The organism is Aequorivita marina, assembly GCF_031631895.2.
Lineage (GTDB): Bacteria > Bacteroidota > Bacteroidia > Flavobacteriales > Flavobacteriaceae > Aequorivita > Aequorivita marina.
In genome coordinates this window covers 57,672-100,248 of sequence record NZ_JAVMBW020000016.1, presented here as the reverse complement: position 1 = coordinate 100,248, position 42,577 = coordinate 57,672, and the positions used below count along the sequence as shown (strand labels likewise).

35 protein-coding genes, 1 tRNA gene, 1 pseudogene and 1 riboswitch (1 of these 38 running past the window's edge) are annotated in these 42,577 nt (G+C 38.1%); of the genes and pseudogenes, 14 read left to right on the top strand and 23 right to left on the bottom strand.

Annotated elements, in window-relative coordinates:
* The 3 genes and pseudogenes from QPK98_RS14505 to QPK98_RS14495 all read right to left on the bottom strand — a co-directional run.
* A pseudogene (locus QPK98_RS14505) lies at positions 1-354 on the bottom strand (hypothetical protein); the annotation flags it as partial.
* A 1,041-nt stretch (positions 355-1,395) separates the two neighbouring features.
* Positions 1,396-3,582, bottom strand: a complete 2,187-nt coding sequence (locus QPK98_RS14500; protein WP_310994186.1) for a glutamine synthetase III family protein — start codon at positions 3,580-3,582, stop codon at positions 1,396-1,398.
* 139 nt (positions 3,583-3,721) lie between these two features.
* Positions 3,722-4,675: a calcium/sodium antiporter gene (locus tag QPK98_RS14495; protein ID WP_310994185.1), complete on the bottom strand. Its 954-nt coding sequence runs from the start codon at positions 4,673-4,675 to the stop codon at positions 3,722-3,724.
* A gap of 138 nt (positions 4,676-4,813) precedes the next feature.
* On the opposite strand from QPK98_RS14495, the gene QPK98_RS14490 reads away from it, so the two are divergent.
* Positions 4,814-5,740, top strand: coding sequence for a hypothetical protein (locus QPK98_RS14490; protein ID WP_310994184.1), 927 nt, complete (start codon positions 4,814-4,816; stop codon positions 5,738-5,740).
* 67 nt (positions 5,741-5,807) lie between these two features.
* The gene (locus tag QPK98_RS14485) at positions 5,808-5,960 is read left to right on the top strand and encodes an SsrA-binding protein (RefSeq protein ID WP_310994183.1); all 153 of its coding nucleotides are present in this window, start codon (positions 5,808-5,810) and stop codon (positions 5,958-5,960) included.
* Here QPK98_RS14485 and QPK98_RS14480 read toward each other — a convergent pair.
* Entirely contained in the window at positions 5,957-6,472 is a 516-nt protein-coding gene (locus QPK98_RS14480) for an adenine phosphoribosyltransferase (RefSeq protein ID WP_310994182.1), read from the bottom strand. The genes QPK98_RS14485 and QPK98_RS14480 overlap by 4 nt on opposite strands.
* Positions 6,473-6,754: 282 nt before the next feature.
* On the opposite strand from QPK98_RS14480, the gene QPK98_RS14475 reads away from it, so the two are divergent.
* Positions 6,755-6,828: transfer RNA gene (locus QPK98_RS14475), tRNA-Arg, on the top strand.
* Between the two features lie 994 nt (positions 6,829-7,822).
* On the opposite strand, the gene QPK98_RS14470 is transcribed toward QPK98_RS14475, so the two are convergent.
* Together QPK98_RS14470 and pnuC are read right to left on the bottom strand one after the other, a co-directional pair.
* Complete coding sequence (locus QPK98_RS14470; RefSeq protein WP_310994181.1) at positions 7,823-8,833, bottom strand: acyl-CoA dehydrogenase family protein; 1,011 nt, start codon at positions 8,831-8,833, stop codon at positions 7,823-7,825.
* Positions 8,787-9,407, bottom strand: coding sequence for a nicotinamide riboside transporter PnuC (pnuC, locus tag QPK98_RS14465; protein ID WP_310994180.1), 621 nt, complete (start codon positions 9,405-9,407; stop codon positions 8,787-8,789). The genes QPK98_RS14470 and pnuC overlap by 47 nt, the downstream gene beginning before the upstream one ends.
* Before the next feature lie 896 nt (positions 9,408-10,303).
* Between pnuC and QPK98_RS14460 the strand changes: the two genes are divergently transcribed.
* Complete coding sequence (locus tag QPK98_RS14460; RefSeq protein WP_310994179.1) at positions 10,304-10,981, top strand: class I SAM-dependent methyltransferase; 678 nt, start codon at positions 10,304-10,306, stop codon at positions 10,979-10,981.
* 73 nt (positions 10,982-11,054) lie between these two features.
* Here the strand turns inward: QPK98_RS14460 and QPK98_RS14455 are convergent, their stop codons facing one another.
* The 9 genes from QPK98_RS14455 to QPK98_RS14415 all read right to left on the bottom strand — a co-directional run bounded on the left by QPK98_RS14455 (position 11,055) and on the right by QPK98_RS14415 (position 22,627).
* Positions 11,055-12,824: an aminopeptidase P family protein gene (locus QPK98_RS14455; protein WP_310994178.1), complete on the bottom strand. Its 1,770-nt coding sequence runs from the start codon at positions 12,822-12,824 to the stop codon at positions 11,055-11,057.
* Positions 12,825-12,991: 167 nt separating this feature from the next.
* Positions 12,992-14,608, bottom strand: coding sequence for an efflux RND transporter periplasmic adaptor subunit (locus QPK98_RS14450; RefSeq protein ID WP_310994177.1), 1,617 nt, complete (start codon positions 14,606-14,608; stop codon positions 12,992-12,994).
* Positions 14,609-14,617: 9 nt separating this feature from the next.
* Positions 14,618-14,755 carry a hypothetical protein gene (locus tag QPK98_RS14445; RefSeq protein ID WP_310994176.1) on the bottom strand — a complete coding sequence of 46 codons (138 nt, stop codon included), beginning with the start codon at positions 14,753-14,755 and terminating at the stop codon, positions 14,618-14,620.
* 79 nt (positions 14,756-14,834) lie between these two features.
* The gene (locus QPK98_RS14440) at positions 14,835-15,317 is read right to left on the bottom strand and encodes a DUF305 domain-containing protein (RefSeq protein WP_310994175.1); all 483 of its coding nucleotides are present in this window, start codon (positions 15,315-15,317) and stop codon (positions 14,835-14,837) included.
* 50 nt (positions 15,318-15,367) lie between these two features.
* Positions 15,368-15,976 (bottom strand): DUF1016 N-terminal domain-containing protein, encoded by a 609-nt coding sequence (locus QPK98_RS14435; RefSeq protein ID WP_310994174.1) that lies wholly within the window; start codon positions 15,974-15,976, stop codon positions 15,368-15,370.
* 40 nt (positions 15,977-16,016) lie between these two features.
* A complete protein-coding gene (locus QPK98_RS14430) occupies positions 16,017-17,255 on the bottom strand; it encodes a TolC family protein (protein ID WP_310994173.1) in 1,239 nt (412 codons plus the stop codon).
* A 5-nt stretch (positions 17,256-17,260) separates the two neighbouring features.
* Positions 17,261-21,073, bottom strand: a complete 3,813-nt coding sequence (locus tag QPK98_RS14425; RefSeq protein WP_310994172.1) for an efflux RND transporter permease subunit — start codon at positions 21,071-21,073, stop codon at positions 17,261-17,263.
* 309 nt (positions 21,074-21,382) lie between these two features.
* Positions 21,383-21,799, bottom strand: coding sequence for an HYC_CC_PP family protein (locus QPK98_RS14420; RefSeq protein ID WP_310994171.1), 417 nt, complete (start codon positions 21,797-21,799; stop codon positions 21,383-21,385).
* A 144-nt stretch (positions 21,800-21,943) separates the two neighbouring features.
* Positions 21,944-22,627, bottom strand: a complete 684-nt coding sequence (locus QPK98_RS14415; protein ID WP_310994170.1) for a hypothetical protein — start codon at positions 22,625-22,627, stop codon at positions 21,944-21,946.
* Between the two features lie 550 nt (positions 22,628-23,177).
* Here QPK98_RS14415 and QPK98_RS14410 point away from each other — a divergent pair.
* From QPK98_RS14410 to purB, 6 genes are all read left to right on the top strand, one after another.
* Positions 23,178-23,360: a Lacal_2735 family protein gene (locus QPK98_RS14410; RefSeq protein WP_310994169.1), complete on the top strand. Its 183-nt coding sequence runs from the start codon at positions 23,178-23,180 to the stop codon at positions 23,358-23,360.
* Positions 23,357-23,641 (top strand): TIGR03643 family protein, encoded by a 285-nt coding sequence (locus QPK98_RS14405; protein WP_310994168.1) that lies wholly within the window; start codon positions 23,357-23,359, stop codon positions 23,639-23,641. Before QPK98_RS14410 ends, QPK98_RS14405 begins: the two co-directional genes overlap by 4 nt.
* A gap of 97 nt (positions 23,642-23,738) precedes the next feature.
* Positions 23,739-24,284, top strand: coding sequence for a flavin reductase family protein (locus QPK98_RS14400; protein ID WP_310994167.1), 546 nt, complete (start codon positions 23,739-23,741; stop codon positions 24,282-24,284).
* Positions 24,285-24,419: 135 nt separating this feature from the next.
* A complete protein-coding gene (acs, locus tag QPK98_RS14395; RefSeq protein ID WP_310994166.1) occupies positions 24,420-26,327 on the top strand; it encodes an acetate--CoA ligase in 1,908 nt (635 codons plus the stop codon).
* Between the two features lie 72 nt (positions 26,328-26,399).
* Positions 26,400-27,152 carry a DUF6503 family protein gene (locus QPK98_RS14390; RefSeq protein ID WP_310994165.1) on the top strand — a complete coding sequence of 251 codons (753 nt, stop codon included), beginning with the start codon at positions 26,400-26,402 and terminating at the stop codon, positions 27,150-27,152.
* Positions 27,153-29,343: 2,191 nt separating this feature from the next.
* Positions 29,344-30,687, top strand: coding sequence for an adenylosuccinate lyase (gene purB / locus QPK98_RS14385; RefSeq protein WP_310994164.1), 1,344 nt, complete (start codon positions 29,344-29,346; stop codon positions 30,685-30,687).
* Positions 30,688-30,849: 162 nt separating this feature from the next.
* Here purB and QPK98_RS14380 read toward each other — a convergent pair whose 3' ends face one another.
* The 5 genes from QPK98_RS14380 to QPK98_RS14360 all read right to left on the bottom strand — a co-directional run bounded on the left by QPK98_RS14380 (position 30,850) and on the right by QPK98_RS14360 (position 34,063).
* Positions 30,850-31,389, bottom strand: a complete 540-nt coding sequence (locus QPK98_RS14380; RefSeq protein WP_310994163.1) for a GFO_1091 family lipoprotein — start codon at positions 31,387-31,389, stop codon at positions 30,850-30,852.
* Position 31,390: 1 nt separating this feature from the next.
* Positions 31,391-31,930, bottom strand: a complete 540-nt coding sequence (locus tag QPK98_RS14375) for a GFO_1090 family protein (protein ID WP_310994162.1) — start codon at positions 31,928-31,930, stop codon at positions 31,391-31,393.
* Positions 31,931-32,092: 162 nt separating this feature from the next.
* Positions 32,093-32,530: a PG0215 family putative anti-sigma factor gene (locus QPK98_RS14370; RefSeq protein WP_310994161.1), complete on the bottom strand. Its 438-nt coding sequence runs from the start codon at positions 32,528-32,530 to the stop codon at positions 32,093-32,095.
* Positions 32,517-33,023, bottom strand: a complete 507-nt coding sequence (locus QPK98_RS14365; RefSeq protein ID WP_310994160.1) for a GFO_1088 family ECF-type sigma factor — start codon at positions 33,021-33,023, stop codon at positions 32,517-32,519. Before QPK98_RS14365 ends, QPK98_RS14370 begins: the two co-directional genes overlap by 14 nt.
* Positions 33,024-33,916: 893 nt before the next feature.
* Complete coding sequence (locus tag QPK98_RS14360) at positions 33,917-34,063, bottom strand: hypothetical protein (RefSeq protein WP_310994159.1); 147 nt, start codon at positions 34,061-34,063, stop codon at positions 33,917-33,919.
* A 693-nt stretch (positions 34,064-34,756) separates the two neighbouring features.
* Here QPK98_RS14360 and QPK98_RS14355 point away from each other — a divergent pair.
* Positions 34,757-36,151 carry a GFO_1087 family putative carboxy terminal peptidase gene (locus QPK98_RS14355; protein WP_310994158.1) on the top strand — a complete coding sequence of 465 codons (1,395 nt, stop codon included), beginning with the start codon at positions 34,757-34,759 and terminating at the stop codon, positions 36,149-36,151.
* A 307-nt stretch (positions 36,152-36,458) separates the two neighbouring features.
* Here the strand turns inward: QPK98_RS14355 and QPK98_RS14350 are convergent, their stop codons facing one another.
* From QPK98_RS14350 to QPK98_RS14340, 3 genes are all read right to left on the bottom strand, one after another.
* Entirely contained in the window at positions 36,459-36,845 is a 387-nt protein-coding gene (locus QPK98_RS14350; protein WP_310994188.1) for an acyl-CoA thioesterase, read from the bottom strand.
* 96 nt (positions 36,846-36,941) lie between these two features.
* Positions 36,942-37,991, bottom strand: a complete 1,050-nt coding sequence (locus QPK98_RS14345) for a YncE family protein (RefSeq protein ID WP_310994157.1) — start codon at positions 37,989-37,991, stop codon at positions 36,942-36,944.
* Positions 37,992-38,005: 14 nt separating this feature from the next.
* Complete coding sequence (locus tag QPK98_RS14340) at positions 38,006-39,838, bottom strand: TonB-dependent receptor (protein WP_310994156.1); 1,833 nt, start codon at positions 39,836-39,838, stop codon at positions 38,006-38,008.
* 29 nt (positions 39,839-39,867) lie between these two features.
* Positions 39,868-40,075, bottom strand: a riboswitch (cobalamin riboswitch).
* 248 nt (positions 40,076-40,323) lie between these two features.
* Here QPK98_RS14340 and QPK98_RS14335 point away from each other — a divergent pair.
* The 3 genes in view from QPK98_RS14335 to QPK98_RS14325 are tightly spaced (each overlapping or abutting the next) and all read left to right on the top strand, a layout consistent with a single transcriptional unit that may run on beyond the window.
* Positions 40,324-41,424, top strand: a complete 1,101-nt coding sequence (locus tag QPK98_RS14335) for an ABC transporter substrate-binding protein (protein WP_310994155.1) — start codon at positions 40,324-40,326, stop codon at positions 41,422-41,424.
* Positions 41,424-42,455, top strand: a complete 1,032-nt coding sequence (locus QPK98_RS14330) for an iron chelate uptake ABC transporter family permease subunit (RefSeq protein ID WP_310994154.1) — start codon at positions 41,424-41,426, stop codon at positions 42,453-42,455. Before QPK98_RS14335 ends, QPK98_RS14330 begins: the two co-directional genes overlap by 1 nt.
* On the top strand, positions 42,455-42,577 hold the 5' portion of the coding sequence (locus QPK98_RS14325; protein WP_310994153.1) for an ABC transporter ATP-binding protein. The gene runs 672 nt beyond the window's last position; 123 of the gene's 795 nt are visible here — the first part of the coding sequence; the start codon lies at positions 42,455-42,457; its stop codon lies beyond the right edge, outside the window. The genes QPK98_RS14330 and QPK98_RS14325 overlap by 1 nt, the downstream gene beginning before the upstream one ends.

Below are 42,577 nucleotides of genomic sequence, written 5' to 3'. Positions count from 1 at the left end.
CCCATCTTGTTCTGTGTATGCATCGTTAAGATTACCCACCTGAAGTGTTCCAGCGGCGTTTAAATTACCATCTTGGTCTGTTGTCGCTTCGTTGTCATTACCCAACTGAGCTGTTCCTGCAAGGTTAAGATTCCCCAATTGATCCGTATCAGAATCGTTGCGGTCGCCCACTTGTGCCGTACCATTAAGGTTTAAATTTCCAGTTTGGTCAACATCAGAATTATTAGAGTCGCCCAACTGTAGGGTCCCGTTAGCATTTAACAAGCCAGTTTGAGTAACGGTACTTGTGTTGTTTTGCGCGAACATTACAGCTCCCGCCATTAGCGCTACTGCGCTTAAAATAATTTTTTTCATAATTTAAAGTTTTAAAGATTAATATTTGGTTAAAAACATTCAGTTTTGTCAAGGAACAATTCCTTAAAATACCATAAGCCATTTTTTAAATAAAATGAAACTTATAATTTTATTGGTATAGTTTTAAAACAAGCCGTAGAGCGTATTTTAAATGTTAGTAAAGGGGAAATTTAAAGTTTTAAGTTCCTAAAAATTTATACTGAAATAGAACTTAAAGTAACTAGGGATAGATTTGCTATTTATACTTTGAAGGCATTCGATCTTAAGTATCGCCACCATCAAATCACAACTCAAAGATGCAACATTATTCCCTTATATCCAAGAAGTTACACCCCAAAAAGAAAAATAAGGGCAAAACCCCCTTTCCTGAAAATGGTTTTACCTAATGAGAAGTTGCCATTAATAAGATGACTTCTTTAAAATAACCGATGAACTGCAAAAAATTCAATATTTAAACCGAATGTTAAATATATGTTAAAATATTATTTAGCGTGTTAATTCCTTGGGCAGCTGTTATTATTGAAAAGAAATAAGTTGAAATAGACCCTCAAATTGAACGGATTAGGCTTTTTGTTGATTTGAATAGCTAAATAATAAAAGCCGAAGATTTGGATGTTAAAACAGTCCTTAATAGACAGCGATTTCTATTCTTCAAAAAATAAATGCAGTACATCAAATAATTTATGATGAAAAGGAGGTTCAAGGACTGTAACCGCCTTACCTTAAAAAGCGAATTAACATAGTCTGCCTACCTATATTTAAAAATGATGTTGAGTGAGCTTCCTTTAATATGGGTGAAGATCTTGCGCACAACGTTCTGCATAGCTCCAACAAATTACAAAATCTAAACACCATAATATATTTGCAGCGAGATAAAAATCACATAATCAAACGAAGTAGTTTAGGCAATTGCTATCTATTAACCACGCATATTACAGAAAAGCAATTCATTTTTGCCGGTATGTAACAGTTATGCAACAAAAAAAGTCGTCCAAACGCATCTGGACGACTTACAACAGGAATTTAAAGTGGCACTAAAAGTTATTTTGTAAAAAGCAACTCCCTATATTTTGTTAATGGCCAGATTTCATCATCTACCAATAACTCCAGTTTGTCGCAATGATAGCGGATAATCTGGAAATACGGTTTTACATCTTCGCAATAGGCAAAGGCTCTTTTTGTGGCATCTTCAATTTTGTTTGCTTTTTTTCGAGCTTCAATCATATCAGTAATGCCTTTATTGATTTCAGCAATATGACTGCTAATTTGCTCAATAAGATGCATTTGTTCTACAGAAAACTTCTTAAAGTCTGTTCCATAAATGTTTTTCAAGCCTTGTACATTCTCAATTAAGATATTTTGATAACGAATGGCGGTGGGTATTATATGGTTACGGGCAATATCTCCCAAAATACGACCTTCTATCTGAATACGCATGGCGTAGTCTTCCATCTCAATTTCATAACGCGCCTGAAGTTCTACCTTGCTCATAATACCAAGCCCTTCAAAAAGGGAAATGGTTTTTTCAGAAACCTTAGCCTTCAATGCTTCTGGGGTGGTTTTATGATTGCTTAGTCCGCGTTTTTCAGCTTCCTTCTCCCAAGCTTCTCCATATCCGTCACCCTCAAAGCGAATGCGTTTTGAATCTTTAATATACTCTCTAAGGACGTTAAAAATAGCATCATCCTTCTTCATCTTTTTCTCCTTAATGAGCCCATCAACCTTTTCTTTAAAGTCCATTAACTGCTTAGCCACAATTGCGTTGAGCACGGTCATGGGGTTTGCACAATTAGCGGTAGATCCCACGGCACGGAATTCAAATTTATTCCCGGTGAAGGCAAAAGCTGAAGTTCGATTTCGATCTGTATTGTCCAGTAAAATTTCAGGTATCTTACCTACAACGTTCAACTTTAAATCTGTTTTCTCCTGCGGGGAAAGCTTCCCGTTAGTAACTTTTTCCAATTCGTCCAACACCTCAGTTAGCTGCGAACCAATAAAAGCCGATATTATCGCCGGAGGTGCTTCATTTGCACCTAAACGGTGATCGTTACTGGCACTTGCAATAGAGGCCCGCAACAACTCTTCATGGTCATTTACAGCTTTAAGCGTATTGACGAAAAAGGTCAAAAAACGAAGATTTTTCATCGGGGTACTACTAGGCCCCAGTAGGTTTACTCCCGTATCAGTGGCCAATGACCAATTGTTATGCTTTCCGCTTCCATTTACATTAGCAAATGGTTTTTCATGAAACAACACCTTAAAGTTATGTTTAGCCGCAATTTTGTTCATCAAATCCATCAATAAGGAGTTGTGGTCTACGGCCAAGTTGGTTTCCTCAAAAATAGGTGCCAGTTCAAATTGATTAGGCGCAACTTCGTTATGCCGTGTTTTTACAGGAATACCCAAAAGCATACACTCGGTTTCTAGATGACGTATAAAATTAAGAACACGGTCAGGAATGGAACCAAAATAATGATCGTCCAACTGCTGTCCTTTGGCAGAGGAATGTCCAAGCAAAGTTCTTCCCGCCAAGGAAATATCGGGTCTAGATTCGGCCAAGGCACTATCAACTAAAAAATATTCTTGTTCCCAGCCTAAAGTTGCGCTTACTTTTGTTACGTTTTTATCAAAATATTTTGCCACGGCTGTCGCTGCGCTATCAATAGATTGCAACGCCCTAAGCAATGGGGTTTTATAATCTAACGCTTCTCCTGTATATGACACAAAAACGGTAGGAATACATAAGGTGGTTCCATAAATAAACGCTGGCGAAGTAGGGTCCCATGCGGTGTATCCGCGTGCTTCAAACGTATTTCTGATACCTCCATTTGGGAAGCTAGATGCATCCGGCTCCTGCTGCACCAACTGGCCGCCTCCAAATTTTTCTATGGCATGGCCATCATCCATTGTTTCAAAAAAAGCATCGTGCTTTTCGGCAGTTGCCCCCGTCAATGGTTGAAACCAGTGTGTATAATGTGTTCCTCCCTTCGCAATGGCCCACTCCTTCATTCCCGTAGAAATATGGTCGGCTATGTGGCGCTCAATTTTACTGCCATTTTCAATAGCATCCATTACACTTTTAAAGGAGTCTTTGGTAAGATACTGCCGCATGGCAGCTTTGTTAAATACGTTTTTTCCGAAAATATCGGAACGTCGTTCAGGTTCGGTAACGGGTACTGGAAGCCTATTAAAAGTTTCTTTTAAGGCATAAAATCTAAGTGTGGGCATCTTGTGTTTTTAAAAATTTGACCGAGCAAAAATACAAAAAACAGAAAAACACCCCCTAATTTTAATGATTTTTTTATAAAATATAGACAAAAGCCGCAATCACCCCCTTCAACACATGGGGGGTGGTTTAAAAATATTATCACTTTAGAATAGTAAACCCTATAAAGGTTGCATAGGCTGCAACTAACAAAATCCCTCTTTTTCGGCCCAGTTGATATGGAGTTGGAAGAAAAGCCAATGGAAGAATGATTGCCGAAAAACCAAGCATCCAAAAAATATCACTTGTAAGCACTTCCTTACTCTTGACAGCTATTGGCTGAATGATTGCAGTAATGCCTAATACGGAAGAAATATTGAAAACGTTGGAGCCAATTAGATTTCCCAAAGAGATGGCTTTTTCTCTTTTTAGGGCGGCAATAACTGAAGCAGCAAGCTCAGGAATACTCGTTCCTACGGCTATCATGGTTACTGCAATTACACGTTCGCTTACTCCAAAACGCTCGGCAATGTTTATGGAACTACTTACTAGCAGTTCGCTTCCAAAATATAGACCAAGCCCACCGATAAGCAGCCAGACAATAATTTTAAAGTTAGAGGTTTTTGACAAACTCTCGTCAACTTCATCATCAATTTGCACGACACCTCTTTCTTTCTTTGCTTTTCTGATTAAAACCCACAGATACACAAGAAGCATAAGCAGTAATGCGATGCCTTCTGAACGGGAAATTACCGCTCCACTCTTCAGAATAAAGTATAGGGCAAGAGACAAAATCATCATCACCGGCCAATTCATCTTATAAAAGTTTTTATCAATTGCCAAAGGCGAAATAATTGCGGTAATACCCAATACCAGACCAATATTCGCTACATTAGAACCTATTACATTTCCTAACGAAATATCTGAAAAACCATTAAGAGCAGCCTGTAAGCTCACTAATAATTCTGGCGCGGAAGTTGCAAAAGAAACAACAGTCAAGCCAATCACCATTTTTGAAATGTGCAATCTAAATGAAAGCGCCACCGAAGAGCGGACCAAAAACTCACCTCCTATAACCAATAGCGCTAAGCCTATAAAAACCAATAAATAATCCATAGCATATAATTGCGTGCGAAGATACTAAATGAAAAAAAGAAATAGTTGTATATTTGTTACTATCCCCACAAAAATTTTATTACTTCAATTAGTCCTAAAAATCTATTTTTTAGAGAATTTTTAAATCAATACTTAATCATGGAAACACTTAAAAACAAGACTACTCAAAGATGTATATTCTTTTCAGCTTTGGTGTTTTTTATAGTTTCACTTTCATCAATAACCGCCAAAGAACTAGTCGAAAAACCAACTAAAGTTATTATAGGAATGGAAAACCAAGTTACTATAAAAATCACAAAAAAAACCAGTCTAGAGGAACTTGAGCAGATAAAGAGGCAAATGGAAGATGATGGATTTGAATTTAATTATTCAAATGTTGTTTATAATGACAGCAAAGAGATTATCTCGATTTCAATAAGCTATAAAGACGCAAACAACAATGCTGGAAACTACAGCGTAAGCAGCCAAAACCCAATAAATAATATTCTAATAATTTCAAACGGAAGTCAGATTTCAGTAAAAAGTGTAGGTGGCGGAAATCAATCAACCATTATTCAAAGTAATGGTAGGGGTAACCAGTCATCCATAAGCCAGAGTACTAGCAGCAAGAATTATAATGATCATCAAAAACACATTGCAGAGCGCAAGGCAGAAATGGAAAAAAGAAGGGTTGAGATGGATAAGAGAATGGCGGCCCGTAGACAGGAAATGAAAGAAAGAGGCAGCAAAATGCGGGCACGTATGGAAAATGAAAGAAATAGTATGTTTGAAGAACGTCAAATAAAAAATTCTCAAAGCTTTAGCGGAAATTACCACCTTATAACCAAGAACACTACTAAGGCAGATCTTCTCAAGCTGAAGGAGGTTTATAAATCTGAAAACATAAGTTTTTCTTATGACCAGCTAGAGCGTAATTCCGATGATTTGATAACATATATATCAATCACCATAAACAATGGACAAGGCTCTATTTCAACATCTAGTTTTGGAAACGGAAAAGATCCAATAAAAGACGTTTCAATTGGTGTAGATTCTGAACATACCATTATGAAAAGCACAGAATAGCCTTTTAACTTAAGTTTTAAAAATTGCGACTTTAAAATGATTAACTTGGAAACAAATCTCAATAAACGTGAAAAAGAAGTTTTTTAAATTCCTATCAAAAGTTAACCGCAAAGTATTGCCCAGCTTCACTAAACAAGAGTTAGATCTCGCAGAAGCCTCCAAACTTCAAATGGCAATCTTTGGCTATAAGTTATGGGTAACCAAAAATGCGTTAGATTAATATCGCACTAAGGATTTAACATGCTGTTTTCTTAGTTTTTGTCTGCCTTCTAAAAAATTCAGTTCCAACAAAAAATTACACTGTACGATTTCCCCGCCCAAACGCTCAATCATTTTACAGGCGGCGCGAGCTGTACCACCAGTAGCCAGAACATCATCATGGAGCAGCACACGGTCGCCCTTTTTTATAGCGTCCTGATGCATTTCCAGCGAATCTAGACCATATTCTAATTCGTAAGGCTCCGTAATGGTTTTATAAGGTAGCTTCCCAGGTTTCCGTATTGGCACAAATCCTGCATTTAGTTGCTGTGCGAGCAAGGTTCCATAGAAAAACCCTCTGGATTCAATCCCAACAACTTTATCTATTTTTTCATTCCCAATCATTTCCAGTAATTTTACCAAACATAATTTTGAAGCCTCCGGATTCATTAATAAAGGTGTTATATCTTTAAAATGCACTCCAGGCTTCGGAAAGTCCATTACCTCACGGATATATTTTTCAATTTCATTCATTGTGTATTTTTTATCAATATGCGTAGCACTCCTATTTAAAAAATTCTAAGATAGCGTTATTTTAAAAATAATCCAGATTGAAAACCCAAAATACCATAAGAATAAAAGAAAAATTAATTTTGATTTTTTTTCACTTATAATTTGCCTTGCAATTTAAAAAGAAATATATTTGCACCCGCTTACAGCGAATTAAAATGGCCTTGTGGCGCTCCCGATAGCTATCGGGAGAATAGCGCAACCCAATCTCGCTGTAAGCAAAGATTAAACCGAAAAGTTTATCACGGCCTTGTGGCGCAACTGAATAGCGCACCTGATTACGGCTCAGGAGGTTCCAGGTTTGAATCCTGGCAAGGTCACTTAGAGCGAAAAGTCTGCACGAAAGTGCGGACTTTTTTTATTTATAGACGCGTCAAAAGCCCTTCTGCTTTTGTAAGAGGATAAAAATAAAAAAAGCACAACACTTTTTCAGTGGGGTGAACTTTTCATTGTAAGGTGGGAACGTAATCAGGATATGTAATCCTGGCAGCATAACAATACCAAAAACCAACTATGAGTGTTCACTGATTTATTTGCTGAAGACGCGTCAAAAGCCCTTCCGCTTTTGTAAGAGGATAAAAATAAAAAAAGCACAACACTTTTTCAGTGGGGTGAACTTTTCATTGTAAGGTGGGAACGTAATCAGGATATGTAATCCTGGCAGCATAACAATACCAAAAACCAACAATGAGTGTTCAGTGATTCATTTGCTGAAGACGCGTCAAAAGCCCTTCCGCTTTTGTAAGAGGATAAAAATAAAAAAAGCACAACACTTTTTCAGTGGGGTGAACTTTTCATTGTAAGGTGGGAACGTAATCAGGATATGTAATCCTGGCAGCATAACAATACCAAAAACCAACTATGAGTGTTCAGTGATTTATTTGCTGAAGACGCGTCAAAAGCCCTTCTGCTTTTGTAAGAGGATAAAAATAAAAAAAGCACAACACTTTTTAAGTGGGGTGAACTTTTCATTGTAAGGTGGGACCCTAATCAGGATATGTAATCCTGGCAGCATAACAATACCAAAAACCAACTATGAGTGTTCACTGATTTATTTGCTGAAGACGCGTCAAAAGCCCTTCTGCTTTTGTAAGAGGATAAAAATAAAAAAAGCACAACACTTTTTCAGTGGGGTGAACTTTTCATTGTAAGATGGGACCCTAATCAGGATATATAATCCTGGCAGCATTACAATATAAACCTATTGCTATTTGGTTTAATAAAAGCCAAAAAAACCTTATCATTACAAGCTGAATCTATAAATACATAACTATCAGACCATAACCCCTCTAAGTCAAAAAAAAAAAACCAGACTTATCTTGAAAAAATATGATGCTGAGTAGCTGTAAAATAATCGCGGAAAATCTGGTTTAATTGATGGTTCGTTCTACAGGCTTTTATACCGAGTTTAGGATATATTTCAATAATTAAACGAGTGATATCACGTACAGAATCTGCCGCTATGCTATGTATTTTTTCTTTGTATGCTTCCGCAAACTGTTCTGATTGTTGAATGCTATTTTCAATTTCTTCTGAAAGTCTAAAAGCTTCTTTATTCGTTTCGGAAACCACATTCGTTAGGTTTTTTAGTGCTTCCTTGGGCAAAATGTTCGATACTTCTTCCAAGAAATGCTCCGCCATTCCCAAATAATTAACCCAAAGTGTCATATCGGCAAAAAGTGAAAAAGGGATTTTAAAAATAGAATGCGGCAGGTTAAAGTGGTTATATTGAAAAGCATATTTTTCATCTACGAACGCATCCACTTCAAAGGAATGGGTTGCAGTAGCTTTGAGCCCCATCGTATTCCAGTCTGAAATAAGCTTCACCTTTTCTTTCGGGAGAACAAAAGAACGGACTTTTGGCGATCCATCCGCTTCCTTTACTTCTTCTCCATTCATCATTATTTTTGCATTTAAGGTGAAATGCGACAAGTAGGGTGCACCAGTAGCGTACCGCCATTTTCCAGAAATTTTATAGCCATTCTCTAACTTTTCCGCCGTACCAAAAACGCCTCCGCTTCCCCCGAGAATGGCAGGTTTCGATCTAAGGAAAATTTCATCGGCAACTTCCTTGTCAAAGTTCCCTATAAAGTAATTGGCACCGCTACATAATGTAACCGTCCATCCCAAGCTTCCATCAGTTTTGGCTAGTGTTTTTAGCTTTTGCAAACCTTCGCTAAAAGAGGCTTCTAAGCCCCCATAATTTTCAGGGACCCATAGATTCCAGAGGTTCTCCTTTTCAATCCACGCTACTGTTTCTGAAGAGAAAACAGCTACATCAAAAAACTTCTTCCGAAGCTGTTCTATATTGTATAGTTTTTTCATTTTTAAAGATTTTTCGCCATTTAATATACCCCGAAACACCTACTGCAAATAGGAAGATAGTGAGACCTGCATAAACGTATAACTCCTTGTAAAAAAGTAAGGGAATAGCAATAACATTACTAATATTGAGATAAATCCAGTTTTCCATTTTCCTTTTCGCCATAAGCCACATACCAGCCCATGCAAAGGCGCTTACAAAAGCATCCCAAATTGGAACATTTGAATTGGTATGAAACTTAAGCCAATACGCCATTACCGAGAAGCAAAGCACTACAATACCCAAGGCTGTTATATGCTCTTGCTTGTTAGAATATGAAATTGGCGTCTCCTTTTTTTGTTTTCCGAATTTCCAATACGTCCATCCATAGATACTCATACCAAAATAGTACAGATTCAATAAAATATCTCCGTACAGCTGGGACTGATAGAGCACCCACATACTGATAATAATAGAAATAATGCCAAATAAATAATTGTTGATATTATTTTTTCTAGCCAGAAGTACCTGAATAACACCAAAGGCGGTGCCTAAGATTTGTAAGAAAGTTAGATGAAATAAATATTCCTCGATCATTGTTTTATTTTCAATGAAATGAGGGTATAGCCAAGAAGTGTATTACCATCGTTCCTACGCCAGCATTATCTGGATCAGGTTCCGTGCAACAAAGCACTTGGGTCTCTTCTCAGCCTGCTTAATATATTGCAAGCACCCCATTGTTTACAGCAAAGCTATGATAATTTATTGCAATACCTAAGAGACTTAACTTTAAAAATTCAATGGAATAAGCCCCATGACTATATCTTAAATCATCCCCAACATCTATCTAGCTAATTGTATGAAGGTTGGAGTTATTTGTATATAAAATGGAAGTGTTAGATTAAAAAGAAATAGAAGGATTTCGGGTCTTACCTCCTACTTTTTAAATCGAGATTTAATAGCTTTCTGGTAGGTCTTCCCTATTGGTAAGCGGTTGTTATTTTAACTAAAAGCTCTAGTTTATTCTAGCGTTGATTTCAATGTTCTATTTATAGACATAGTGGCTTCCTGTTAGTCTAAATGGAGAAGACCCAGTAATTCCCGTAAGTGTCAAGGTAAAAACAATCGGATTTTCGGTGTTTTGTCTTTACCCCTCCCGTCTAAGTTAACTACAATTCCCTATTAATAATTTGAATTAAGGTAAAGAAATTACTGCTTCCTAAACATTTTATAGCCATTATTTAAGCAATGAGTATTTTTGAATTTAAGCACGAATTTTACCTAAGGATTAATAATTTTATTTTAGCGCAAAGAACAAGTAGCGTGAAATCCGTCTGAATAAATAATTTGGCAGGTTTAGACAAGGTTCCGTCAACCTACTCCCGATAGCTTCAACGGATTTTTGTTTCTCTCGACACCTATCGGGATGGGTGATGCAAAAAAAGAGTGAGTAAAAAAATGAACCCCGAATTTATCTTAGACAAGAATAATATATGAAGAACGAATTAAATAAAGAAAAACCTATAAAAAAACCTTGGCCCACAAAAGATGCCATGGAGCAGATTTATAAGAAGAACCTTTGGGGAGGTGACGAATCTGATTTTTATTCAGGGCAAGGATCCCACAATCCCGAAATAGTAAATCCATACACAAAGGTTCTTAGGTCGTTTCTTACTTCCTTTAAAAGCCCAATTTCGGTATGCGATTTGGGTTGCGGCGATTTTAATGTGGGAAAGGAATTGGTAAAACACACCAAAAACTACGTAGCAGCAGATATTGTTTCGGAACTAATCCAACGAAATAAAGAAAAATTTAAAGCTGAAAACTTAGAGTTTCAGTGTTTAGACCTTGCAAAAGATAAGTTACCCGCCGTAGATTGCGTACTTATAAGGCAGGTGCTGCAACATCTATCAAATACTGAAGTAGAAAAAATAGTTCGTAAACTTCCCGCCTATAAATATGTTATTATCACCGAACATATCCCCGAGGGAGAATTTACCGCCAATGCCGATATTATTTCAGGGCAAGGAACCAGGCTAAAAAAACAAAGTGGAATAAATCTGTTAGCTCCTCCGTTTAACCTTAAGACCAAGGAGACGGAAGAATTGCTACGAGTGACTTCAAACAATTTTAAAGGAGTAATACTAACCACACTTTATACCCTGTTTTAAAATATTTTCTAAAAGAAAACACCCTAAGCCATTGAATGCCTTAGGGTGTTTTATATTTTGAACAAATGGTTCTTTACAAAGGCGATACCAGTTCTTCAAACCACTCTTTCACTTCTCCTTCTAAGTGTGGAGCTAGTTTTTCATGTACCATTTTATGGTAGGTGTTAATCCACTCAATTTCTGCATCAGAAAGCATCTCCTTAACAATTACGCTTTTAAAGAACGGACACAAGGTTAGGGTTTCAAACTCATAAAAAGTATTCCATTCGGTTTTCTTCCATACTTTAGTCAGGATAAGGTTTTCATGGCGAATTCCGTATTTCCCTTCCACATAATAACCGGGCTCATTAGACATTACCATGCCAGCTTGAAGTTCCACAGGATTGAGATCTTTGCGGATGCTCTGTGGTCCTTCATGAACATTAAGGAAACTTCCTACACCATGACCGGTACCGTGGTTGTAGTCTTTTCCCTCTTTCCACAATGGCAAACGTGCCAAAACATCCAACTGAACGCCTTTTGTGCCTTTCGGAAACTTCACCAAAGATAGTTGGATCAAGCCCTGAAGAGCTTTTGTGGCATCTTTTATAAATTCATCTGAAACTTTACCCAAGGGAAAAGTTCGGGTAATATCGGTAGTACCTTCTAAATACTGACCTCCGGAATCAACCAGAATACTCCCGTCATTCGTCACTTTAGCACTACCCTCAGGTTTTGCCGAATAGTGAATAATAGCACCATTGCCTTTATACCCAACAATACTGCTAAAGCTCTGCCCGATAAAGTTTTTTCCTTCTGCTCTAAATCCGTGCAGTTTTTTACCAATGCTATATTCATCCATTTCTTCCTTGCCCACATTATGGGTTAGCCAATGTAAAAATTTTACCATAGCCACGCCATCACGAACCATAACCGTTTCAAAGCCTTTTTGCTCGGTTTCATTTTTTACAGCCTTCATCAAATGTCCAGGCACAGGTTTTTCAACAATTGAATTTTTATTTTTAACCGATTCGAATATAGCTTGATTACTGTTTGGAGCTATAAGAACAGATTCATTTTTTAAGGTAAGAAGATGGTGGAAAAATTTATCATAAGGTTTTAGCTCTACGTTTACTTTCTTCATTGCGCTAAGCGCCTCTTCATTTAATCTTTCTGAATTGACGAAAAGAATGCAATCCTGCATGGTCAACACAATATATCCTAAAAACACAGGGTTTGATGTAACATCGCTTCCACGTAGGTTTAAGGTCCAAGCCACATCATCTAAACTAGGAATAATGTGAACTGTTGCCCCTTCTTCCTTCATTTTTTCGCGAATAGCTGCAATTTTATCGGTTACCTTTTGTCCGGCAAGCGCCATAGGCTGTACAAACACCTCATTGGTACTGGGAGTGGGACGGTCTGTCCACACGTCGTTTAACAAGGGCATGTCTTTAAGACTACGGTTTTCCTTACTCAGCTTATCATTTAGCTTATTCCAGTTTTCATGCGAAGTTGTTAGGCTGTTTACTGCTACCGCCGCATTTTCAGAAGTTTCAGAGATAATCCAATCAATATAGTTTGGCGTACCTGCTACACCATCTTTAAAAAGATCAATGCCTGAACCTTTTAGTTCTTTTGGGGCTTGGGTAAAATACCGCCCATCGGTCCACAGCCCGGCTTTATCTTTTGTAACAACCACAAATCCAGCTGATCCGGTAAACCCAGAAAGCCAGGTTCGCTCTTGCCATTCGGCCGGAAGGTATTCGCCCATATGCGGATCGGCAGAATAAACTATAAAGGCTTCTATATCATTTTTCTTCATTTCTTCTCTAAGGGAAGCTACTTTTTCTTTAGCTGTCATATATATATTTTTTTAAAGTGGAAAGTTACAATAAGTCTGCTTTATTGAAAAAGATTGAAGGTCTTAAATACCATCCTAAACACTAAAATTGGCATAAAACATTTCATTCTAAATTTGAGACTAAGCTTCAGAAACTCTTTAGCTGTTTTCCGAAATAGGCACAAAAACTAGTCAATTTCATCAGACACTTCCCCACAATTCAACATTGAAGCACCATAATACGGATTCAGGATTTCTTCTTCGGTACTCAACCAAAATGCACCAACGTCATTGTTCACCATAGGGCAGTATTCTACATATACTTTTTGGTTGATACCAAAGGTTTTTACCGCATTGATTAAATGTGCCGAAAGATGAACGAAATGCTCACGCTGCACTTCAATATCTGAGGATTTTGATATAAGAAGCGCAGACTCCTGAAGCTCTGGTACCAGCCGCATCCAATGGGTATGTGCTGGCTCGTTTTTTAATAGTTTCATATTCACTTTTTGAAGATTTTCCAGCAAGTTTTTAGCACCTTTTATCGGTTTTTTTGAATTGTCGTTAACCAACGCATTCTTAATGGTAATATAATTGTCAAAAACTGCTTTTAACTGGTTTTGAAACGTTGCGGGAACTTTTAACCTCTCAATTTTTGACAAGTGATTGGTGACATCCATTTCTGAATGCGCGCCGTGATCATGATTTTCGATCTCCCCTTCAGGATTCATCATGCTTTTTTTACCTTGAAGCTGCGCGGCGGCATCGACCGTAAACGTACCATTGACTACCACTTCTTCCCCAGCCGACAATCCGTTGACAATAGCAATCATTTCGCCGTTTTTTGCACCGAGGTCAACCTCCCGCATCTCAAAAATGGGTTGGTTTGGGTTTGTCTTTACATAAACCAACGATCTATTGCCCGTCCAAAGCACTGCCGAGGCCAGAATGCTTATTTGTGAATTATCAACCCCTTCGGAAATAGCTACCTGCGAAGTAACAAACATGCCCGGTTTAAAAATCCCTTCCTTGTTATCCAAAGTTGCGCGTACCGAAACGGTTCTGGATTGGGTGTTGAGACTCGGGTCTATAAACGCAATTGTTGCTTCAAATTCCCTGTTGGGGTATGCATTGGTTGTAAGCGTTATTTTCTGTCCTTCTTTTAACTGTGAAACCTGATTTTCATAAGCATCAAAGAGGGCCCATACCGTCCCGAGATTGCTGACCTTTACAATAGGTTGCCCTTGCTTTACAAAATCGCCTTCTACTGCCAATTTTTCTGAAACCGTGCCAGAGACTGTGGCGTAAATAGGGAAGTTCTCCCGTACTTTTCCGGAAGTTTCAATTTGTTCAATTTGGTTTTCTGAAAGCTTCCAAAGCTTTAATTTATTACGGACCGCTTTATACAATTCAGGTTGCGATTCTTTCATTGAAGCTGCGGTTAAAAGTTCCTGTTGGGCGGCAACCAGTGTCGGGGCGTAGATGGTAGCCAATAACTGTCCTTTTCGGACTTCCTCACCGGTAAAATTGACGTTCAGTTTTTCAATCCGTCCTTCAAAATAACTGGCTTGTACGGCATTGGCCTTTTCATTGGGCACTATCTTTCCTGAAAGCGACATGGTATTGCCGTCTTTTTCTGAAGTATTGCCCACAACAAGCGTTTGGATATCTGCCAGCGCCATTGCGTTTTTGGTCATTTTTATTTCGTTTGCTGCCAGCCCCTCGCCTCCTGAATCTGCAGGAATAAGATTCATCCCACAAATGGGGCAATCGCCAGGTTCGGGCTGCATAATTTGTGGGTGCATGGAACAGGTCTACATTTGTGGTTTTGCTTCGGTACTTTCAGAAATTTCTGTGGTATTTGAATTTCCTTCGTTTGAATTTCCGAAGAACACATAGCCTAGGATAAGCCCCAGGACTAAAATTGCGATGTAAATGATATATTTTTTCATGATATTTTTTTTATCCTGCAAGGTGTCATTGCAATCCCGATAGCTATCGGGAGAAGCAATCGCCTTGTAGGTATTAATTTTATTTAGCAGCTTTCAATCGTTTAATCATTGCTTTCATTTCTATAATTTCATTTTCTTGCGCCTTAATGATATCATCTGCCAATTTCCGCACCTCTGAATCTTTTATATCGGCTCTTTTACTGGTCAAGATTGCGATGGAGTGGTGCGGAATCATGGCTCGCATATACAAAACATCTCCAATAATGGGGGCTTGCGCCCGAACCAGACCAAGGGCACCGACAAAGAGAATGGCACTTCCCAGCAAAATTGCAATGTTCTTTTTCTTGTTTTGATACATTTTTCGCATAAAAAACCACATAATGACCGCCATACAGGCTATTCCCAAACAGGTCATATAAAACCGTGTAAGGCTAAAATAAACGTGGTCTATCTCATAGGTATTGAGATACATGGTGATGTACATAGCGATAAATGACGCGGAAAGCATCAAGATAAACTTGGTGTAAACGTTATTCTTAGAATTTTGATTTGTGTTCTTCATAATTTCAAATTTTAATGGCTAATTTTTAGTTTCAGATTTCATACTTCTTTTTAACAATTCGGTTTGGCCGATAAACCGCTGCGTTCATAATAAAGACTGGTAATCTGTCTTTTCAACTCCCGTACGCTCCAAGTTCCTTTGATACATTCAATTTCGTAGAAAGTGCGTTTTAAGGAATCGTCGATTTTTAACAGCATTTCTATGTGTGAATAGGAAAGTTTTGTGATAATTTTCTCAGCTGGAACCAACAGCTCACTCTTTAACTGTGGGGACGGTGTACCCACAATCTTATTTACCTGGGAAAGTGGTTTCAGTGTCCCCACTTTTTCATTTTCTTGCAAATTTTCAGTTAAAGTCTTGACCAGATCGGTTTTGAGTAAATATGATCTTAGGTGGGGATACATCAAATAAAAAGTTCTGTATCGAAATAACGACCTTCGATCAATTCCTTTTATCGTTTTTAACTTATCTGCAAGTGAATCCATTAATCGTTCCCCATACTTTGCCCTATCCTTTCCATTCTGCTCAAATTCCACAATATAATACCCTATCAACCAATTACGGATTGTGAGCATTTGGTTAACAGCGTTTACCGCCCGAGCCTGCAGATGGCTATGAGTCTGCTCAATGGAGATTAAAAGCTGTCTGAAATCTTTCATCGGTTTATAGTTTTAAAGTTGTGTTTAAGTCTTATCCCTATTATTTATCAATATAATATTCAATTATACTTTTTTGTTTGTAATAGTCACTAATAGCTTCAATTTTACTGAGCTGAAACTGAAGTTGCAACTCCTGGACATCCAAAACCTCCCTAAAATCGATAGTGCCAGTTTCATAATTCTTTAATAAAATTTCGTTGGCATCCCGCGCCTGTTTAAGGTTTTTATCTTGCGTATCGATACGGATTCGCGCCGCATTTCTATTTCTGATGGCCGTTTGTAATTCTGCCATCAACGTATTCTGAACAGTTTCTTTTTGAAAGTCTAATTCCTCATATCGCAATTTGTTCTGCCTAGAAACAGACTTATATTTCTTATTGAAAATGGGGATGGAAAGTGAAACCATTGGCATAAGCATATTGGGGTTTTCATTAAAGAGCATATACTCCACTCCTACTCCAAAATCTGGAGTGCTCTCCTTTTTGTTGAGTATATCGGCTTGGGAAACTACTTTATTAAGCGCTTCAAATTTTGCTATTTCGGGATGCAGCATAAGTTTACTAAAATTAACCTCAACTTCATTCTTGGGTAAGCTTAGCGTGTCGGCAATTGGAATTTCCTGTATCTCCTTCCGGTTCATTATCTTATTAAAAGTTATCTTTTCGGCTTCAAGATCTTGTTCCAACACCAGTTTTCTTTCAACCAGATCATTTTGCCGCATCTGCAATCGCAATACCGAAACTGCAGACGCCTGCCCCACTTCTACCGAGGTCAAAGCCATCCGTTCATAAACCTGTAACAGTTGAATGTTATCAGCCAACACCTGTTGCTGCTTGGCTATTTTATATAATCGGTAATAAGATTGCGAAAGAGCCATTGCGGTTTTCCTTTTAGCTATTTCAACCTCTATAAAATCGGCATCGGCCATTGCTGAAGCGTATTCTCCGCGGGCTCCTATAGTTCCAAACCACGGAAACATCTGCATTACTGAAATTTCTCCCTGCTGCATCATGGGCATTTCGTTTTTACCCAGCATATAGCCTCCCAAAAACTGGGTATCTGGCAGCGAATTGGTTTCTGCTATTTTTTCCATAGCGAGCTGGTGCTGTTTTTCCACCGCTTGAATGTTGGGACTATTCTGAATTGCAGTTTCAATATAATTTTCCAGGTGTTGACTTTGTACCGACAATCCACAAAATAGTAGCATAACAGAAAGTATTCCTGCAAAACCGAACTGCTGTTTTAGCCAGCCAATTATTGTATTTAAAGATAGATTCATTATTTCTAGTTTGCTTTGAGTGTTTTGAGTTGTCTTTTCAATTTTGCTTCCCTTCTCCAGCTAAATAGTACCGGGACGACAAAAAGTGTGATCAAGGCAATCAACATCCCGCCAAAACTGGGGATTGCCATCGGGATCATAATATCGCTTCCCCTTCCCGTGGAAGTCAAAATGGGTAACAGTGCAAGAATGGTAGTGGCCGTAGTCATCAAACACGGACGGATTCGCTTCCTACCCGCCTCTATTACTGAAGCACGGATTTCAGATACATTTTCAGGCTTGTTCCTGTCAAAGGTTTGGGTAAGGTAGGTTGCCATTACCACACCGTCATCGGTAGCAATTCCGAAGAGCGCTATAAACCCAACCCAAACTGCAACACTTAAGTTGATGGTGTGCATCTGGAAAAGTTCTCGTAGATTCACCCCAAAAAGGTTGAAGTTAAAAAACCAATCTTGGCCATAAAACCAAATCATTAAAAACCCTCCAGCAAAAGCCACTGCAATTCCGGTAAAGACCATTAGTGATGTTCCAATGGAACGGAACTGGAAATAAAGAATCAAAAAGATTACAGCCAAAGCCAAGGGAACAATTACCGAAAGGGTTTTCTCTGCCCGTAATTGGTTTTCATAAGTTCCCGTGAATTGATAGCTTATTCCTTTTGGGACAGCAAGTTCGCCTTTGTCAATTTTCTCCTGGAATAAAACCTGTGCATTTTCCACCACATCAACCTCGGCATATCCATCGAGTTTGTCAAATAAAACATAGCCCACCAAAAATGTGTCTTCACTCTTGATAACCTGGGGCCCTTGCTCATATTTAATTTCAACAAGTTCGCCCAAGGGTACGGAGTTTCCATTTTCTACGGGCACATAAATCTTTTTTAAATCTTCCGGCCCATCGCGCAGTTCACGAGGGTAGCGCACACGAACCCCGTAGCGCTCACGACCTTCTACCGTTTGCGTTAAGGGCATCCCGCCTACCGCCACTTGCAGAATTTGCTGCACCTCTTCTATTGTAATACCATATCGTGCAAGACGATCTCGCTTTATATCTATAAGCAAATACGGTTTCCCCACAATGCGATCGGCAAATACGGCTTCGGTCTTTACCCCTTCTGCCTGTTTCAAGATAGCTTCAAGCTCCAGCCCAAAATCTTCAATTTGCCTGAGATCTTGGCCTTTTACCTTTATCCCCATAGGTGCGCGCATTCCTGTTTGCAACATTACCAAACGGGTTTCAATGGGTTGGAGTTTTGGTGAGGAAGTTATTCCGGGAAGTTTGGTTACCCGTACTATCTCATTCCAAATATCATCGGGCGATTTAATTTCTGGGCGCCAGTTTCTGTAGAATTCGCCATCGTTATCGGGAATAAGGTCTTGGCTTTCTATTAAAAATGGATCTTCAACTTCCGAATCGGTATAGTTTCTATCTTCACCAACTTCACTGTTAGGGTTAATCACAAGATTTCCATTCTTAAGCACAAATAATCCATCTTCATTTACCTTAAACCGTTGGCGGTTTCCGTCTTTATTCAATGCGTATTCCGGCTTATACTGAATGATGTTTTCATACATTGAAAGCGGTGCTGGGTCAAGGGCAGATTCGGTGCGGCCGGCTTTCCCAACAACGGTTTCAATTTCGGGTATTCCCGCTACTGCCATATCCAATTGTTGCAAAACACGTTTGTTTTCGGCTACTCCAGCGTGAGGCAATGAGGTGGGCATCAAGAGGAAAGAACCTTCGTTTAAGGAAGGCATAAATTCCTTCCCTGTGTTCTGCCAAATCAAAACTCCGAGAATTACGATAAGTGTAGGTATGGAAAGAAACAATGCCTTGTTGCGAAGGGTCCATCCAAGAATAAAGGTGTAATATTTTTGAAAGAACCAAAAGAGCGCCAGCAGTCCAAAACAGATGAGACCTACGAACAAAAGATTCCAAAATATACTTTTATCCACCCCAAGCGGACGCCAAAACTCCGCCAATAAAAAGACAACGGCCAAAGCCGAAATAAATATGTTGATGGTATTGGCCTGTTTATCAGATAGCGCTAGTTTATCTGAAATCTTAGAAGCTATCTTTTCTTCTTTTAAAAGGCCAATAATTCCGAAACCAATTAAAATAAGCCCTAACCAATAGCCAAAAGTTATTGCCATAATTCCGAAGATGACCAAGAGTCCGTTCAATAGGTTTTTTGTAATTCTTCGAATACTTTTCCCTCGAAATAAAAAGGCAGCAAAAGGAGGGATAAGAAATAGTGCCACCACAAAAGCCGCAACCAACGCCATTGTTTTGGTAAACGCCAAGGGACGGAATAATTTCCCTTCGGCACCTATCATGGTAAACACGGGAATAAAGCTAATGATTGTAGTTAAAACCGCGGTAAGAATGGCGCCCGAAACTTCGGCACTCGCATTATAGACAACCGTATTTATAGGTTGAAATATGCCCGTTTCACCACTGCGTTCCCTTTCTTCATCCAGATGCCTGATTATATTCTCGGAAAGTATGACCCCAATATCCACCATGGTACCAATAGCAATGGCAATACCCGATAAGGCAACAATATTAGCATCTACGCTAAAGAGCTTCATCGCGATAAAAACCATTAAAACCGATACGGGCAACAGTCCCGAGATTAAAAGCGAAGCCCTAAGGTTAAAGACCATCACGATGATTACGAAGATGGTAATGAGTATTTCCAGGCTTAAGGCTTCATTTAAGGTGTCTAAGGTTTCCTGAATAAGTTGAGAGCGGTCATAAAAAGGTACGACGGTAAGTTGCGATGTTGTACCATCGGCAAGTTCCTTGGAGGGCAAACCGGCTTCCAGTTCGGCTATCTTTTCCTTTACATTATCGATAACTTCCATCGGGTTTGCACCGTGTCGAGCAGTGACTACGCCTCCGACAACCTCAGCTCCTTCCTTGTCTAAAATCCCCCGTCGTGGAGCCGGACCCAGACTTACATTAGCGATATCCTTAATGCGTATTGCGGTATATTCTTCCGAAGTTACCACGGCGTCCTCAATGTCGGCTATGGATTTTACATACCCCAGCCCCCGCACCAAGTATTCGGCCTGATTGATTTCCATGGTTTGGGCTCCGATGTCTTTATTGCTTTCCTTAACCGCTTTGACGATTTCGGAGAGGCCGATGTTGTATTGCCGCATCAATTCGGGCTTTACGTCAATTTGATATTCTTGCACATACCCACCGATTGATGCTACTTCGGAAACCCCACTTGCCGAGGAAAGGGCATACTTTACGTAGTAATCCTGAATACTTCGCAGCTCGTGCAGATCCCATCCTCCCGTTACATTACCGTCTTTATCGCGACCTTCCAAGGTGTACCAATAAATTTGCCCCAATCCTGTGGCATCTGGGCCCAAAGAAGGATTTACATCCTCCGGCAACAAGCCAGCGGGCAGGGAATTTAATTTTTCCAAAATGCGACTTCGGCTCCAGTAGAATTCTATATCCTCTTCAAAAATGATATAGATGCTCGAGAATCCGAACATAGAAGAACTACGGATGGTCTTCACCCCAGGAATTCCCAATAAAGTTGTGGTAAGCGGATAGCTTATTTGGTCTTCTATATCCTGCGGGGAACGGCCTTCCCATTGGGTATAGACAATTTGTTGGTTTTCACCAATATCGGGGATGGCATCCACAGCTACCGGATTACGGGGCATTCCACTAACAATTGGGACATCGTTCCAGTTAAAAGGTGCATTGACCACGCCCACACCTATAAAAAGTGCGAGCAATAGGACCGCGATTAGCTTGTTCTCTATAAGAAATTTTATGCTTTTATTTAGCATGTGTATTGATTGTTAAACAGTTGATTGCTTAATGCTTGACCTAATTTATAAGTTTAATTCCCTCGTTTACCCCTTCCCTTAAGGGAACGAAGAAAATAAACTTCATTCCAAAAAAGAGTGCAACAAAATGATTATTAGATAAATACGTTTATCTAGAAAACACATTAAGCTTTCAAATTGAATAGTTATACATTGAAGATTTTCTGAAATATCAGAATGTTGGAAAACAACAAAATGAGCCCGGTATGGCAGGAACCATAGGGCTAATCTTTCCGATCCCTAACTATTGGGGTCGGAAACTGTTTAAAATCAAATTAAATACGTCTCGTGAAGTTTTTGTATATCACGTATCAGTAAGGGAGGTTTATAATCGCTAAAAGGAACGATGTTGGTATCAAGGTCCTCAAAAAGCTTAATATAGGTGTAGAAAAAAGTAGCAACAAAGGTCTGCTGCTCGAACGTTAGGTTATGAAATGTGGTTTTAACTTCATCCTGTCCTTCCAGCACGATTTGCTTATCCGTACAGCAGGAATCGTCCTGAACTTCATTATGGCAATCGTTTTCAGCGGGTTGGTGCTCCATCCCGCAAGTAGTTGCATTTTGGACTACCGAGAAATCAACCATCATATCTCCACAATAATGAACATCTACCGTAAACGACATGGTGGTAAATAACACCAAACTCGCCATACAGATAGCCATTGTTTTATGGAGAAAGGATTTCATAGTCTTACAAATTTATACGAAAATGGTATAAAGGACAAGGTTTTAGGGAATATTTAGTGGTTGTTGGTTTTAAAACACACCGCTAACCTCTATACGGTTAGTTACTTATTGTATATTAAAAGACGGTATTGCTATAAACTAAACTTATTCTGTAAGAACATCTCTTTCTTTAACCGCTCTTTTTTTACAGGTAAGGCAAAGCTCTGAAATACCTTTATCTTCCCAAGATTTTTCAACGGTTCCATTGTTGATTACATCTCTACCAACAATATGTTGACAGTCTTCAAAAATGTGGTATTTATTTCCCGCTTTGGTCCAGTACACATTATCATTGTCATAGTTTAGTTCTTTTATGGTACTGGTTTGCTCATTGATTTCCTTGGTATATTTTTCTACGGAAGGCGGGTTAAAGTCCACTCCCGATATACCGGCAACTAGCAGGGCAACTACGGCAACAGAACCTGCTATTCCTTTTGTTTTTCCATCAGCATCTTTATTCATAAATATTAGTATCACCAGCGGTAAAAAGGCCAAGACCCCCATAATAGCACCCAGCTGATTTTGAACAAAAAACTTAAATTTATCTTTTTCTGAAGCAGGATCTAAGCGATTCGCTTTTTTCCAAAGCATAGACCCCGTAATGGAAAGCGCTAAAATTCCGACAATAACTACTATTAACCATATAAGTGTTTCGTCATTGATTAATTTTAAAATGGCAAAAATCTGTGCACCAATGGCAATGACCCACGCCAAAAAAGCAAAAAGGCGTAATTGTTTTGCTTTTCCCTTTGCTTCTGCACTCGCTTCAAATACTTTTTGATCTGACATACCTCTATCCTTATTTTTTATTAAATTCTAAATCGGTCTCGGCTATAAAAACCATTTCAGTTTAGACCTTCTACAGTCTGCAAATATAGTATTTTAACTCATGGGAAGCGGTAGATTCTAAAAATGACACTTAGCGCTTATTGGTTGCTAATTGTTTATTGTCTATGCTACCATAATGCTACTATTCCCTACTTCATCCCTAGTATTCAATATTTGATAATCGTGGTCTTCTAAAGTCAAGATTACTGCCTAGAAAAATATAAAATAAGAGTTAAAACTAGTTAACACGGCTAAATCAGATTCTTAAACACAAAAAGAACGTAGTAAAACAAGCCTGTACCTGTAATAGTGCGATAACCGCTTCAGAAAAACAACCAATTTAGACGTGTTTTTTCATTAGTTTACTGTTCACGAATATTTATTTAACAACATATTTGTTTAATTAAATTTTAATTTCATTAAACACTTTGTACCTTTCCAAAAAAATTCGCCAACGTCTATATATTTCAACCTCTAACATATACGTCAAAACCTATATAATCTAAGATCTATGTTTGGAATGTTTAAAAAGAAATCGAAAAAAGAAAAATTACAGGCACAGTATAAAAAATTGCTTCAAGAGGCTCACAAGCTAGCTACCACCAATAGAAAAATGAGCGATCAAAAAACCTTTGAAGCTTCTGAAGTCTTAAACCAACTTGAAAAACTGGATCAAACGGATACAAAATTATGATTGAACAAACCTTGACCGAAAGACAATTAGACCGGATTATTGAAATGGCGTGGGAAGACCGGACCCCTTTTGAAGCTATTGATTTTCAGTTTGGTTTTCCTGAAAAAGAGGTCATAAAGATTATGCGACGCAATTTAAAGGAAAGCAGTTTTAAACTATGGCGAAAACGTGTAAACAGTGGTGTAAGTAAGAAGCACCTTAAAAAACGTAGTCCTGAAATTGGACGCTTTAAATGTTCTCGACAAAAAGCTATATCAGGCAATAAAATTAGCAAAAGGTAAGTAGAAAAATGCATTTAAAAAAAAAGATATAGACAATTTAGATCGGGTTACCAGATTAAAGTTAATTAACTCGATAACGGGTATAAAGCCTGCAAACTTGATAGGAACAGCAGGAAGCGAAGGCACAACAAACCTTGCAATTTTTAGCAGTGTTGTCCATTTAGGGAGCGACCCCGCCCTGATCAGCTTTATCTCGCGCCCTACCACCGCTGATGTAGGCCATACCTATGCCAATATTATTGAATCCGGGGTTTATACTATTAACCATATACATCCGGAGTTTATAAAAAATGCCCATTACACATCTGCAAAGTTTAAAAAGGATATCTCTGAGTTTGAACGGTGTGGCTTTACCGCCGAATATCTTTACGATTTTAAGGCACCTTTCGTAAAAGAAAGCAATTTTAAAATAGGTCTGCGATTTCGAGAGAAAATTGATATAACCATTAACAATACAATCTTAATTATAGGAGAAGTCATGGAGTTAATACTTCCTGAAACAAATACAATTGAAGACTATATTGACTTAGAACAAACCAAGGGCGTAGGAATTTCCGGTTTAAACGTGTATTACTCCTTGAGCAAATTAGAGCAGCATCCGTACGTTAGGTTAAATGAAGTGTCAACCCACTACCCGAAATAACGACTTTTTAAAATTATCTTCATTCAAAGTTTTGTGGTAATTCTGCAAAAAATCTACCAATAATTGTGATATTTGAATAGTTTTCTAATTCCAAAGAGATAATTACAGACTTACTCTTTGCTAATCCTACCATTTATGAGCAATTATCACATAAAAAATCTAGAAGAATATTTTCAAGTTTACCGAAAATCCGTTCGCGACCCCGAAGGTTTTTGGGAAGAAATTGCGGAAGAAAACTTTATCTGGCGAAAACGATGGACCGACGTTCTGGATTACGACTTTTCAAAATCTGAATTCGCTTGGTTTAAAAACGCCAAGCTTAACATTACCGAAAACTGCATTGATCGTCATTTATATACCCATGCAGATAAAACAGCAATTATTTTTGAGCCTAACGATCCCTCAGAAATGGCCGAGCACATCAGCTATCGCCAGCTCCACGATCGGGTTTGTAGGTTTGCAAATGTATTACAGAACCACGGCATACAAAAAGGAGATCGCGTGTGTATCTATTTGCCCATGATACCCGAACTGGCCATTGCACTATTGGCATGTGCCCGCATTGGAGCTATACATTCGGTGGTTTTTGCTGGGTTCTCGGCTTCGGCATTAGCCATGCGTATCAATGATTCTGACTGTAAGATGGTTCTTACCAGCGATGGCTCATATAGAGGAAAGAAAACGATAGATTTAAAAGGTATTGTTGACGAAGCATTGGAAAGCTGTGAAAGTGTGAATACAGTGTTGGTCGCCAAACGTATAAACTCTGAAATTGCGATGAAGGAAAATCGCGACAAATGGCTACAGCCGCTTTTAGATGCCGCCAGCAATGAATGCGAACCTGAGGTTATGGACGCCGAAGATCCGTTGTTTATTTTGTACACCTCTGGTTCTACGGGTAAACCCAAGGGCATGGTACATACCATTGCAGGCTACATGGTTTTTACTGCTCATACGTTTAAAAATGTTTTTCAATATCGCGAAAACGACGTGTTTTGGTGTACTGCAGATATTGGTTGGGTTACAGGCCATAGCTATATTGTTTATGGACCATTAATCAATGGCGCTACCACGGTTCTATTTGAAGGGGTGCCTTCCTACCCAGATTTTGGACGATTCTGGGATGTGGTAGATAAACATAAAGTTAATCAGTTTTATACAGCACCTACGGCCATTCGCGCTTTGGCAAAAGAACAGGTAGATTTTTCAGATATTCACGATCTTTCTTCTCTTAAAGTGTTGGGCAGTGTTGGCGAACCTATAAATGAAGAGGCATGGCACTGGTATAATGACAATGTAGGAAAGAAAAAATGCCCTATTGTAGATACTTGGTGGCAAACGGAAACTGGCGGAATCTTAATTTCTCCTATTCCCTACTCCACCCCAACCATACCTACTTATGCTACCCTGCCATTACCGGGAATCCAACCCGCATTAATGGACGAAGACGGCAATGAGTTAAAAGGAAATTCGGTAAATGGAAGGCTCTGTATTAAATATCCATGGCCCGGAATGGCACGAACCATTTGGAACAATCATCAACGTTATAAAGAGACTTATTTTTCAGCCTATAAAAACTACTATTTCTCTGGTGATGGTGCTTTACGAGACAGCACAGGCTACTACCGCATTACAGGGCGGGTTGATGATGTAATTATTGTTTCAGGGCACAACCTTGGCACCGCTCCCATTGAAGATGCCGTAAATGAGCATCCGGCTGTGGCTGAGAGCGCCATTGTTGGGTTTCCGCATAATGTTAAAGGAAATGCGCTTTACGGTTATATTACCCTAAAGGAAACGGGAGAGAGTCGTTTGCACGATAATCTACGGAAGGAAATCAACCAGATTATCACAGAACATATTGGGCCAATCGCCAAGCTCGATAAAATTCAATTTACCACTGGCTTGCCTAAAACCCGAAGCGGAAAGATAATGCGTAGAATACTACGGAAAATTGCTGAAAAAGACACCAGCAATTTAGGAGATATATCTACACTTCTCAACCCCGAAATTGTGCAAGAAATAATGGACGAATCCCTTTAAAACAATTTTAAATAATCCCAAAAAAACTAGTTCTTCAGTTAAAAGTAGAAGCAACACATCTTTAAAAAACCTATGAAGTATTTATCATTCTTAATTTTCCTTGTGATTTTTAACTCCTGTAAACAAGAAAACAAACAACTAACTGCTCAGGAAATTGTAAACAAAGCTATTGATACTGCTGGCGGCGCTAAATATGAAAATGCCACGATCCATTTCAGCTTTCGCGGAACAAAATACAGCAGCAAGCGGAAAAATGGTCAATATGAGCTTACCCGAAGCAGTACAGACTCTTTAGGCCAGCTTAAAGACGTGTTGAGTAATACTGGTTTTCAGCGATTTCGAAATGAAACCAAAGTTGAATTACCAGACTCAATGGTTACAAAATATGCCAATTCAATAAACTCAGTTCATTATTTTGTTCAGCTACCTTATGGCTTAAATGCAGGTGCCGTAAATAAGGAATTGGTAGGGGAAACAGAAATAAATAACACTCCTTATTACCAAATAAAGATCACATTTAAGCAAGAAGGTGGCGGTACAGACCACGAAGATGTTTATATGTATTGGATAAACCAAAACAGTTTCACGATAGATTATTTTGCCTATAAGTTTTTCACAGGCAAGGGCGGAATTCGTTTTCGAGAAGCATATAACCCCAGAACCATCGAAGATTTACGGTTTGTAGATTACAAAAACTACAAGGTAGAACCTTGGAAGAATGTAGATTTAAAAACCTTGGGCAATTTGTTTAGCGAAGATAAACTGGAGTTGTTATCAGATATTAAAACTGAAGATATCACGGTTAACCCAAGTGCAGCAAATTAAAATTTCCATACTATTTCCATAGTATCTCTTTATAAGCACGCAGCTTAAAAAATGGACCGCGTAAAACCCCAATCTAAAACGGAATGTGACACCAATAGGCTAAACGACATCTCTAAAAACCCTCTAGCTACTGAAAATCAGACGCATATATAAGGTGTTTCGCTAAATAATTCGTTTATAGTCTTAATATTTGCTATATTTACGGTTACTTCACAAAATTATCCTCACACAGTTTTATATCCCCGCAATTAGAAACCTCTTTCTTATTGCAGTGATTTCTCATTGTACTAATTAAGGGGTTTCGCTATGCTTTAACCCAAACTAGCTTCACTGAACTCACCCTGAGCTTCACAATCATTTGATCCGCTATAATCATGCACTACTTGCTCTTACCAAATCAAACCTGACCTTATTAACTTCGTAAAATCAGTAAGGCAACAGCTCAATAGATCTTATTACCTTAGCAAAATTGGTATAGAAACAGCTCGATAGACCTTATCAGCTTATTTTCACTTCTAGGTTTCGTGAGAAAGAAGGTAATAAGGTTTATGTTATGGTTCGTTTATAGTTACTAAGGTAATAAGGTTTTTACTATCAGCTGTTATGTGGCTTGGCGCTTTTAAGATGACCCCAAAACTATTAAAACATTTCCTTTTGCTTCACCGCAACCTAAAAAGCTATAAGACAGTTTCCTTCTTCTTCACCTTAGTTTAATAGCTACAAAACGCTTTCTTTCCGATTACTTTATGAAAGTAAAAATGGCAAAACTAGCTTCCTGTAAGTCTCGCTAAATTGGAGCATATAGTTTTTGCCTTATGTTAAATGAAAATGAAGCGACTTCCAACAAATCAAACCTGACCTTATTAGCTTCGTAAAATCAGTAAGGCAGCAGTTCAACAGACCTTATTACCTTAGTAAGATTAGCACAGTAACAGCTCGATAGACCTTATTACCTTAGTAAAATTAGCAAGGCAGCAGCTCAATTTACCTTATTAGCTTATTTTCACCTAAAGGTTTCGTGAAAAAGAAGGTAATAAGGTTTATGTTGTGGCGCTCTTAAAGTTACTGAGGTAATAAGGTTTTAACTATCAGCTGTTATGTGGCTTGACTCTTTTAAGATAAACCCCTAAACTATTAAAACGTTTCCTTTTGCTTCACTTTAACCTAAAAAGCTATAAGACAGTTTCCTTCTTTTTCACCTTAGTTTAATAGCTACAAAACGCTTTCTTTCCGATTACTTTATGAAAGTAAAAATGGCAAAACTAGCTTCCTGTAAGTCTCGCTAAATTGGAGCATATAGTTTTTGCCTTATGTTAAATGAAAATGAAGCGACTTCAACCAAATCAAACCTGACCTTATTAGCTTCCTAAAATCAGTAAGGCAGCAGCTCGATAGTCCTTATTACCTTAGTAAAATTGGTATAGAAACAGCTCGATAGACCTTATTAGCTTATTTTCATTTAAAGGTTTGCTTAGCAGGAAGGTAATAAGATTTATGTTGTGGCGCTCTTAAAGTTACTGAGGTAATAAGGTTTTAACTATCAGCTGTTATATAGCTTGGCGCTTTTAAGATGACCCCAAAACTATTAAAACATTTCCTTTTGCTTCACTTTAACCCAAAAAGCTATAAGACAGTTTCCTTCTTCTTCACCTTAGTTTAATAGCTACAAAACGCTTTCTTTCCGATTACTTTATGAAAGTAAAAATGGCAAAACTAGCTTCCTCTAAGTCTCGCTAAATTGGAGCATATAGTTTTTGCCTTATGTTAAATGAAAATGAAGCGACTTCAACCAGATAAAACTTGACCTTATTAGCTTCGTAAAATTAGCACAGTAACAGCTCGATAGACCTTATTAGCTTATTAGCTTATTTTCACTTCTAGGTTTGCTGAAAAGGAAGATAATAAGGTTTATGTTGTAGGGCGTGTATTGTTACTAAGGTAATAAGGTTATCTTGGTGCATTTTGGTAAGAATGGGGGTAAAACAACCAACATCTACATTTTATCACTTATCCCGAAGCCCAGGACTAAAGTATGAGATGAAAGTTTCGGCAATAATTCTATTAGAGTTTGAGCAACATTGTCAAAATCTAGTCAAAAGACACAACGGCTCAATCAACATTAATTTATACACAAACACCTTCGTATTAACTCAGAAGAGTTCTGTATCTTTGCGCTTTTAAAATTGAAACCATGTACACCAACGCCTTACAAGCTATTTCACCTATAGACGGACGATACGCATCTAAAACTTCCAGCCTTACGCCTTATTTTTCTGAAGAGGCCCTTATTCGGTACCGCGTAAAGGTAGAGGTTGAATATTTTATCGCTTTGGTTGAACTTGGTCTTCCGCAGTTATCCGACTTTGATAAAAGCCTATTTTCAGACCTGCGAAACTTATATTTAAACTTTTCTGTTCAAGATGCCATAAAGGTTAAAGAGACCGAAAAGGTTACCAACCACGATGTAAAAGCGGTTGAATATTTTATAAAGGAAAAATTTGACACTTTAAAGCTACAGAAATACAAAGAGTTTATCCATTTTGGGCTAACTTCTCAAGACATAAATAATACAGCCGTTCCGCTTTCTTTAAAAGATGCAGTCAATAATGTATATGTGCCGCTTTTAATGGAGGTTAAGGATAAGCTAAAAGAACTTTCCAATGATTGGGCCGATGTACCAATGCTCGCCAGGACACACGGACAACCGGCATCTCCCACCCGATTAGGTAAGGAAATAGCTGTTTTTGTGACCCGAATTGAAGAACAGTTCGATTTGATGAACGACATTAAAAGTGCTGCCAAATTTGGTGGCGCAACAGGAAACTTTAACGCACATAAGGTAGCCTATCCAGAAATAGATTGGAAGGCCTTCGGAAAGCGTTTTGTTGAAGGTACTCTTGGTCTGCACCACTCTTTTCCTACTACACAAATTGAGCATTACGACCATATGGCGGCTCTTTTTGATGCTCTAAAACGAATCAACACCATCCTGATAGACCTAGACCGAGATATTTGGACCTATGTTTCTATGGATTACTTTAAACAAAAAATCAAGAAGGGAGAGGTTGGTTCCAGTGCGATGCCCCATAAAGTAAACCCTATTGATTTTGAAAATAGCGAAGGAAATTTAGGAATGGCAAATGCAATTTTCGAACATCTTTCAGCTAAACTTCCCATAAGCCGTTTACAGCGAGACCTTACAGACAGTACTGTTTTAAGGAATATCGGTGTACCAGTAGGGCATACCGTAATAGCTATGCATTCCACACTTAAAGGTTTGGGGAAACTCTTGTTAAACGAACCAAAATTTGCCGAAGACCTTGAGAATAACTGGGCGGTGGTAGCTGAGGCAATCCAGACCATTCTACGTCGTGAAGGCTATCCAAATCCGTATGAAGCTTTAAAAGGATTAACCCGTACCAACGAAAAAATAAACCAAGCCTCCATGGCCGATTTTATTGAAACCTTGGATGTTTCTGAACCTGTAAAACAGGAAATGCGAAATATTACACCCGGAAACTATACCGGCATTTAACCAGCGGATACACTAGGGCGAAAAAAACTGCGGCAAATTCAATGTTGTTTTAAAGGTGTAATCTAAACATCGAAAATAATTTATTCGTGCATTCGTAACAACACCAACAAAAAAAGCCCCATCCAAATGGATGAAGCCTTTTCCTTCTATTAACCAACTAAATTAATCTTTAAATAGATCTCCAATACCACTCAATTTTGATAGGTCTAAATCGCCGCGTTCTGCAGACTCCATGAGTTTTATCATTTGGTCTGGTCGCATATTTTCACCCAACAATCTAAAAACGGCAAAACCTTTCGAATTGTCGCTAGCAAAAACAATTACCTCGTTTATTGCATCTTCTTCGCCAAGATATTTTAAGCTCGCATTCCAATCCTTGGTTTTTATACGGGTTAAATCTTTATATTGGTCTTGATCTAAAATATCACGTAGGGCATCTCTTTCCTTTTTAAAATCAGCGGTATTTTCATCCTTAATTGGATAAGCAACCACATTTACCTTTTTAATGGTTTCTAAAATATCCTTTTCCTCTTGAGTAAAATTACTGCCATCGCCTCCCAATAAACTAGTAGCTATATCTACTTTAAGAAACTTATCATCATCTTGTTTTTCAACAAGGTATTTTTGCAAAGACTTGTCATTGCATGAAGTTAGCGCTACTGCCGCCAATAAAGCTGTTATAAAATATCTTGCACGTACCATACTATTGTTTTTTCTTTTTATCAATATCCTTCAGTTGGTCGGTACCTGGCACTTTAAGCTCCTCGGTTAATTTCGAAATTTGTTTTAGATCTATATTACCGGTAATGCTCATAATAATTGTGGTTTGTTTCCCATCAACCATTCCGTCCAAATGCATAAGCAGTTCGCTAACATAGTTTTCATTCTTCCCCTCCTTACTGTAAAACTTAATGTTTTTACCATCGTCTTTAACGCGCATCAATTCTCCCAGCGCATTCGAACCCGAAATATACTTGGCTACTGCAGCGTCCATTTTTTGTCCTACGGAAGTGTTATCAGTAGTATAGATTTTAATATTATCCAGGTCATTTACCATTTTCAAGTATGCCTGTGCCTCGGGATCTGATGAGTTAAGGTCCATTTTGCTCAAAAGTTTGAACATATTTTTAGTAACCACTACTGAGGAAACATCTTTTTCATCTTCAAATGAATCGAAGGTGTTTTGAGCCCATGAAACCATGGGGGCCACTATCAGTGCTAGTATTAAAGCTATTTTTTTCATTGTTTTATTTTTAGTAATTATTGTTCGTTATTAATTATTGATTTATCACAATTGTAACCGTGCACGGTTTAATTGAAAAGAGTATTTATTCGTTTTTAAGTAAGGCATAGCTAAACAATTATGCGTTAGGTTCTTTCTTACCCTATTTATTTACTAAAGAATTTATTCAAAAACTTTGTTCTTATTTATTTTAAACTGTTCCACAAAAGTGAGCTGTTCCGTACCTTTATTTAAGTTTTCTGAAAGGAAAAGCATGGCTCTCTTACTTTTTTCAAACGCAGCCAAAGCTTCTTTTTCCTCTTGGGAGTATTGCGGCTGCGCAAAATAAAACCCTGCCACTCCCAAACTAATTACAAGCATGGCAGCAACGGAATACCACCAAGTTTTGTTTGGTTTAGATTTATTATCTGGAAGCCGAATTTCATGCTCATAGCGCTCCGTTCTTGCAGCTTTTAAACCTATGAATATGGGCTTATATTGAATTAGATGGTCTGCAACCTTTTCAGTATTAAAATAATCCTGCAACAGCTTTTCTTCTGAAAGGCTCGTTGTCCCTTCAAAATAGGCATCCAGCAATTTTTCTATCTTAATTAATTCCATAATTATATTTCTTAATCATCGCATTCCTGACGGCTTTTCTAGCTCGGGAAAGTGATACTCTAACCGCGGTTTCGTTACTATCTAACATTTTTGCTATTTCGGCAAACTCAAATTGTTCTACATCTCTTAATTGAAGCACAATTTTTTGTTGTTCCGGCAAGGTTTCTATAATCTTAAAAACTAATTCAACTCCGTCATTCGCTTCAATCTTTTTTTCAATGTTTTCTGAAGTTCGGTAATTGCTATGTATAATTTTTAAGTTTGACGCCTGCTTAGACTTTAATCTATCCAAACAATAATTTTTTGTCATTGTCATGGCATAGGCTTCTGGGCTTTTATAATTTGTTATTTTCTCCCTTCCTTTCCACAATTTCAAAAACACTTCCTGCACAGCATCATCAGCCTCATCTTTGGAAACCAAAATCCTTTTCGCCAAACGATAAAGTTTGTCTTTAATAGGCAAAACTAAATTTGTAAACTCGGTTTTGTTCATTTGGTTAAGTTATTCTTTTGGCTTCTACTATAAAGACGAGACGTTTTGCTTTTTGTTACATGGGTTATTAATAATCTTTATCATTAGTGTCCGACAAAGATGTACGACCGCTTCGCTAAATAACTAACGACATACGACTAGAATTGTAAAGGCTTGATAATTAGGTTAATTTCGTTATACATATTTTTAAAACGTTTATCCTTTATTGGAATCTCAATAGCAAGGCGTTATATTTTAATGATATTCTAAAAGCTTACTATTGTTGAAACAAGTGGTTTTTTAATTATTTTAATCGGACACTACTAAATCTTTATGAATATCCGCGATCAGTAATATGGTGGGTTCAAATTATGTGTTAATTATTGCGTCTGCAAGCGAACCTTTTTAGATATTGAAAAAATATTGAAAATAATTATGTTCTGATCGGGCAGCGTACCATAAGAAAAGGCAACGCCCTGTCAAAAACCCTAACAGCTTATCTGCACTTAACCGGTCTAAGGCTAGCCCTGAAAGGGCGACATGTATTACGCCCTTTCAGGGCTTTGTGTGTCACAGGTTTGCCCCACCGGGCCTTGCCCGATGTTACGATGTTTTCGCCCTTTCAGGGCTGGTTTAATAATATCCTTTTAATCTAGGTTAAATATTATGATGCATTACGGACATTCGATAATCTTTAACTTTATTGTTTCTGGTACGGCTTCACCCGACCTAAAAAACTCTATTGCTTCACCGCAACCTAAAATGCTTTAAGTCTCGGCTAAATAGAAGCCTATAGTTTCTGCCTTATGTTTAATGAAAATGAAGCGACTTCCACCAAGTCAAACCTGACCTTATTAGCTTAGTAAAATCGGTAAAGCAACCGCTCCATTTACCTTATTAGCTTATTTTCACATCTAGGTTTCGTGAGAAGGAAGGTAATAAGGTTTATGTTGTGGCGCACTTAAAATTACTGAGGTAATACGGTTTTTAGTATCATCTATTATGTAGCTTGGCGCTTTTAAGATGATCCCAAAACTATAAAACACTTCCTTTTGCTTCATCTTAACTTAAAAGTTTTATGACATTTTCCTTCCTCCTACCCTTTGAAGATAAAAAACAGCGAAATCCTGCACCCATTAAGTCTCGGCTAAATTGGAGCATATAGTTTTTGCCTTATGGTTAATGAAAATGAAGCGACTTCCACCAAGTCAAACCTGACCTTATTAGCTTCGTAAAATCGGTAAAGCAACCGCTCCATTTACCTTATTACCTTAGTAAGATTAGCATAGTAATAGCTCGACAGACCTTATTACCTTAGTCAAATCAGTACGGTAGCGGCTCAATTTACCTTATCATCTTTTTTTCACTTAAAAGTTTGCTGAGATAAAAGGTAATAAGGTTTATGTTACGGTTCGTTTATAGTTACTAAGGTAATAAGGTTTTAATTCTTATCTGTTATGTGGCTTGGCACTTTTAAGATGAACCCAAACTTTTAAAACACTTCCTTTTGCTTCACCTTAGCTTAATAGCTTCAAAACATTTTCTTTCCTCCTACCTTTTAAAGATAAAAAAAACAGCGGAGATCAACATCCTTTAATATCGTCTGGATAGTTTCTACCTTTAACCTATTAGTTTCCTTTTAAAAACCTATTTTAATCCTTCGGAATTAGTTTCGACTAAAAAATTATATTTTTACAATCGCAATATTATCCATAATTTACTTCTTTAATTCAATTCTTCAGTAAAACCACGCTATGAAAAAACGAATTTTGATTCCCTTTTTAGCCATTTCATTATTATTTGTCTCTTGTTTTGAAGATCTGGACGATAATCTTAATCAGGCATCCACACTTGATATTCAGAATTTTATATATCGCGGTCTTAATTATTATTACCTCTATAAAGCCGATAAGCCAGAACTGGCCAACGATGCGTTTGCTAACCAGGGTGCGCTAGACGATTTCCTTGGCAGTTACGAGTCGCCAGAAGCCTTGTTTGAATACTTGAAATCACCACAAGATCGTTTTAGCAACCTCTTTAGTGATTTTAGAGTAATTGAAGACGCGCTTAGCGGAATAAGCCTAAGTAACGGCATGGAATATGGCTTGGTGTATTACCCCAATGGCAGCAATAATGTTTTTGGCTACGTACGTTATGTTTTGCCAAATACCGATGCCGAAACAAAGGGTCTAAAGAGAGGCGATCTTTTTACTCATGTCAACGGAACACAGCTCACCGCCAACAACTATCAGGACTTACTAGCACCCGATAGCTACTCCGTTGAACTCGCCACCTTCAACGGAACCAGTTTTGAGCTAACTGGAGAAGATTTTTTACTCAATAAAACTCAATACACCGAAAATCCAGTTTATAAAACACAGACCTTTGATGTAAATGGCGAAAAAATTGGCTACGTAGTTTACAATAGTTTTACGAAAAACTTTGACACCGAGCTCAACGACGCCTTTGCGCAGCTTAAAGCCGAAGGAATCACCAATTTAGTTTTAGACCTTAGGTATAATGGAGGCGGTTCTGTTGAAACGGCAACAGACTTGGCCAGTATGATTACCGGGCAATTTACCGGACAGGTTTTTTATAAGGAATTTTGGAATGAAGACCGCCAGGCTGCCAATGCCCAAAACGGTCTTTTTGATGACGCCATAAGCAACGGAACAGCTATAAACAGCCTTAACCTCAGCAGTGTTTATATAATTACTACTGGCCGCACCGCATCTGCCAGTGAGTTGGTGATTAACGGGCTTAATCCATACATAAACACCGTACAAGTTGGCGATACGACTACAGGAAAATTCCAGGCCTCGTTTTTACTCTATGACGCTCCCGCACCTCAATTTAGTAAAACGAATGCAAATCCATCTCATAACTATGTGATGCTTCCCTTGGTTTTTAAGACTTCGAACGTTGAAGACAACACCGATTTTGTTGATGGACTTTTTCCACAAATTCAGCTAAAGGAAAATTACTTTAACCTGGGGCAATTAGGGGATGAAAACGAACCTTTGCTCGCCGCAGCAATTTCTGAAATTGCCGGAAGGCCTCTGCCAGTAAAGAAAGAATTTAGAGCATTAAATCAACTTAGCGACAGCAAGGCAGGTTCCCCAATTGAAGGAAAAATGATTGCAAACTAAGGCTATTCATCGCTCGCAAACAAATTCACCCATGATAGGGCTAAAGCTCAGTTTCAGTGATAAGCTTTCCACGGGCTAAAAACCTACCGCAATATTTTAAGATAATCGTGTCCGACTAAGACATAAGACGTAAGACTTGCTTTTTAATAGATTGAAAACTAGATAAAATTAATTAAACATACTTTTTAATCGATAAATTTTGATACTAAGTATAATAGCATGCTGTCATTAAATAAAAATATTCTAATTGCCTATAATCTTTGACCCAACAAATTTTCTCACTCTTTTAATCGGACACTAATGATTTTTAAGACAGAATTTTGATGGGGTTTTTATCCTCGTCTATGGCTACAAACGTAAATTCGCCTTTAATCGCTTTTTCTCGGCTATAGGAATACATTTCCTCAATATAGATTTCAACCTTTACTTTTAAACTGGTACGGCCCAAATACGATACCTTTCCCACCAGCTCAACAATAGTTCCGGCCGGAATGGGTCTAGTAAAATCTATTTTATCTGAAGACACCGTTACCATGCGCTGGCGGCTAAAACGCGTGGCAGTAATAAAAGCCACTTCGTCCATGAGTTGCATCGCGGCACCTCCAAATAGTGTATCGTAGTGGTTGGTGGTATTTGGAAAAACGGCTTTAAATATTCTGGTTTCACTTTTTGAAATTCGCTCTTCTACATTCATAATATTGTGTTCTTTTAGGGTTCTGTTTAAATTGAAAAAATCCTTTTGTTTATGATTCAAAAGGATTTTTTTCATGTTTAATATTATAGCGGTTTGTTATTCATTAAAGTATATTCCTCCGGGGATAATTCCAGTTTGGAAGTCTTGAATTTCTTGGTTTGTAGAAAGATCAAAAATCTTTAAAGAACCTTTACTTGCATAATCGCCTGCATCGGTAGCATACAACTTCCCATCCTTGGCTCTCAGACTATAGAAAAGACCATCCGCTATATCGGTGCCAGGTAAGGTGATTGAAGCTGTGTTTGTTTTATAAACTTTTCCGTCCAAACTGTAGAAAAGATTATTTCCGTCTGCGGTTAAATTTGCAGGATGCTCCGTAGTTCCAAAGTCAAAAGTTTCAGTTACAGTGGCAGTTGCAAGGTCTATTTTAACCAGTGATCCAGCGGTTTCAGTTCCAGCATAACTAGGATTTCCTCCACAAAGCACATACAAATCATTCCCTAAAACCACCATAGAGTTTGGCACATCGCCAACGTTAATGGTAGTTTCTAAAGCGCCTCCCGAAATTACAGATACTACGTTATTTTGACCATAACCTCCTTGATGGGCAACATACACCTTATTGTCATGAGCCACCAACTTTTCAGGACCAAATGCCACTGGAATGGTTGCTGAAACCGAATTGCTTCTTAAGTCCAGAACTGCAACAAAATCATCGGTGTTATCACTCGGATCTCCCCAATTGGTTACATAACCTTTATTGCCACTTGTTTCAACAAAATAACGCGGATTATCCATCTCTGTTTTAATTGAATCTACACTTTCAAAAGTATAACGATTGGCAATCATAATTTTATTTGAGTTGCTTACAACAATATAGGCATTGTCGTTTCCAAATCCCATAGACTGCACGATATTACCAAGGTCGTTTCCGTTTACATTTCTATAAATGTTTTGTGAAACAGTGCTATAATCGTTAGAAACATAAGTAATAGTACCACTTCCATTGTTAAAAGGCCCTTCATTGGTTATTAAAACACCTTTTTCATAATCAGCAGGCTCATAATCTGGTGATGGCGTATCATCATCACTGCTACAGGAAATAAAGAGCATCGTTGAAAGTGAGAGTAGCAATAGTTTTTTCATAGTTTTCATTTTAGTTATATATTAAAGTTTAAGAATATTTCAATATTTCGGGATGGCATAGGCCGGTAAGCTACGTTTTCATAATACGTGTTTAATGCATTTTTTAGCCTACCTCCAAAAGTAATACCAGGTATAGACGGCAAAGTGTATTCCACGCCTAGATTAAAAATCGTGTACGCATCAACACTATCACTGTTATCGGTTGTTGTATATGCTTCGCCATTAAATAACCCCTGCGCACAAGCAGATAGGTTTTTATACGCATACTGCAGCTGTCCTCCGGCTTGGTGAAAAGGCACATAAATAAGTTGTTTTTCCTTTTCCAGGTCAACCGCCTTGGTGTAAGAATAATTGGCGTTGAGGCTTAATATATGCTGTCTATTGATTTTTATGGCGTAATCTAAATTAACCTCAACGCCATAGTTTTCTGTCTCGCTAATATTTACCGGTTTCCAAAGTCCGCCGTTTCCAGGAATCCATTTTATTAAGTTTTTAGAGGCAATATAATAGGCTGCAATATCTGCCTTAAATTGTCCCAAGAAAAATTCCTGTCCGAGTTCTACTTGATATGAAGTCTCCGGAATTAAATCGAGATTACCACCAGCGTACCAATACAAATCGTTAAAAGTTGGCACTCTATAATTTTTGGAACCATTTAACCGAAGTGCATATCTTTCTGAAACCTTCCATTTTGCATCTGCCGAAAAGAGCAGTGGATTGTCAAAATCATTTAAAAACTCCCTTCTAAAATTGAGGCCATAGCTAAACTTATCAGAAATTTTATGATTAAGTAAAACCACAGCAGCTAATGTTTTACGGTTGTTATCACCTACATTATCTCCTTTTGCATGAATATAACTGTAGGATAACTTTCCATTTAAGCGTAGTTTTTTTAAAAGGAAAACCTCCGTTGAAAAGGCTCCAATAAACGTGTTTGCCTTTCCTTGGTCGTACCTGTGCTTTTCGCTATCTGGATAATATCTGTACGATTCATAAAGATGAGCAAAGCTTCCGGTGACTTTAAAAATTCCGAGTTTCTGTTTCAGTTTCCAAAGATTTCGGGTGTTGATATCTTTATATGCGTCTTTTCCCAAAGTATTCAAACTGCCTGAAAAATTTCGATCGTTATAAGAGTATGCAGCGTTCCAAGTAGCCACACCATTTTTCAGTTTTCTTGCTTCATTGATTTTTGCTGAAAACCTTAAAAATTCACCATGGGTATTCGTTTGGTTTTTCCCAACATAATCATAATCATTTTCAGAGCTTATAAAATCTACGCCAAGGTTTAAATAGTGTTTTGCAGAACTCTGAGTTGTACTCACATTTCCGGCAAGGCTTGTAAAACTTCCATAACGAAGCCCCAAAGAAGTGTTATTTGCTTTTTTAAACGAAAAATTATTGTTTAGGTGAATGCTTCCGCCCACGGCTCCACTTCCGTATTGCACACCGCCACCCCCGTTTCTTATTGAAATAACATCGTAGTTTAAAGGCGAAATCGTATTAAAATCGGTTTGTCCTGTAAAGTTTGAATTAATATTAATCCCGTTCCAAACCACCGCAGTTTGGGCCGCATTAGTACCTCTTAAAGAAGGCGAGGAAACCATTCCGAAGCCATTCTCCTTAAAATATATAGAAGAGTTATAGCGAAGTGTTTCGGTTAAGGAAGTTGCGTTTTTCTTTACAACCGAGTCTGTTAATTTCTCTAACTTAAACCCTTTTGAAAAATGAATGAGCTTAGCATCTGCCAAAACCACTTCAGGCAATTGCTGAATGCTGTCAAGTTGTGCAAAAGCAGCTGAGGTGCAAAGCAAAAACGCTATAAAAATATGAAGTTTAGTCTGTTTCATAATTCAACCTTTATCCCGAAAGTTTGATGGTTTATGTTATGAATCTGGCAGGTCTCCTGACTTGTCTTTTATGCTACCTTCCCATCCAAAAATTGGACAGTGGTTTTAAGAAGTATGCACACCCAAGCGCATTGGGCCGACTTACAGTTGCGGGAACAGCTTCGGATTTTAACCGAATTCCCTTTTAAGAGTGTTTTTAAAATGTAAAGCCACTCACCTAAATTCAGCGCAAAGATACTAGATTTTTTTTGAGGATACAGATTTCTACAACGAAGTTTTCCTGCCAACTTTCAAGTTTATAGTACGGTAAAATTCTTTGTAAACCACAGCAAAACTTGTCAAAGCAATCACTCAAAAGAGAGATTCGTATATTTTGTAAAAGTTTGTGATACCTTTGTACTCCCAATAAATCGGGACGGTAAAACAACCACAATATGAAGATTTTTTACAATAGAATTATTTTTTGTTTTTTTCTAACCATCCTAATGGTTTCATGTAAAGAGGAAACTAAAAACAACACGGAAACGGGTTCTGCTATACCAAATGAGTCAAGTATAAAATACGCAAAAAGCTTTGAAGTAAACAGTTTTGAAGGCTACAAGACCATTACCTTAACAAATCCGTGGCCGGGAACTGAAAAGACCTTTACGTATGCCTTGGTTGAAAAAAACGGCTCTCTTCAAAACCCCGAAAATTTTGATGCTGTGGTTCAGGTTCCTATAGAAAAAATGGTCGTTACCTCAACCACTCATATCCCTTCGTTAGAAATGTTGGGGGAAACGAACAGCTTAGTGGGTTTCCCAGACCTTAGTTTTATCTCTTCAGAAAAAACCCGAAAGCGAATTGCCAATGACGAAATTACCGAACTTGGTAAAAACGAAGATATCAATACTGAAATTTTAATAGATTTAGCCCCAGACGCAATAATTGGTTTTGCTATTGACGGCAATAACTCAACCTTTTCCACCATTCAGAAAACGGGCATTCCCGTGCTGTATAATTCTGATTGGACAGAAACCTCGCCATTGGGAAAAGCCGAATGGATCAAGTTTTTCGGACTTCTTTTTAAGAAAGAAAAACAGGCAGATAGCATTTTTAATACCATTGAAAAAAAATATTTAGAGGTTAAAGATTTAGCCGCAACCGCTGCCGAAACACCCACGGTAATTAGTGGTGCCATGTTTAAAGATGTATGGTATATGCCACAAGGCAATAGTTGGGGCGCACAGTTTATTGCCGATGCCCATGGAGATTATCTGTGGAAAAACGCTAAAGGAACCGGAAGCCTTTCATTAAACCTAGAATCTGTAATTGAAAAAGGCCACGATGCTGAAGTTTGGATTGGCCCCGGACAATTTACCAGTTTAGAAGAAATAAAAAATGCTAGCGATGCTTATGCTCAATTCAAAGCTTTTAAAGATGAGAAGGTGTACTCTTACAGTATGAAAAAAGGTGCAACCGGCGGGGTGATTTATTTTGAATTGGCACCCAATAGGCCCGATCTTGTATTAAAAGATCACGTTAAAATATTACACCCTGAACTCTTGCCGGAATATCAACTATACTTTTTTGACAAACTTCAATAATGCAAAGCACTCAAAAATATAGCGTCCAGTTTATCCTACTAATCTTAACCTTGCTGCTTGCTTTTTTGATAAATATAAGCATGGGATCAGTTTCCATTCCGTTAGACGAAATAGTTTCGGTCTTTACGGGCAATGGCGCATCAAAAGAATCTTGGCGCTATATTTTAATGAATTATAGGCTCCCAAAAGCAATTACCGCAATGCTTGCCGGGGGAGGCCTTGCCATTTCAGGCTTGTTGATGCAAACCTTGTTTAGAAACCCACTAGCAGGACCATTTGTGTTAGGGCTGAGCAGTGGCGCTAGTCTGGGCGTAGCAGTTTTAATTTTGGGCGCAAGTGCCTTTGGTGGATTTTTCGGCACTTTATTACTAAGCCAATGGAGCCTCGTTATAGCGGCAGGCCTCGGCAGTTTTTTGGTGCTGCTCGCAGTTTTGGCGGTTACTTTTAGAATAAAAGACACCATGGCCATTCTAATTATCGGGTTGATGTTTGGTAGCCTTACAACCGCAGTAGTTTCAGTTTTATCTTATTTTAGTAATGCCGAACAATTACAGCAATATATATTTTGGTCTTTTGGCAGTTTGGGTAATCAATCTTGGCAAGGGGTAGTTATTTTAAGTATTTGTTTTACAATAGGCTTGCTTTTGAGCATTGTGAGCAGCAAGTCATTAAACGCGCTTCTTTTGGGCGAAAATTATGCAAAAAGCATGGGCCTCCATATAAAAAGAACCACGTTTATTATTATTTTGGCAACAAGCATTTTAGCTGGTGGCATTACGGCATTTGTAGGCCCTATTGCTTTTGTAGGCTTGGCGGTACCGCACTTAGTGCGTCAAATTTATAAAACCTCCAACCACTTAATCTTACTACCTGCCGTTTTAATTTCGGGTAGTTTACTAATGCTTCTTTGCGATACGTTAGCGCAATTGCCCTTTAGCGAATTCACCCTGCCCATAAATGCAATTACCTCATTAGTAGGTGCGCCTGTTGTAATATGGTTATTGGTACGTAAACGAAAACTCTTCTTCTAATGGTGTCTCAAGAAAAAAATATTGTTTTGGAAGCGCGGAACCTTAAGGTAGGGTATTCCAACAAAAAAGAAGATTCGGTAGTTGCCCAAGACATTAATTTTTCTATTTCTAAAGGGGAATTA

Excerpts from the sequence above, each read along its gene's own strand:
- QPK98_RS14500 (WP_310994186.1), bottom strand. The coding sequence starts at position 3,582 with ATGCCCACACTTAGATTTTATGCCTTAAAAGAAACTTTTAATAGGCTT.
- QPK98_RS14495 (WP_310994185.1), bottom strand. The coding sequence starts at position 4,675 with ATGGATTATTTATTGGTTTTTATAGGCTTAGCGCTATTGGTTATAGGA.
- QPK98_RS14490 (WP_310994184.1), top strand. The coding sequence starts at position 4,814 with ATGGAAACACTTAAAAACAAGACTACTCAAAGATGTATATTCTTTTCA.
- QPK98_RS14480 (WP_310994182.1), bottom strand. The coding sequence starts at position 6,472 with ATGAATGAAATTGAAAAATATATCCGTGAGGTAATGGACTTTCCGAAG.
- QPK98_RS14470 (WP_310994181.1), bottom strand. The coding sequence starts at position 8,833 with ATGAAAAAACTATACAATATAGAACAGCTTCGGAAGAAGTTTTTTGAT.
- pnuC (WP_310994180.1), bottom strand. The coding sequence starts at position 9,407 with ATGATCGAGGAATATTTATTTCATCTAACTTTCTTACAAATCTTAGGC.
- QPK98_RS14460 (WP_310994179.1), top strand. The coding sequence starts at position 10,304 with ATGAAGAACGAATTAAATAAAGAAAAACCTATAAAAAAACCTTGGCCC.
- QPK98_RS14455 (WP_310994178.1), bottom strand. The coding sequence starts at position 12,824 with ATGACAGCTAAAGAAAAAGTAGCTTCCCTTAGAGAAGAAATGAAGAAA.
- QPK98_RS14450 (WP_310994177.1), bottom strand. The coding sequence starts at position 14,608 with ATGCACCCACAAATTATGCAGCCCGAACCTGGCGATTGCCCCATTTGT.
- QPK98_RS14445 (WP_310994176.1), bottom strand. The coding sequence starts at position 14,755 with ATGAAAAAATATATCATTTACATCGCAATTTTAGTCCTGGGGCTTATC.
- QPK98_RS14440 (WP_310994175.1), bottom strand. The coding sequence starts at position 15,317 with ATGAAGAACACAAATCAAAATTCTAAGAATAACGTTTACACCAAGTTT.
- QPK98_RS14435 (WP_310994174.1), bottom strand. The coding sequence starts at position 15,976 with ATGAAAGATTTCAGACAGCTTTTAATCTCCATTGAGCAGACTCATAGC.
- QPK98_RS14430 (WP_310994173.1), bottom strand. The coding sequence starts at position 17,255 with ATGAATCTATCTTTAAATACAATAATTGGCTGGCTAAAACAGCAGTTC.
- QPK98_RS14425 (WP_310994172.1), bottom strand. The coding sequence starts at position 21,073 with ATGCTAAATAAAAGCATAAAATTTCTTATAGAGAACAAGCTAATCGCG.
- QPK98_RS14420 (WP_310994171.1), bottom strand. The coding sequence starts at position 21,799 with ATGAAATCCTTTCTCCATAAAACAATGGCTATCTGTATGGCGAGTTTG.
- QPK98_RS14415 (WP_310994170.1), bottom strand. The coding sequence starts at position 22,627 with ATGTCAGATCAAAAAGTATTTGAAGCGAGTGCAGAAGCAAAGGGAAAA.
- QPK98_RS14410 (WP_310994169.1), top strand. The coding sequence starts at position 23,178 with ATGTTTGGAATGTTTAAAAAGAAATCGAAAAAAGAAAAATTACAGGCA.
- QPK98_RS14405 (WP_310994168.1), top strand. The coding sequence starts at position 23,357 with ATGATTGAACAAACCTTGACCGAAAGACAATTAGACCGGATTATTGAA.
- acs (WP_310994166.1), top strand. The coding sequence starts at position 24,420 with ATGAGCAATTATCACATAAAAAATCTAGAAGAATATTTTCAAGTTTAC.
- QPK98_RS14390 (WP_310994165.1), top strand. The coding sequence starts at position 26,400 with ATGAAGTATTTATCATTCTTAATTTTCCTTGTGATTTTTAACTCCTGT.
- purB (WP_310994164.1), top strand. The coding sequence starts at position 29,344 with ATGTACACCAACGCCTTACAAGCTATTTCACCTATAGACGGACGATAC.
- QPK98_RS14380 (WP_310994163.1), bottom strand. The coding sequence starts at position 31,389 with ATGGTACGTGCAAGATATTTTATAACAGCTTTATTGGCGGCAGTAGCG.
- QPK98_RS14375 (WP_310994162.1), bottom strand. The coding sequence starts at position 31,930 with ATGAAAAAAATAGCTTTAATACTAGCACTGATAGTGGCCCCCATGGTT.
- QPK98_RS14370 (WP_310994161.1), bottom strand. The coding sequence starts at position 32,530 with ATGGAATTAATTAAGATAGAAAAATTGCTGGATGCCTATTTTGAAGGG.
- QPK98_RS14365 (WP_310994160.1), bottom strand. The coding sequence starts at position 33,023 with ATGAACAAAACCGAGTTTACAAATTTAGTTTTGCCTATTAAAGACAAA.
- QPK98_RS14360 (WP_310994159.1), bottom strand. The coding sequence starts at position 34,063 with ATGAAGCAAAAGGAAGTGTTTTATAGTTTTGGGATCATCTTAAAAGCG.
- QPK98_RS14355 (WP_310994158.1), top strand. The coding sequence starts at position 34,757 with ATGAAAAAACGAATTTTGATTCCCTTTTTAGCCATTTCATTATTATTT.
- QPK98_RS14350 (WP_310994188.1), bottom strand. The coding sequence starts at position 36,845 with ATGAATGTAGAAGAGCGAATTTCAAAAAGTGAAACCAGAATATTTAAA.
- QPK98_RS14345 (WP_310994157.1), bottom strand. The coding sequence starts at position 37,991 with ATGAAAAAACTATTGCTACTCTCACTTTCAACGATGCTCTTTATTTCC.
- QPK98_RS14340 (WP_310994156.1), bottom strand. The coding sequence starts at position 39,838 with ATGAAACAGACTAAACTTCATATTTTTATAGCGTTTTTGCTTTGCACC.
- QPK98_RS14335 (WP_310994155.1), top strand. The coding sequence starts at position 40,324 with ATGGTTTCATGTAAAGAGGAAACTAAAAACAACACGGAAACGGGTTCT.
- QPK98_RS14330 (WP_310994154.1), top strand. The coding sequence starts at position 41,424 with ATGCAAAGCACTCAAAAATATAGCGTCCAGTTTATCCTACTAATCTTA.